This is a genomic window from Collinsella aerofaciens, assembly GCF_001405375.1.
Classification (GTDB): domain Bacteria; phylum Actinomycetota; class Coriobacteriia; order Coriobacteriales; family Coriobacteriaceae; genus Collinsella; species Collinsella aerofaciens_F.
Genome location: NZ_CYYP01000015.1, coordinates 1 through 56,378, shown reverse-complemented (window position 1 = coordinate 56,378; position 56,378 = coordinate 1). Strand labels below are relative to the sequence as shown.

The 56,378-nt window shown below is 59.2% G+C and carries 49 protein-coding genes and 1 riboswitch; of the genes, 20 read left to right on the top strand and 29 right to left on the bottom strand.

What is annotated here, in order from left to right; all coding sequences use genetic code 11:
• The first annotated feature begins 624 nt into the window (after window positions 1-624).
• The 5 genes from ppk1 to ARB25_RS08115 all read left to right on the top strand — a co-directional run bounded on the left by ppk1 (window position 625) and on the right by ARB25_RS08115 (window position 6,954).
• On the top strand, window positions 625-3,198 hold the full coding sequence (ppk1, locus tag ARB25_RS08135) for a polyphosphate kinase 1 (protein ID WP_253276074.1): 2,574 nt from the start codon (window positions 625-627) through the stop codon (window positions 3,196-3,198).
• A 98-nt stretch (window positions 3,199-3,296) separates the two neighbouring features.
• The gene (gene rlmD, locus ARB25_RS08130) at window positions 3,297-4,625 is read left to right on the top strand and encodes a 23S rRNA (uracil(1939)-C(5))-methyltransferase RlmD (RefSeq protein WP_082421936.1); all 1,329 of its coding nucleotides are present in this window, start codon (window positions 3,297-3,299) and stop codon (window positions 4,623-4,625) included.
• A gap of 105 nt (window positions 4,626-4,730) precedes the next feature.
• Window positions 4,731-5,273, top strand: a complete 543-nt coding sequence (locus ARB25_RS08125) for a DJ-1 family glyoxalase III (RefSeq protein ID WP_055287259.1) — start codon at window positions 4,731-4,733, stop codon at window positions 5,271-5,273.
• Window positions 5,270-5,851 (top strand): Maf family protein, encoded by a 582-nt coding sequence (locus tag ARB25_RS08120; RefSeq protein ID WP_055287257.1) that lies wholly within the window; start codon window positions 5,270-5,272, stop codon window positions 5,849-5,851. Before ARB25_RS08125 ends, ARB25_RS08120 begins: the two co-directional genes overlap by 4 nt.
• 101 nt (window positions 5,852-5,952) lie before the next feature.
• Window positions 5,953-6,954: a P1 family peptidase gene (locus tag ARB25_RS08115; protein ID WP_055287255.1), complete on the top strand. Its 1,002-nt coding sequence runs from the start codon at window positions 5,953-5,955 to the stop codon at window positions 6,952-6,954.
• A gap of 370 nt (window positions 6,955-7,324) precedes the next feature.
• On the opposite strand, the gene ARB25_RS08110 is transcribed toward ARB25_RS08115, so the two are convergent.
• Both ARB25_RS08110 and glf read right to left on the bottom strand, forming a co-directional pair.
• On the bottom strand, window positions 7,325-8,356 hold the full coding sequence (locus ARB25_RS08110) for a glycosyltransferase family 2 protein (RefSeq protein ID WP_055287253.1): 1,032 nt from the start codon (window positions 8,354-8,356) through the stop codon (window positions 7,325-7,327).
• Entirely contained in the window at window positions 8,349-9,551 is a 1,203-nt protein-coding gene (gene glf / locus ARB25_RS08105) for a UDP-galactopyranose mutase (protein ID WP_006234295.1), read from the bottom strand. Before glf ends, ARB25_RS08110 begins: the two co-directional genes overlap by 8 nt.
• 231 nt (window positions 9,552-9,782) lie before the next feature.
• Here glf and pta point away from each other — a divergent pair, with 231 nt between their 5' ends.
• The gene (pta, locus tag ARB25_RS08100; RefSeq protein ID WP_006234296.1) at window positions 9,783-10,763 is read left to right on the top strand and encodes a phosphate acetyltransferase; all 981 of its coding nucleotides are present in this window, start codon (window positions 9,783-9,785) and stop codon (window positions 10,761-10,763) included.
• Between the two features lie 348 nt (window positions 10,764-11,111).
• Here pta and ARB25_RS08095 read toward each other — a convergent pair whose 3' ends face one another.
• From ARB25_RS08095 to rnd, 9 genes are all read right to left on the bottom strand, one after another.
• Window positions 11,112-12,290 carry an acetate/propionate family kinase gene (locus tag ARB25_RS08095; RefSeq protein ID WP_055287251.1) on the bottom strand — a complete coding sequence of 393 codons (1,179 nt, stop codon included), beginning with the start codon at window positions 12,288-12,290 and terminating at the stop codon, window positions 11,112-11,114.
• Window positions 12,291-12,453: 163 nt separating this feature from the next.
• The gene (locus ARB25_RS08090; protein ID WP_006234305.1) at window positions 12,454-13,632 is read right to left on the bottom strand and encodes an acetate/propionate family kinase; all 1,179 of its coding nucleotides are present in this window, start codon (window positions 13,630-13,632) and stop codon (window positions 12,454-12,456) included.
• A gap of 120 nt (window positions 13,633-13,752) precedes the next feature.
• The gene (locus ARB25_RS08085; protein ID WP_006234307.1) at window positions 13,753-14,913 is read right to left on the bottom strand and encodes an MFS transporter; all 1,161 of its coding nucleotides are present in this window, start codon (window positions 14,911-14,913) and stop codon (window positions 13,753-13,755) included.
• A gap of 119 nt (window positions 14,914-15,032) precedes the next feature.
• The gene (locus tag ARB25_RS08080; protein WP_055287249.1) at window positions 15,033-15,923 is read right to left on the bottom strand and encodes a LysR family transcriptional regulator; all 891 of its coding nucleotides are present in this window, start codon (window positions 15,921-15,923) and stop codon (window positions 15,033-15,035) included.
• Between the two features lie 41 nt (window positions 15,924-15,964).
• The gene (locus ARB25_RS08075; RefSeq protein WP_035137921.1) at window positions 15,965-16,300 is read right to left on the bottom strand and encodes a histidine triad nucleotide-binding protein; all 336 of its coding nucleotides are present in this window, start codon (window positions 16,298-16,300) and stop codon (window positions 15,965-15,967) included.
• 49 nt (window positions 16,301-16,349) lie between these two features.
• Window positions 16,350-16,616 (bottom strand): exodeoxyribonuclease VII small subunit, encoded by a 267-nt coding sequence (gene xseB, locus ARB25_RS08070; RefSeq protein ID WP_006234311.1) that lies wholly within the window; start codon window positions 16,614-16,616, stop codon window positions 16,350-16,352.
• Window positions 16,617-16,658: 42 nt separating this feature from the next.
• Window positions 16,659-18,110: an exodeoxyribonuclease VII large subunit gene (gene xseA / locus ARB25_RS08065; RefSeq protein WP_055287247.1), complete on the bottom strand. Its 1,452-nt coding sequence runs from the start codon at window positions 18,108-18,110 to the stop codon at window positions 16,659-16,661.
• Between the two features lie 115 nt (window positions 18,111-18,225).
• Window positions 18,226-18,930, bottom strand: a complete 705-nt coding sequence (locus ARB25_RS08060) for a zinc metallopeptidase (RefSeq protein ID WP_022094105.1) — start codon at window positions 18,928-18,930, stop codon at window positions 18,226-18,228.
• A gap of 64 nt (window positions 18,931-18,994) precedes the next feature.
• The gene (rnd, locus tag ARB25_RS08055) at window positions 18,995-20,128 is read right to left on the bottom strand and encodes a ribonuclease D (protein WP_006234315.1); all 1,134 of its coding nucleotides are present in this window, start codon (window positions 20,126-20,128) and stop codon (window positions 18,995-18,997) included.
• 98 nt (window positions 20,129-20,226) lie between these two features.
• On the opposite strand from rnd, the gene ARB25_RS08050 reads away from it, so the two are divergent.
• From ARB25_RS08050 to ARB25_RS08030, 5 genes are all read left to right on the top strand, one after another.
• Window positions 20,227-21,144 (top strand): diacylglycerol/lipid kinase family protein, encoded by a 918-nt coding sequence (locus ARB25_RS08050; RefSeq protein WP_055287245.1) that lies wholly within the window; start codon window positions 20,227-20,229, stop codon window positions 21,142-21,144.
• A 409-nt stretch (window positions 21,145-21,553) separates the two neighbouring features.
• Window positions 21,554-23,512 carry a C69 family dipeptidase gene (locus tag ARB25_RS08045; protein WP_082421935.1) on the top strand — a complete coding sequence of 653 codons (1,959 nt, stop codon included), beginning with the start codon at window positions 21,554-21,556 and terminating at the stop codon, window positions 23,510-23,512.
• 400 nt (window positions 23,513-23,912) lie between these two features.
• Window positions 23,913-24,485 carry a hypothetical protein gene (locus tag ARB25_RS08040; RefSeq protein ID WP_055287241.1) on the top strand — a complete coding sequence of 191 codons (573 nt, stop codon included), beginning with the start codon at window positions 23,913-23,915 and terminating at the stop codon, window positions 24,483-24,485.
• Between the two features lie 212 nt (window positions 24,486-24,697).
• Complete coding sequence (locus tag ARB25_RS08035; RefSeq protein ID WP_055287239.1) at window positions 24,698-26,449, top strand: ABC transporter ATP-binding protein; 1,752 nt, start codon at window positions 24,698-24,700, stop codon at window positions 26,447-26,449.
• Window positions 26,442-27,188 carry an energy-coupling factor transporter transmembrane component T family protein gene (locus ARB25_RS08030; RefSeq protein ID WP_055287237.1) on the top strand — a complete coding sequence of 249 codons (747 nt, stop codon included), beginning with the start codon at window positions 26,442-26,444 and terminating at the stop codon, window positions 27,186-27,188. The genes ARB25_RS08035 and ARB25_RS08030 overlap by 8 nt, the downstream gene beginning before the upstream one ends.
• A gap of 126 nt (window positions 27,189-27,314) precedes the next feature.
• On the opposite strand, the gene ARB25_RS08025 is transcribed toward ARB25_RS08030, so the two are convergent.
• Together ARB25_RS08025 and ARB25_RS08020 are read right to left on the bottom strand one after the other, a co-directional pair.
• A complete protein-coding gene (locus ARB25_RS08025; protein WP_055287235.1) occupies window positions 27,315-28,061 on the bottom strand; it encodes an aspartate/glutamate racemase family protein in 747 nt (248 codons plus the stop codon).
• Window positions 28,062-28,145: 84 nt separating this feature from the next.
• The gene (locus ARB25_RS08020) at window positions 28,146-29,402 is read right to left on the bottom strand and encodes a carboxylate--amine ligase (RefSeq protein ID WP_055287233.1); all 1,257 of its coding nucleotides are present in this window, start codon (window positions 29,400-29,402) and stop codon (window positions 28,146-28,148) included.
• A 222-nt stretch (window positions 29,403-29,624) separates the two neighbouring features.
• On the opposite strand from ARB25_RS08020, the gene ARB25_RS08015 reads away from it, so the two are divergent.
• Both ARB25_RS08015 and ARB25_RS08010 read left to right on the top strand, forming a co-directional pair.
• Window positions 29,625-30,257, top strand: a complete 633-nt coding sequence (locus ARB25_RS08015) for an MOSC domain-containing protein (protein ID WP_216595139.1) — start codon at window positions 29,625-29,627, stop codon at window positions 30,255-30,257.
• Between the two features lie 234 nt (window positions 30,258-30,491).
• Entirely contained in the window at window positions 30,492-31,625 is a 1,134-nt protein-coding gene (locus ARB25_RS08010; RefSeq protein ID WP_055287231.1) for a coiled-coil domain-containing protein, read from the top strand.
• A gap of 37 nt (window positions 31,626-31,662) precedes the next feature.
• Here ARB25_RS08010 and ARB25_RS08005 read toward each other — a convergent pair whose 3' ends face one another.
• The 8 genes from ARB25_RS08005 to ARB25_RS07970 all read right to left on the bottom strand — a co-directional run bounded on the left by ARB25_RS08005 (window position 31,663) and on the right by ARB25_RS07970 (window position 37,484).
• Window positions 31,663-33,039, bottom strand: coding sequence for a serine/threonine protein kinase (locus tag ARB25_RS08005; protein ID WP_055287229.1), 1,377 nt, complete (start codon window positions 33,037-33,039; stop codon window positions 31,663-31,665).
• A 98-nt stretch (window positions 33,040-33,137) separates the two neighbouring features.
• Window positions 33,138-33,560 (bottom strand): hypothetical protein, encoded by a 423-nt coding sequence (locus ARB25_RS08000; RefSeq protein ID WP_055287227.1) that lies wholly within the window; start codon window positions 33,558-33,560, stop codon window positions 33,138-33,140.
• Between the two features lie 39 nt (window positions 33,561-33,599).
• A complete protein-coding gene (locus ARB25_RS07995; RefSeq protein WP_055287225.1) occupies window positions 33,600-34,142 on the bottom strand; it encodes a DUF4352 domain-containing protein in 543 nt (180 codons plus the stop codon).
• Window positions 34,143-34,329: 187 nt separating this feature from the next.
• Window positions 34,330-34,797 (bottom strand): hypothetical protein, encoded by a 468-nt coding sequence (locus ARB25_RS07990; RefSeq protein WP_055287223.1) that lies wholly within the window; start codon window positions 34,795-34,797, stop codon window positions 34,330-34,332.
• Window positions 34,798-35,248: 451 nt separating this feature from the next.
• Complete coding sequence (locus ARB25_RS07985) at window positions 35,249-35,572, bottom strand: hypothetical protein (protein ID WP_156327713.1); 324 nt, start codon at window positions 35,570-35,572, stop codon at window positions 35,249-35,251.
• Between the two features lie 29 nt (window positions 35,573-35,601).
• Window positions 35,602-35,943, bottom strand: a complete 342-nt coding sequence (locus tag ARB25_RS07980; protein ID WP_055287219.1) for a HigA family addiction module antitoxin — start codon at window positions 35,941-35,943, stop codon at window positions 35,602-35,604.
• The gene (locus ARB25_RS07975; protein WP_055287217.1) at window positions 35,915-36,196 is read right to left on the bottom strand and encodes a type II toxin-antitoxin system RelE/ParE family toxin; all 282 of its coding nucleotides are present in this window, start codon (window positions 36,194-36,196) and stop codon (window positions 35,915-35,917) included. The genes ARB25_RS07980 and ARB25_RS07975 overlap by 29 nt, the downstream gene beginning before the upstream one ends.
• Window positions 36,197-36,296: 100 nt before the next feature.
• On the bottom strand, window positions 36,297-37,484 hold the full coding sequence (locus ARB25_RS07970; protein WP_055287216.1) for an N-acetyldiaminopimelate deacetylase: 1,188 nt from the start codon (window positions 37,482-37,484) through the stop codon (window positions 36,297-36,299).
• A 144-nt stretch (window positions 37,485-37,628) separates the two neighbouring features.
• Window positions 37,629-37,797: riboswitch (Lysine riboswitch) on the top strand.
• Between the two features lie 65 nt (window positions 37,798-37,862).
• Here ARB25_RS07970 and dapA point away from each other — a divergent pair.
• From dapA to dapD, 3 genes are read left to right on the top strand one after another with little or no spacing between them, the layout of a single operon-like run.
• Window positions 37,863-40,172, top strand: coding sequence for a 4-hydroxy-tetrahydrodipicolinate synthase (dapA, locus tag ARB25_RS10310; RefSeq protein ID WP_082421932.1), 2,310 nt, complete (start codon window positions 37,863-37,865; stop codon window positions 40,170-40,172).
• Window positions 40,165-40,905 (top strand): 4-hydroxy-tetrahydrodipicolinate reductase, encoded by a 741-nt coding sequence (dapB, locus tag ARB25_RS07960; protein ID WP_216595137.1) that lies wholly within the window; start codon window positions 40,165-40,167, stop codon window positions 40,903-40,905. Before dapA ends, dapB begins: the two co-directional genes overlap by 8 nt.
• A 39-nt stretch (window positions 40,906-40,944) precedes the next feature.
• Entirely contained in the window at window positions 40,945-41,664 is a 720-nt protein-coding gene (dapD, locus tag ARB25_RS07955; RefSeq protein WP_055287214.1) for a 2,3,4,5-tetrahydropyridine-2,6-dicarboxylate N-acetyltransferase, read from the top strand.
• 289 nt (window positions 41,665-41,953) lie between these two features.
• On the opposite strand, the gene ARB25_RS07950 is transcribed toward dapD, so the two are convergent.
• From ARB25_RS07950 to ARB25_RS07930, 5 genes are all read right to left on the bottom strand, one after another.
• Window positions 41,954-42,958 carry a nucleoid-associated protein gene (locus ARB25_RS07950; RefSeq protein ID WP_022094136.1) on the bottom strand — a complete coding sequence of 335 codons (1,005 nt, stop codon included), beginning with the start codon at window positions 42,956-42,958 and terminating at the stop codon, window positions 41,954-41,956.
• A 110-nt stretch (window positions 42,959-43,068) separates the two neighbouring features.
• The gene (locus ARB25_RS07945) at window positions 43,069-44,229 is read right to left on the bottom strand and encodes an Mbeg1-like protein (RefSeq protein WP_055287212.1); all 1,161 of its coding nucleotides are present in this window, start codon (window positions 44,227-44,229) and stop codon (window positions 43,069-43,071) included.
• A 126-nt stretch (window positions 44,230-44,355) separates the two neighbouring features.
• The gene (locus ARB25_RS07940) at window positions 44,356-45,306 is read right to left on the bottom strand and encodes an L-lactate dehydrogenase (RefSeq protein WP_022094138.1); all 951 of its coding nucleotides are present in this window, start codon (window positions 45,304-45,306) and stop codon (window positions 44,356-44,358) included.
• 201 nt (window positions 45,307-45,507) lie between these two features.
• On the bottom strand, window positions 45,508-46,671 hold the full coding sequence (locus tag ARB25_RS07935; protein WP_055287210.1) for a pyridoxal phosphate-dependent aminotransferase: 1,164 nt from the start codon (window positions 46,669-46,671) through the stop codon (window positions 45,508-45,510).
• 118 nt (window positions 46,672-46,789) lie between these two features.
• Window positions 46,790-48,769, bottom strand: coding sequence for an NAD(+) synthase (locus ARB25_RS07930; protein ID WP_055287208.1), 1,980 nt, complete (start codon window positions 48,767-48,769; stop codon window positions 46,790-46,792).
• A 203-nt stretch (window positions 48,770-48,972) separates the two neighbouring features.
• Here ARB25_RS07930 and ARB25_RS07925 point away from each other — a divergent pair, with 203 nt between their 5' ends.
• Both ARB25_RS07925 and ARB25_RS07920 read left to right on the top strand, forming a co-directional pair.
• Complete coding sequence (locus tag ARB25_RS07925; protein ID WP_055287206.1) at window positions 48,973-49,926, top strand: hypothetical protein; 954 nt, start codon at window positions 48,973-48,975, stop codon at window positions 49,924-49,926.
• Between the two features lie 140 nt (window positions 49,927-50,066).
• Window positions 50,067-51,374: a hypothetical protein gene (locus tag ARB25_RS07920; protein ID WP_055287204.1), complete on the top strand. Its 1,308-nt coding sequence runs from the start codon at window positions 50,067-50,069 to the stop codon at window positions 51,372-51,374.
• Window positions 51,375-51,588: 214 nt separating this feature from the next.
• Here the strand turns inward: ARB25_RS07920 and ettA are convergent, their stop codons facing one another.
• The 3 genes from ettA to ARB25_RS07905 all read right to left on the bottom strand — a co-directional run bounded on the left by ettA (window position 51,589) and on the right by ARB25_RS07905 (window position 54,428).
• Complete coding sequence (gene ettA / locus ARB25_RS07915) at window positions 51,589-53,268, bottom strand: energy-dependent translational throttle protein EttA (protein WP_055287202.1); 1,680 nt, start codon at window positions 53,266-53,268, stop codon at window positions 51,589-51,591.
• Window positions 53,269-53,452: 184 nt separating this feature from the next.
• Window positions 53,453-54,157: an SdpI family protein gene (locus ARB25_RS07910; protein ID WP_055287200.1), complete on the bottom strand. Its 705-nt coding sequence runs from the start codon at window positions 54,155-54,157 to the stop codon at window positions 53,453-53,455.
• On the bottom strand, window positions 54,150-54,428 hold the full coding sequence (locus ARB25_RS07905; protein ID WP_022094448.1) for an autorepressor SdpR family transcription factor: 279 nt from the start codon (window positions 54,426-54,428) through the stop codon (window positions 54,150-54,152). Before ARB25_RS07905 ends, ARB25_RS07910 begins: the two co-directional genes overlap by 8 nt.
• A 179-nt stretch (window positions 54,429-54,607) precedes the next feature.
• Here ARB25_RS07905 and ARB25_RS07900 point away from each other — a divergent pair, with 179 nt between their 5' ends.
• Window positions 54,608-55,405, top strand: a complete 798-nt coding sequence (locus tag ARB25_RS07900) for a tRNA threonylcarbamoyladenosine dehydratase (RefSeq protein WP_055287198.1) — start codon at window positions 54,608-54,610, stop codon at window positions 55,403-55,405.
• Window positions 55,406-55,419: 14 nt separating this feature from the next.
• Window positions 55,420-56,202 (top strand): TatD family hydrolase, encoded by a 783-nt coding sequence (locus ARB25_RS07895; RefSeq protein ID WP_070100764.1) that lies wholly within the window; start codon window positions 55,420-55,422, stop codon window positions 56,200-56,202.
• Window positions 56,203-56,378: the final 176 nt, after the last annotated feature.

Here is a 56,378-nt window from a genome sequence, read left to right as displayed (position 1 = left end):
GCCGGGACGGTGCAGGCAGACCTTCCTGAGCTTGCCGATCTCGGAAGGCACGTGCAGACCTTTCGTCATGGCCTCCTACCTTTCTTTCGGGCCTTACTGGCCGAATGTATCAGCGCCCCTCCATATGGGACGCTGCTTGCTGACAGCTCTAGTTATATCCAAATTCCATTCGTAATGCTACCTCGCCCCCGAACGGTCAGCAAAGTACGATGAACGGTATATCGCATATGATTTCCCATGATGCACTTCAGTTTTGTAAAGCAGATTTTCCTAGGTAAACGTTATTTTTCTAGGAAATCAAGCTTGAACACTCAAAGTTATCCATGATTCAAAATTGCATAGTGAAAACGGTTTTCTGCATATAAATGACGCTTGTCCTCGATTCGACCTACATTCGATTATATTCAGCTTACTATCATTCTTATTCATAGATTCTCACCAGTTGAGTGAGGATATGGATCGTTTGCGAACGAGCAGGGCGTCAGTCCTATGACTTGTCAGCGTAAGAAGTAGGTAAAGATACCGTTCACGCGATACGTCCGTGCCAGTGGTCGACTAAATTGAGACAATAGTGAATTAGAGTTAGGCTACCGTCCCCTGCGGGGACTGAACGGACAGATGCATATGCCGAGCAAAATCGAAAAGAAGCAAAAGGCCGCCAAACTGCGCAAGCCGCCGCGCGACTTCTCGTACACGCAAAACCGAGAGCTTAGCTGGCTGCGCTTTGACAACCGCGTGCTTGACGAAGCCTTCGACGAGACCGTTCCGCTGTTCGAGCGTCTAAAGTTCGTGTCGATTTTCGAGTCCAACCTCGACGAATTCCTTATGGTGCGCGTGGGCGGCCTGTCCGATCTGGCGGAGCTCAAAAAACAGCCTGTCGACAACAAGAGCAATATGACCGCCTCAGAACAGGTCGATGCCGTCATGGAAGAGCTGCCCGGGCTCCTTACCCGTTGGGAGTCCATCTTTAAGAGCATCGAGGACAAGCTTGATGCTCTGGGCGTTCACCGCGCCCGCATCGATTCGCTTACGCCCGAGGAGCGCACCTTTGTAACCCGCTACTTCCAAGCCTACGTGTCGCCGGTCATCTCACCGTTGGTCATTGACCCGCGCCACCCCTTCCCCAACCTGCGCAACGGCGCGCTCTATCTGGCTTGTGGCCTGGACGGCGTCACCGACGAGGAGAGTCTGCTGGGCCTTATCGAGATTCCCGCCTCGATGAACCGCGTGGTCGAGATCCCCTCGCCCACCGGCACCTACTCCTACATCTTGCTCGAGGACGTCATCCTCGCCTGCCTGGATAGCTGCTTTGGCTCCTATAAGCCGCTGGATCGCGCGCTGATCCGCGTCACCCGTAATGCCGATATCGACCCGGACGGCGAGGGCGTCGAGGAGGAAGAGGATTACCGCCAGCACATGAAGCGCATCCTCAAGAAGCGCTTGCGCCTGCAGCCGGTGGTGCTCGCCGTATCGGGCTCCCTCGAAAAGCCAACGCTCAAGACCATCCGCAAGGCGCTCGAGCTTTCTCGCCGCTCGGTCTTTACCTGCGATATCCCCCTTGACCTGAGCTACGTCTTTGGCATTGAGGGCAAGATTCCCGAGCATCTACGCAACGAGCTGCTCTTTACGCCGTTTAAGCCGCAGCCCAACCCCGCCATCGATATGTCCCGCTCCATTCGCGAGCAAGTGCTGCAGGGCGACAAGCTGCTCTTTTATCCCTACGAGGCCATGAATCCGTTCCTGGACCTGGTGCACGAAGCAGCCTACGACCCCGAGTGCATCTCGCTGCGCATCACGCTCTACCGCGTGGCCAAACAAAGCCGCCTGTGCGAGTCGCTCATCGATGCTGCCGAAAACGGCAAAGAGGTCACGGTGCTCATGGAGCTCCGCGCACGCTTTGACGAGCAGAACAACATCGAGTGGGCCGAACGTCTGGAAGAGGCCGGCTGCACCGTTATCTACGGCTCCGAGGGCTTTAAGTGCCACTCCAAGATCTGCCAGCTCACCTATCGTGAGGGCATGGCGCTCACCCGTCTCACGCTGTTGGGCACCGGCAACTTTAACGAGAAGACGGCCAAGCTCTACAGTGACTTTATGCTCATGACCGCCCATCCCGGTATCGGCGAGGACGCCAACCTGTTCTTCCGCAACCTGTCGCTGGGCAACCTGCGCGGCGACTACCGCTTCCTGGGCGTGGCGCCCGCCGGACTGAAACCGCTCATCATGCGCGGCCTGGACCGCGAGATTCAGCGCGCCCTTGTCGGCGAGCCCGCCCGCGTGTTCTTTAAGCTCAACTCGCTGACCGACCGCGAGGTTATCGATAAGATCGCCGAGGCATCGTGTGCCGGCGTGCGCGTAGACATGATCATCCGCGGCATCTCGTGCCTCAAGCCCGGTATTCCGGGCAAGACCGAGAACGTGCATGTCCGCTCCATCGTCGGACGCTTTTTGGAGCACGCGCGCGTCTATGCTTTCGGCGTGGACTCGGACATGATTTACCTGAGCTCGGCAGACATGATGACGCGCAACACCGAGCACCGCGTGGAGATCGCCTTCCCCGTGCTCGACCCCACCTGCCGCGCCCTAGTGCACGAGTATATGGGCATGCAGCTGCGGGACAACGTGAAGGCCCGCAGCCTCACGAGCGACGGCACCTGGGTCCCCGTGGAGCGTGCAGAGGGTGAGAAACCCTTCAACTCGCAGGAAGCTCTACTGGAGCGTGCCTATCGCAACGCCGAGGCCGCCGCGCAGCAGCGTGCGCAGGAGAAGGAACGCGTGGCCGAGGAGGCCATTCAGGCCGAGGTTGAACACGGGGCAGCTGCCAAACCGGAAGCGGTTGCAGCTCCCCCGGTGAATGAGCCCGAGGCTGCCGCAGAGACCGCCGTGGAGAAAGCGCCCGAGCCCGCTACCGCGACTCCGGAGCCCGCCGCCGAGGCAAAGCCCACCCCTGCTCCTAAGCCGCAGCCGACCACACCCGAGGTTCAGAAGGTCCAGGCGACTGTCATTGAGCCCGAGCCTGCACCTGCACCTCAGCCCGAGCCGCAGGTCACCAAGCCCGTATCCGAGACGAGCACCCGTCGCGATAAGCCCGCCGGCAAGACCAAGGCCATCGAGCGCCATCGCCCCGGTCGCGTGCGCATAGGCCTGGGCCTGATCGGCCTGGGTCTTAAGACGCTCATTACCGGCAAGACGAAATAGTCGTTTGTAGAAGCAGTTTGTAGAAGCGCCCCGCATTTGAGGAAAGCCTCGGATGCGGGGCGCTTTTCCCTGCTACCATGGTGCGAACAACAACGCGAATGACAGGCAGGAATATGAAGCTCACTATAGAATCGATGACCTACGGCGCCGACGGTCTGGCGCACGCCGACAACGGCAAGGCCGTCTTTGTGCAGGGCGCCGTGGCAGGCGACACCGTCGAGGCCGAGGTCGTACAGGACGGCAAGTCGTTCATGCGTGCCCGCACCACCGAGATTCTGGAGCCAAGCCCCGATCGCATTCAGCCTCCCTGCCCCTTCGTGGGCATCTGCGGCGGCTGCTCGTGGGGCAATCTCTCACGCACGGCACAGCTCGCCGCCAAGGAGCAAAACCTGCGCTCCACGCTCGAGCGCATCGGCAAGTTCGCTCCTGAGCAGGTCGATGAGTTGCTACAGCCCATCTGCCACACCAAGGACGACTGGGGCTACCGCAATAAAATCGAGCTCGAACCGACCGTCGTCAACGGTCGCGTGCGCCTTGGCATGCACGGTGTCGACCCCAGCAAAATCGTGACCGTCGATATGTGTCCGCTGTTCGATAAGCGCTTCCCGAAGGCACTCAAATCGGTCGTCGGCGCACTCAACTATCTAAGCGGCAGCCATGACTTGGGGCTCGAACGCGTGGGCATTCGCGCATCGCGCCGCACCAAGGCACTCGAGGTCGCACTCTGGACGCCCACAGGCTCTTTTCCGCGCTCGCAGGTCTCCCGCGTGCTGGCGGACGCCGCTCATCCTACGAGCATCGTACGCGTGATGAGCAAGGGCGAAAAGAAGGCCCGCCGTGTCTCCAAGGTCGAAATGCTCGCCGGAGAGGGCTCATGGACCGAGAATATCGCCGAGGATCAGATGCGCTTGTCTGCCCCGTCTTTTTTCCAGGTCAACACCAAGGGTGCCGAGTTTTTGATCGATCTTGTCATGGAAGCGCTCGACCCGCAGGAAGACGAGCTTGCCGTGGACCTGTACTGCGGTGCCGGCACCTTTACCCTGCCGCTCGCCCGCCGCTGCGACTTTGTCGCTGCCGTCGAGGCCTACGGCCCCGCCGTGCGCGATCTACGCCGTAACCTGGAAATCAACAAGCTTGATAACGTCGACGTCATTGGCGGAGACGCGGTGCGCGAGTTCCCCGACCAGGATGCCGACATCTTGGTGGTCGACCCGCCGCGCGCAGGCCTCGCCCCCGAGGCGATCGGCCTTATCGCCAGCACGAGTGCCCGCGATGTCGCCTACGTGAGCTGCGACCCGGCCACCCTGGCGCGCGATCTCAAACGCTTTGTCGAAGAAGGCACCTTCTCCCCCGTAAAGATCACGCCAGTCGACCTGTTCCCACAAACCTTCCACTGCGAGACCGTCGTCCACCTTAGGCGCAACTAGCCGCCTAATCATTGCTCAGAAAATCATTGGGAAATCGAGCGTGGCAAGCGGAGGTCTTCGGGGTATAAGACGGCTAATTGTATGCCGCCTATGAAAGGAACCCTCATGCCCAGCGTTGCCGTTCTCGCCGCCGATGGCTTTGAAACTATTGAGTGCTTGACCATGGTCGATGTCATGCGTCGCGGCGGCGTGCGTGCCACGCTCGTCTCGATTATGCCCACGCGTGAGGTCGTAAGCTCGCTGCAGATCCCCGTGACCTGCGATGCGCTCTTTGATGAGATCAACTTTGACGAGTACGACTGCGTCGTGCTGCCCGGCGGCCTACCCGGTGCCACCAACCTGCGCGCCGATCAGCGCGTCTGCGACGTGGTCTGCGAGTTCGCCGCGACCAAGCACGTCGCCGCCATCTGCGCCGCCCCGTTTATCCTGGGCGAGCTCGACCTGCTCGAGGGGCGCCACGCCACGTGCTTCCCTGGCTTTGAGAAAAGCTTCCCCGAAGGCGCCTATACCGGCGAGAAGGTTACGCAAGACGGCAACATCATCACCGCTAGCGGCATGGCCCAGTCGCTCCCCTTTGCGCTTGAGCTGCTGCGCACGCTCGCCGGCGACAAGGCCGTCGAGAAAGTCGCCGAGGGCATTCAGCTATGATTTTGGCTTCGCAATCACCGCGCCGCATCGAGTTGATGCGCGAGGCGGACTATGACATTCGCATCATTCCTGCCGATATCGACGAAACGCCGTTTGATGGCGAGGCCCCGCTTACGCTCGTTGAACGCTTAGCACGCGCAAAAGCCGCCGCCGTTGCCGCCGAGCATGCCGAGCCCAATGAGCTAACGGTCGCGGCCGACACCATCGTCACCTTTGACGGCAAGATTCTGGGCAAGCCGGCAACCGAGGACGAGGCGCGCACCATGCTCCGTGAGCTTTCGGGCCGCACGCACCAGGTCGCAACCGGCGTCTGCATCGTTAAGGCAGGCAATACGGCCGCCCCGCATGCCGCCGAGAGCCTGTCCTTTGTCGATGTGACCGACGTGACGTTCTACGAGCTCACCGACGAGCAGATCGAGCGCTACGTCGCCTCGGGTGAGCCCATGGACAAGGCCGGCGCCTACGGCATTCAGGGCACAGGCGGACGCATGCTCGTGCACGATATTTCGGGCGACTTCTATAACGTGGTGGGCCTACCCATCGCCCGCGTCGCGCGCGCGATTCAAAAACTCTCGTAATTGCATCTGGCGCTGGGTATTCCCCAGCGCCTACAATTTTGGCGTACCGTACGGATCCCGACCGGGCACAAGGCGCGGCGGAAAACCGATAGGAGTTAAACATGGATACACTGCTCGAGGCCATTGACGTCTGCGATGTCGATGGCTTTTGCTATGGCAACTATACGGACGAGGAGGCCGGCACCGGTTGCACCGTAATCGTGGCACCCGAGGGCGCCACCGGCGGCGTTGACGTTCGCGGCGGTGCTCCAGCATCGCGCGAAACCGACCTGCTGCGACCCGAGAACACCGTCGACAAGGTCCACGCCGTCTGCCTTTCGGGTGGATCGGCCTTTGGCCTCGAGGCTGCAAGCGGCGTCGCTCGCGAGCTTGAGAGCCGCGGCATCGGCCTACCCGTCGGCCCCACGCAGGTGCCTATCGTGTGCTCCAGCTGTATCTTCGACCTCGCCTTTGGTAACCCCACCGTGCGCCCCGACATTGAGGCCGGCATCGCCGCCGTGCGCGAAGCACTCGACCACACCCCCACCAAGCTCGAACAGGGCAACGTAGGCGCCGGCACGGGCGCTACCGTGGGTAAGCTCATGGGGCCTGCCACCTGCATGAAGGCCGGCCTTGGAGCTGCCGCCGTGGCACTCGGCCCCATCAAGGTGGGCGCCGTGGTCTCGGTCAACGCCTGCGGCAACGTTGTCGACCCCTTCACCGGCGAGTGGGTCGCCGGCATGCGCGCCGCAGCCGATAGCGACCAGATCGTCGACATGGAACTCGCAGCCTTTGCCGCCGCCGGATCCATGCAGATGCCGCTCGACCGCACCAACACCACCATCAGCTGCATCGTCACCAACGTGGAACTCACTAAGGCACAAGCCACCAAGGTCTCCCAGATGGCCGCAGACGCCTACGCACACGCCATCCGCCCCACACACACCACCAACGACGGCGACACCATCTACACCCTCGCCAGCGGCAAACTGGGCGCCCAGGCAAGCGCCGCCGTTCCCCTAGACCTGCTGGGCATGCTCGCCGTAAGGACTTTGCAAACCGCCATCGTAAACGGAGCCAAAACCGCCAAAACCTCCCACGGCATCCCCGGCGCCGCAAAGTAAACTAGCTCGTCCGGTTGCCCGGTGGGGCTTGGTTATGTTTGCTGCTCTACAGTCCTGACTCGCACGAAGAGCACATTAAGTGCTCTTCGGCTCGTGCGGAACTCGCGACAAACATAACCAAGCCCCACCGGGCAACCTACTCAACAAGATCTCTTTCAGCCCAGGCCCCTGTGTACCGCGCGTCTAAGATCTTCAAATTCACCTATCTGACAATCGATTTATAGCAGAGGCCCCTTGGCCTTTAGTTTGATACAAGTTCCGCACGAACCGGAAAGCACTTAATGTGCTTTCCGTGCGAGCAGGACTGTTCGCAGTAGCAAACTAAAGGCCAAGGGGCCCAGTCAACCTATCAGCAGCGATTACTCAGCAGCTAGTTGAATTTGAAGATCTTTGAGGCAAGACGGTATAGGCCGAGTGTGGTTTTGTCTCCCGCCCGTCCGCGCAGATTGGTGAAGAACCCGACCACGCCGTAACGGGCACGACGATACATGCGCTCGTCGTAGGCCTTCAAATCATTCCACAGCGTCTTTAGGCGCTCGTCGGCGCAATCTTCCTCGGAAAGCTTGGTGAGCACCGAGCAGATCGCCATCATCATGGTGAAGTAGCCCATCATGTACGAACGCAGGCGCGACGACTCAACATCGCTGTACAGGTGGTACGACTCCATCATGATACGCGTAACACGGAACTGCTGGTCCAGACGCTTGACCATCGTTGCCTCGTTGACGCTCTGACCTTCGCGACCGATAAAGTAGCGGTAGAGGTCGATGTCGGCGTAGTACATGGTCTTGCAACGCGGCAGCGGCACGTAGGCGTAGATGTTGTCCACATAGAACGTGTGCGGCGGCATGGGAAGGTTGGACTCGCGCAGCACATCCGTGCGATAGCACAGGCTGTGCATGAGTAGGTTCTGGTCCAGGCGGAAATGACCGATCTGATCCCAAGAAAAGATCTTTTTGCGCGGCAGGGCAAATATGTAGCCAATAGCGGTATGCGTCCCCTCGTAAACCTTCTCGTACACGTAGTTCGAGATAAACAGGTCAACGCGCTGGTCGCGCTCCTCAAAGCCACGCAGAATCGACAGCATGGTCGAAAGGGCAGCGCCGTCAAGCCAGTCGTCCGAGTCGACAACCTTGTAGTAGGTGCCCTGCGCCTCGCGCAGACCCGAAAGGACGGCAATACCGTGACCGCCATTCTCCTGGTGCACCGCGCGAATGATACCGGGATAACGGGCCTCCCACTCGTCGGCCTTGGCGGCCGTCTCGTCCTTGGAGCCGTCGTCCACCACGATAATCTCGATATCGGTGGCGTAATTGCTCCCCTCCAAGATGGAGGTGATGCAATGGTCCATGTCCTTGGCGGCGTTATACGAGGGAATACCGAATGTTATGACTTTATGCATGGCAGGCGATAATCTCATCCGAAAGATCGAGGGCGGAATTGGTCACGGCGTCCATATCGTAGTAACGATACTCGGCCAGACGACCCACCGGGTGGAAGTTCGTCAGGTTCTGGACGCGCTCAAGATAGCGCTCATAGAGCTCACGGTTCTCGGGCTCAAGAATGGCGTAGTACGGCGTCTCGCCCGAGCCGGGCGTATAGGCCTTGGAATACTCCTTCATGATGGTGGTCTTGCCGGGCAGGATCTGACCGGTCATGTTCTTGAACTCGGTAATGCGCGTGTAGTCCTCGCTCGTGGTGTAGTTGACGGTGCCCACGGGCTGGAACTGGTCCATATCGAGCGTCTCGAACTTCATGTCGAGCGTGCGGTACGGTAGCGCGCCCAGATCGAGATTGAACAGCTCATCGAGCGGACCGGTGTAGACGATCTCGCCACCATAGACCTTGCCGTCGATCTTGACGGTAGTCTCGTCGATTTCAAAGAGATCACGGGCGTCCACGTCGCAGAACACGTCGATCAGGTCGTGGTCGAGCATGTGCTCAAAGAGCGCCGTGTAGCCCTCCTGCGGCATGCCCTGGAAGGGAGCTTGCGGGAAGTAGCGGTCATCATCGCCCACAAAGACGGGAACGCGGCCGGTGATCGAGGGATCGATCTGATCGGGCGTCTGGCCCCACTGCTTCATGGTGTAATGCAAAAAGACGTTCTCGTAGACGTAATCGGCGACCTCGGCAAGATCCGGGTCGTTCTTCTTACGCAGCTCCATAATGGGCACCTTGACATCCTTGCCAAAGGTCTCCACGAGCTTCTGATACAGCTCCTCGCCGCGCTCGTCACCAAAGGCGAGCTTGAGACTCGCATGGTTGAAGGGCACGGGCATAAGGGTACCGTTGATGTTGGCGAGCACCTTGTGCTGATAATCCGTCCACTTGGTAAAGCGCGACAGGAAATTGTGCACGCGCTCGTTAAAAGTGTGATAGATATGCGGACCGTACTCGTGGATCAGGATTCCGGCCTCGTCAGTGCAGTCATAGGCATTGCCCGCAATGTGGCTACGGCGCTCCAAAACGGCAACACGATAGCCGATGGTCTCGGCAAGACGGCGGGCGCAAACGGCACCGGCATATCCAGCACCGACGACAATCATGTCGTACGCGCCGGCGTTAAAGCCTTCAGGCAGGCCTGAGGTAATCTGCATCGATACTCCTTGTCAAAAGCCACGGGCTCGTTAGCTGGGCTTTTCTCGAACATTCTTCGAGACATATTTATCAGAGCGATTATAGCGCTAATGCGTCCTATAATGAGCTTGCCACACAAGGAAAGCTCAAGCACCGCGGCGTACATAATTGAAAGGTAAACCCGCTAGCAGCGGGTTTATTCGTGAACAGCCGGGTGCCTGGAGCTTAGCGAAACGCTTGTAAGGAGTAACATGAGCGATTTCCTAAACCGTATGAAGTCTGCCGCCAAGGCCGACCTTAAGACGATCGTCCTGCCCGAGGGCGAGGATCCGCGCACTATCGTCGCGGCCACCAAAATCATCGAGGAGGGCCTGGCAAAGATCGTCATCCTGGGCAACCCCGACGAGATCAACGTTCCCGGCGCTACCGTCATCGACCCGCGCAATGCCGAGAAGCACGAGGAGTACGCGCAGAAGTTTGCCGAGCTCCGCGCCAAGAAGGGCGTTACCATCGAGCAGGCTCGCGCCCAGGTGATGGACGCCACCTACTTTGGCACCATGATGGTCAAGATGGGCGATGCCGACGGCCTGGTCTCCGGCGCCTGCCACTCCACCGCCGACACCCTGCGCCCCGCGCTTCAGATCCTCAAGACCGCCCCGGGCACCAAGCTGGTCTCGGCCTTCTTCGTGATGTGCACCGACACCCCGCAGTTCGGCACTGACGGCACGCTGATCTTCGCCGACTGCGGCCTCAACATCAACCCGTCCTCCGACGAGCTCTCCGAGATCGCCATCGCCTCCGCTCACTCCTGGTCCACCTTCATGGGCAACGTTGAGCCGCACGTGGCCATGCTCTCCTACTCCACCATGGGCTCCGCTGGCGGCGAGGTCGCCAAGAAGGTCCAGGAGGCTGTGAAGTTCTGCAAGGAGAAGGCTCCCGAGCTCGCCATCGACGGCGACCTGCAGCTCGATGCCGCTATTGTCCCCACCGTCGCCCAGCTCAAGGCTCCCGGCTCCTCCGTCGCTGGTAAGGCCAACGTGCTCGTGTTCCCCGACCTCGAGGCAGGCAACATCGGCTACAAGCTGGTCCAGCGCTTCGCCGGTGCTGACGCCTACGGCCCCATCCTGCAGGGCATCGCCAAGCCGGTCAACGACCTGTCGCGCGGCTGCTCTGCCGACGACATCGTGGGTGTCGTGGCCATCACCGCCGTCCAGGCTCAGATGGCTGAGTAGCTGACATATCCCCTCGGGGCCCTACAGGGTAAAGCTCTGAAAACGTCCTCGGACATGCATGAAACCCCCGCTGCGCACTTCGTGCGGCGGGGGTTTCATGCGTCCTGCGGATAGTTTTCAGAGCTTTACCCTGTAGGGTCCCTGCCGCTACGTTGCAATCAGGGCATCTGGAGTGGACGGCGGCTTGGCTACGAGCTGGGTCTGAAAATCTGAACGGATGGGTGTCGTTGCTGAAAGTGCAGACGTTGCTGGTGGCGATCACTTTGGGACTCGGATTTCCACTTGCTAGCAAAAAGGCCTCCGGAGCTGTTGCTCTGGAGGCCTTTCGTTTACTTGCAAATGCGCGCGTTAGTTGTTCTTGGTCAGGCGCTCGACGTCGTGGGCGATCATGTATTCCTCGTCGGTGGGGATGACCATAACCGTGACGGAAGAGCCGGCGGCGCTGATGACCTGTGGGCCGTTGCCCACGGCCTCGCGGTTCTTGTTGTTGTCGATGCGCACGCCCAGCCACTCAAAGCAGTCGCAGAAGGCCCTGCGGATCGACCAGTCGTTCTCGCCGATGCCGGCGGTAAAGGTAATGGTGTCCACGCCCGCCATGGAAGCGATCATGGAACCGGCCTGCTGCATGGCCTTATAGGCGAACATATCGAAGGCGAGCAGGCAGCGCTCGTCGCCCTCGGAGGCGCGCGTGCGGATGTCGCGGGCGTCGTTGGAGATGCCCGAGATGGCAAGCAGACCAGACTGCTTGTTCATCATGTCATCGACTTCCTGGTAGCTGTAGCCGCCCTCGCGCTGCAGGTAGCACACGGTGGCCGGGTCGATGGAACCACAACGGGTGCCCATCATCAGGCCATCGAGCGGCGTGAGACCCATCGTGGTGTCGCGGCACACGCCGTCCTCGATAGCAGCGAGCGAAGCACCGTTGCCCAGATGGCACGAAAGCAGGCGGTGGCAGCGCGAACCCAGGATCTCCTTGGCCATCATCCACTCATAGCGGTGGCTCGTGCCGTGGGCGCCGTACTTGCGCACGTGGTACTTGTCGCAAACGTCCTTGGGCAGCGCGTAGGTGTAGGCAACCTCGGGCATGGTCATGTGGAACGAGGTGTCGAAGACCGCCACGTTGGGCAGCTCCGGATACTTCTCACGGCAATACTCAATTGCTGCGGCCTCGCCGTAGTTGTGCAGCGGAGCAAGCGGTGCCACCTCAAGAATCTTGGCCATAACCTCGTCGTCGACAACCGCGGAATCATCGAAGTGCCAGCCGCCCTGAACGATACGATGCCCAATGCCATCAATCGTAAAGTCGGTCTTCTCGAGCTCCTCGAGCACGCGAGCGATAGCAGAGCGATGATCGGGGAAAGGGACCTCCTCGGTCTGCTTAGCGCCACCGTTCTCGGAGTGGCCAAAGATGCCCATGTCCGATCCGATACGCTCGCAGTTGCCCTTGGCGAAAACCTTGCGGGTATCGGTATCCAAAAGCTGATATTTAAGGCTTGAGCTGCCGGCGTTGACAACAAGTACGTTCATGAGACTCCTTCGCAGTGCAATACGGTCGACGCAGGCCCCTTAAGGCGGCCGCATTTTAATAAGAAGTTATCATATCTTGATAAATAGATATCAGCATATCGCCCAACGAGCGCAAAAGAGGAGCCGAACGGCGCTCGGTCGTCCAGCCCCTCCCCTCTTGCAATTACTTGCCGTTGACGATGCGCTCAACGTCGGAAGCGATCATGAACTCCTCGTCCGTAGGGATGACGAAAATCTTGACCTTGGAATCCTTGGCGGACAGGCACCAAGCGCCGTCGCCACGCAGGGCATTACGGGCGTGATCCATCTTGACGCCCATAAAGGCCAGACGATCGGCCACGCCAGCGCGAACGGCCGGAGCGTGCTCGCCGATGCCGGCGGTAAAGACCAGGGTGTCCATACCGCACATAGAAGTAGCCATCTCGGCAGCCTTGGCGGCAATCTTGTAGACAAACATGTCGAAGGCGAGCTGAGCCTCGGGGTCACCAGCGGCGGCGAGCTCCTCGACGTTGCGGCAGTCGTTGGTCTTGCCGCCGGTCACAGCCAAAAGGCCGGACTTCTTGTTCATCATCTCGTCGACCTCGTCGAAGGTGTAGCCGCCCTCGCGCTGCAGGTAGCAGACGGTGGCCGGGTCGATGGAGCCGCAGCGGGTGCCCATCATGACGCCGTCGAGCGGGGTGAGACCCATAGTGGTATCCATGCACTTGCCGTCCTCGATGGCGCACAGGGAAGCGCCGGAGCCGATATGGCATACGACGACCTTGCGGGCCTCGCCGTTGGTCATCTCTGCGACCTTCTTGGAGATGTAACGGTAGCTGGTGCCGTGGGCGCCGTACTTACGGATGTGCAGTTTGTCGCAGACGTCCTTGGGCAGGGCGTAAGTCTTGGCGACCTCGGGCATGTTGAAGTGGAAAGCGGTGTCGTAGACCGTGACGTTGGGCAGATCGGGATACTGCTCGAGGCAGTACTCGATAACGTTGGCCTCGGGGTTGTTGTGCAGCGGGGCGAGCGGAGCGACCTCGCGGATCTTGGCGAGGACGTCCTCGTCGACGAGGGAGGAATCGCCGAAGTACCAACCGCCCTGAACGATACGGTGGCCAATGCCCTCGATCTTGACGCCGTTGGCCTCGAGGTCCTTCAGGACGACCTCGATGGCGACCTTGTGGTCGGGGAACTCGATGTTCTCGGTCACCTTCTTGGAACCGTTGGCAGCGTGGGTGAAGGTACCACCGGTAAAGCAGACGCGCTCGCAGGAGCCCTTTGCGGACACCTTATGGGACTTGGTGTCGATGACCTGATACTTAAGGGTCGAAGATCCCGCGTTGACGACCAGAACGTTCATGTGTCTCCCTACTAACAGGCGGTGTGGCGCCGCCAGGTTACATACGCTTCAATAATAAACCCAAACGCCCTCGCGCTCGGGTTTATTGCGTTGATATATAAGTTATCGGTGCCTAAATACTCATGGCCTTTGACTTGTAAGACGAAATAGCGCGGGGATATACACCAGGGAAGAAATCCCGAGCGCAACAAGCAATACGACTCGAATGCCCGCGATGCTGCTCAACGCAGCATTGAACAGATAGAAAAGGATGGCACCCACCGCCACCATCTGGCTTTGGACCGAAATCAGTGAACAGCGCATCGAAGAATCGACAGCATTTTGAAAAATTGAGTATTTAATTGGAGCAAATAACGAGTACGCGACCGTCTGCAGTACATAGAACACGGGCAGCAAATAGACCGGAGTAAAGGGAATCAAAAACAGAGCAGCCAGGGAAAGGCGCACGATGCCGCAAATACGCGCAAAACGGCCCTTGTCGACATGAGCAATCACACTGGGCACAATAAGCCCCATGGAGGCCGAGGCAAGAAGCTGGACCGCAATGATCACACCCGAAGCGACGGCATTCATTCCGCGACCCGCAAGCAACAGTGAGAAAAAGTCTTCCAGGGCGACAAAAGCAAATGCCTGAGAGCAGTCCATGATGAACGCTGAACGAAGAATGCCGTTACGCGCAATAGCGGCACCGATCATCTTCGGGCTAATTCCACGCTTAGGTGTCGCTGTAGTGTCCCCTCTTCGCATCTCAGGAATGCAGACAACGACAACCAACGTCAACACCATTGCGATGATATCTGCCAAAAGACCAATGAGATACGCGCCAGCGGACGAAATGAAACCGCCCACACAAGCGGAGAGGGCATAAGAGGCATAGAAAACAAATCGCTCAACGACATTAAGCCTTACGAGCTGGTCCAGAGAGACGCTGTCAATGTAAATCGCTTCCATGGACCCGCTCATACATGCAGCGGCAAAACCTTTGAGAGCAAACGCGCCGATTAAAAGCAGAGGAGAACGGACGAGAAGCAGGGCGGCGTAGTATCCAAGCATCCCCACGACGCCAACGAGACCACTTGTCTTTCGTCCAAACCTATCGGCAATATAGCCAGTGGGAACTTCAAGGATGAACTTGCTCACTTGATATGCAATCATCATGCTAGAAATCGCCACCATCGAGAATCCGACGAATTCAAGGTAAACCGTCAGAAAATACAAAATGGTGCTGAAGTTCGACAGAAAAACAAACGTCATATAAAGCAAAACCGTACGGTTTTTCATGCTCCGCCCTCCAAGAGTCAACAATCTAAATCGGAATCTTGGAAAAGCATGAGGGCAAAGCCGTCAGTCATGTGTTACAAGGCGTCAACATTCACTTGACGACACGAGGCCAAATGGCCTCACGAAGCAAGATGACGCAATAGGTGAAGAAATACCGTCTGGTGTCGATCGGTCCAGGCATTTTGTCGATAGCAAAAGTAGATGGGCAAGGCTACGTCATGCGAACCTTCAATAGAGTACTCGTTCACTTCCGACCCATCTGATGCGAGAGAAGAGCCAGAAAAACCCAATATCAATCCCCCGGCTTGAAGAAACTCAGCCTGCGCTCTGTTTCCGTATTCGACGTCGCGGAAGCGGAAATTAACCAGCTGAGCTTCGGGGCATTGATTGATCGCATTGAGACAGGGCGACAAATTAATGGGAACAGCTAACCTGCCGCCCAGTAACTCACGAACGGTCATAGCACCCACAGATTGATGACCCGCTGGGCACGAAAGAACCTTGAGCTCCTTTTCACCCAAGTATTTCGAAGAAAGGACACTGTCCCTTGGTTCCTCAAATGAGATGGCCGCATCCGAAATGCCAAGCACAAGTGATTCAAAGCATGTAGCCGTTGGCTGATGCCACACATCAAGGTGAATCTGAGGGTGCGAGCTTTCAAACGAGTCGTACCAGTTTTCGGAAAAAAGACGCCCCCGCCCGTGAAGACAGGGGACGTAAAGACGAAAGTGGCCGTCGGGCGAAACGCCACCGTTCCCCGATTGGGTGTACTTTTTGAGATCGTCGACTTGTGCCAGGATCACGCGTGCACGACGCGCAAATTCTCTGCCCGCCGGAGACAAAACAGCCTCCCCCGCCGATCGATTGAGCAAAACGATCTGATACTCAGACTCCAGTTTCTTAATTGCCGACGAGACAGCCTGTGGGCTCACGTGAACGGCGCGAGCCGCTTTGCGCACGCCGCCGTAGTTCGCTACCGCTTGAAGGTATTCGAGTTGAGAAAACTGCATAGGTTACTCCAAAGGCAGCCAAGGCGACGGGCCGTGCGTCCTCAGATGAGGTTCTCGCCCAGGTTCTTGCCGCCGAGGACGTGCATGTGGAAGTGCATGACGGTCTGACCGGCGTTGACGCCCTTGTTGGAGATGACGCGGAAACCGTCCTCCAGACCCTTGGCCTTGGCGACCTCCTGGATGGCGTGGGCCATGGCGCCCATGGTCTCGGCGGGCACGTTATCGGCGATGTCACTGTAGTGCTTCTTGGGGATCACGAGCGTGTGGACCGGCGCCTGGGGATTGAGGTCGTCGAACGCGATGACCTGGTCATCCTCGTAGACGACGGTCGAGGGGATCTCGTGGTTGGCAATTTTGCAGAAGATGCAATCACACATGGTTGGTTCCTTTCTCACAGACCAAGGTAATTATATTTGGTCGGGATGGTTAGAACGAAAGGTTGTCGTCGGTGTTGGCGGCTTCGCCGTCGGCGAGCACGTCGTTGCCGTCGACGTCCTTCAGGAGCACCGAGACCTTCTGCTCGGCATCGGACAAGCGGGTACGCAGGCTCTTGAGGAGCTCGACGCCGCGGGTATAGCTCTCAAGCGACTCCTCGAGCTCCATATCGCCCGATTCCAAGCTGCGTATGATGAGCTCCAACTCCTGCGAAGCCTGCTTGTACGTAAGCTGCTCGACCGGGGTCTTTTCTGCCATATCTGTTTCCTTTCCTAAAGGTTTATCGCTGTGAAACGCGGCCTACTCGACCGTATTGACCGTTGCCGCCACGTTGCCGTCTGCCATGCGTACACGAATGGCATCGCCGGGCTTAAAGGTCTTGGCGCTCGTGGCCACCCCATCATCGCTGTACGCGATGGAGTAACCGCGGGCAAGCACCTTGAGCGGCGACAGGGCATCGAGCGAGGCTGCCGCACGGCCCAGGTCGGATGCTGGCTTGTTGAGCATCGTGCGCCCCTGATGCTCCAGGCGAGAACTCGCGAGCGTGAGCGCATGGCGTTTGCCATCGAGCCCCGAGGTGCTTGCAACCAGGCGCTCGGGCAGGCGCTCAAAGTTGGAGCGGAATGTCCCGACCGAGCGTACTATGGCGCCCGACAGGCGATCGGCAGTCAGCGCAAGCTCTGACTCGCGACGCTCAACCATAAACGTTGGGTCGTTGAGGCACGGGCGGCACGCAGCCGCATCGAGCGCATCGCCCAAGCGAGCCGTATAGGTATTCCAGGCACGGCGACCGCGCTGATCGAGCATCTCCAGGTCGACCTGGGCCGACCCAATCATCGATGCCATCGCGGCACCCAGACGCTGATAGCGCGCCTCGAGCACATCGGCCAACTCCGTCATAGCCGGCGCCACCGATTCGGCCGCCGCCGTAGGCGTAGAGGCGCGACGGTCGCTCACCATGTCGCAAATCGAGGTATCGGGCTCATGGCCAATGCCGGTCACCACGGGCACGGGACAAGCCGCCACCGCGCGGGCAAGCTCCTCGTCATTAAAGGTCATGAGGTCCTCAAAGGAGCCGCCGCCGCGCACCAGCAAGATGCAGTCGGGCGCCGGCGTGACGGCGGCGGCACGGCGCAGGCCCTCGATAAGCTCGGCCGGCGCACCCTCGCCTTGAACCCTGGCGCCCACGCAAACGAGCTCGACGAGCGGGTTGCGACGACGCAATGTGCGCTTGACGTCGTCGATTACGGCACCCGAAAGCGAGGTGACAACCGCCACGCGTGAGCAGAACACCGGGATGCGGCGTTTGCGCGCTTCGTCCATCAGGCCCTCGCGGCGTAGCTTTTCGGCCAGTTGCGCCACTTGTTGACGCAGCAGACCTTCCCCCGCCAGCGAAAACGAGCGAGCGACAAAGCTCATACGACCCGTGGGCTTATAGAGGTTGAAGCTGCCCTTAAAGCTCACCTGCATGCCGTCACGCAGATCGAAGGTACGCTTGAGATAGGCGCCCTTCCAGATGATGCAGTCGACGGCGGCCGAGTCGTCTTTAATCTGGAAGTAGCAGTGGCCGCTTCGGGCGTTGGGACCACGGAAACCCGTGACCTCGCCCAGGACACTCAGCTGCGGAATGGCATCGAGCGCACCAGCGGCGATCTCCACCGCCTGGCTCACGCTGAGCTCCTTGCGCTCCTGCTCATCCGAACCGTCAAACTCGGCGGAAACGGCATTGCCGGTTAGATTCCAGCCTGCCACGCAGCCTCCTTTCGTCATCGTGCACAAGGGCTTCGGCCCTGCGCAAATTCAAGTCCAACACATAGTACAGCGCCGCGGGGACACAAATCTCCGCGGCGCCTGTCAAGCCAATTTGTTATCGGTTGGAGTTTCTGTTGTAGCGAGCCATCAGGTAGAGCAGCTGAATGATCGAAGTGAGCGCTGCAGCAACATAGGTAAGTGCGGCTGCCGTCAGCACCTTCTTGGCGCCGTTGACCTGCTTGGAACTCATACCCGACTGCTCGATGTACGCCACAGCACGTCGGCTGGCGTCAATCTCAACAGGCAACGTAACGAGTTGGAACAGCACGCTAAACGAGAAGAAAATCAACGCGAGGGTCGTAAGCCCCGCGATGTTCATAAACAGGCCCATGAGTAGCACGATGGTCCAGGTGTTCTGGGTAAAGTTAACGACCGGGACCAGGGCGGTGCGCACCTTCATCATGGCGTAGCCGCTTTGACGCTGGGCGGCATGGCCCGCCTCATGGCAGGCCACGGCAACGCTTGCGACCGATCCGCCCGAACGGTTGGCATCAGAGAGGTACAGGTTGTTGTCCTGCGGGTTGTAATGGTCGGTGAGCTCGCCAGCGACACCCTTGATACCCACGGCGTTACAACCGTTGGCATCGAGCATGCGGCGAGCGACCGTGGCACCCGTATCGCCGTCCGAGCGAACCTTGGACCAGGTTTTGTACGTCGAGTTGATATAGTTCTGTGCGGCAAGGCCAAGCACCGTGCAGACAAGAACAACCAGCAGGTACAGCGGGTCGATGCCAAAGCCGTATCCATAGTAATAAGGCATGCGAATTCCTCCGAATCGAGTTACACGTTGGAGGCATTCTACCCACTCAAGCGGCTAGGCTTCCTTACAGCAATTCGATTTTTCCGTCCTTCACCGTCAACCCCATATTGCCGGAAAGCAGATCGTCCAGGCGCGAGCCCACAAGCTCAAAGCGCCAGCCTTCGCGCAAGGGGCTCTGCTCGGGATGCTCAATATAGTCGGCCAGGTCATCGCGCGAGGCAATGACCGAAGTCGCCACGCCCGAGCGCTCGGCAACCAGGCGGATGAGCGCGTACATCAGGTCCGTCACGCTCTCCAACTCCGGCGAAATCTGACGGTGCCCGCGCACCATGAGCGGCAGGCGATCGTGCGGGCAGCTCGCGCCGCGCTTGATGGCCATGAGCGCACCGTCCACGTCGCGCTCCCCCAACTGATCGGTGCCGCGAATGCTACGGAACTCCTCAACGCGCACGGGATTGCGCTTAACGAGCGCAAGCAGCGTGTCGTCGGACATGACCCACTTGCGCGGGATGTTACGGCGTTCGGCGCGGTCCTCACGCCAGGCGGCGAGCTCACGCGCGATGCCCAACTGGTGACGGCTGCACGAATTGATGCGTTTGACCTTGCGGAACGCCTCGTGGCGATCGGCACGGTAGTGCGACTCGTCAGCCAGCGGGCGCAGCTCGTCGAGCACCCAGTCCACACGGCCCAGCTCGCGCAGGCGGCTCATCATCTCGGTATAGGCGACGATCAGGTACTTGACGTCATCGATCGCATACTCAATCTGCTTATCGGTCAGCGGGCGGCGCGACCAGTCGGTCAGCGACTCGGTCTTGGGCAGCGATACGCCGCAGAACGTCTGAACAAGCGCGCCATACGAAATCTGCTGGCGCTCGCCCAAAAAGGCGGCGGCGACCTGCGTATCGAAAATCGGTCGTGGCAGCACGCCCACGGTATGGAGCATGACCTCCATATCCTGCGAGCACGCGTGGAAGACCTTGGTCACGCTCTCGTCGGCCATAAGCTCGGCCAGCGGCGAGAGGTCGTCGATCACCAGAGGGTCGACCGCTACGCTCTCGGCAGGGGTGGCAATCTGAACCAAGCACAGGCGCGGGTGGAATGTGCGCTCGCGCAAAAACTCGGTATCGACGGCAATCGCGTCGAACTCACGGGCGCGCTGGCAAAAGTCGAGTAGAGCCTGATGTGTGGAAATGTACATATCAACCCATCGAATAAGGTTAGGCCCGAAAAACACGGGTAGGATATCGGCATTGCCTTACAACTATACTCGGTTAGTCACAGAACGGGAACGTAAGTATGCGCTGCCTTATCATCCATAACCCTGCATCGGGCCCCAGCTCAGATGAAATCTACGCATTCACGCACGCCCTCGCGCAGGGCGGCGACGAGGTCGTGATGCGCTTTATCGGCGATGGCATGGAGCCCGAGGATGCCGTGGCAGACGTGCGCGAGTTTGACCGCGTGGTCGTTTCGGGCGGCGACGGCACTGTCTCCAACGTGCTCGACCAGATGCGCGGATGCGGTCTCCCCACGCTCGTCTTCCCCTCCGGTACGGCCTGCCTGTTCTTCAACAACATCGGCAATGCCCCCGAGGCAGCGGCGCTCGCCAAGGCCTGCCGTGCCGGTCGCACGGTCAAAGTCGACATGGGCGAGCTCTTTTGGCTCGACGAGAACGGCAACGAGAAGCGCCACGGCTTCATCATCATCGCCGGCTCGGGCTTCGACGCCGAGATCATGATGAAGGCCGCCCCCACCAAAAACGACATCGGCGAGATCGCCTACTTCCTCTCTGCACTCGCCACGCCCAACCCTACGGTAGCGCACTTTACCATTGAGCATGACGGCATTGTCGAGGAGCTCGACGGCATCTGCTGCATGGCCGGCAATACCTCGGTCATCCAAAACGACATCAACCTGTTCCCCGACTGCCGCATGAACGATGGCATGGTCGACATTGCAGTCATCGAACCCGTGCGCACCGTGCAGCTGCTGCCTACCGTGATCACCGCTGCGCTTGACCCCGCCGGCAAGGTACTCGGGCGCCCGCAGTTCAAGATCATCCAGACCAAGGAAGCCAAGATCACCTGCACCCCGTCACTGGGCATGCAGTTCGATGGCGAGATTATCTCCAGTAATTCGGGCGTCTTTGGAGCCCGCGCGCTTCCACAATGCCTCGACCTCATCGTCGACGAATTCTCCCCACTCGGAAAATAGGAGGACCCTATGAACGACAATCCCCTGCTCGGCTTTATCATCATCGTTTTGGCCATGCTCGTCGGCTATGCGATCAACGTGATCCACCGCCGGAAGAAGTAATTCCACATTGGTATGATATTCATCCAATTATCGTCTCCCCTGCTGTTTATGCATTTGCCAAACAGCGGGGGATTTTTCTTTGCGCCCCGTGCAAGGCGCTTTATTCAGATACAGTAATTGCAGGGTGTCTTTATTTAAGTAAAGCTACAAAATGAGTACGATTTACCGCTCATCGCATATTTCATCACGCTTATCGAGTAAGTTTCTTTCATAGATGAATATTGTTTCTAGTTCGTTACGCTAATGAGGTGTCTTTATTGGCTGAAGCCCTCTGGCGACAGAGGGCTTTCGCACGCTGGGAGGGAAAATGAGGAAAACTCACCCCGTCAACGCGCTCAAGAAGTTAGGCATAGGCCTCGCCTTTGGAGCTGCAACCATCATGTCCATGCCGACCTCTGCGCTCGCCTGCACGCAGGTCTATATGGGCAACAAGCTGACGGCCGACGGTAATACGTACTACGGCCGCACCGAGGACATTGGCACTCGTTACCTCAAACACTATGGCATCGAGCCCTCTTATGGCCCTGGTCATACCTACAGCTCGGACGAGTCCGGATTCTCCTACACCTCGACCAAGACTACGTATCGTTACAGCTACGTGCGCGACCATCCTGCTGAGTGGGACGGACGCTGGGATGCCTACTCCGAGGCCGGCATCAATGAGAGGGGCGTCTCCTGCTCCGCAACACTGAGCACCTCCTACAACGACGATGCCAAGGCAGCGGATCCCACGACCAAGCATGCCCACAAAGCAAATCCCGAGGTCAAAAATACCGGCATCGGCGAGTACAGCTACGCGGGCGTCATCTTGGGCGAGAGCGCAACGGCCCGCGAGGGCGTCGAGCTTATCGGCAGTCTGATTGACGAGCAGGGCGTCTGCTCCAACGACCAGATTGTCATCGCCGACAACACCGAGACTTGGCTGTTCGCCGCGCTTTCCGGCCACCAGTGGATCGCTATGAAGCTGACCGACGACGTCGCTTCGGTCAACCCCAACATTAGTAACCTCAATTTTCAGGTCAATCTTGACGATCCTGAGAACTGCCTCCACTCTGAGGGGATCAAGACTATGCCCGAAGAGAAGGGCTTCGCCAAGTACTTTGAAGACGGACAGTTCGATGTTGCCCAGACCTACGGTGCATCTATCAACAATACGGGCATGGGCTCTTGGGCGCGTTATATCCAGGGCCGCGACTACTTTATGGCTCCGCTGACCGAGGGCACCGACTACGAGATCGTCAAGGACAAGGACAAGAATGACGTCACGCTCGGTGCCATGGTTCATGAGATGCAGCCGCTGTTCTTCCAGCCCAGCAAGTCCGACTGGAACACGTTTGAGCTGATTCGCGCCTTCGGCAACCGCGGTGAAAAAGTCCCCGGCCTTAATGCCAATACTGACGGTGTCAGCAGCATCGGTTCCAACCGCAACGCCGAGGCCAACCTCTTCCAGATTCGAAAGGGCTATGACCCCGAGGTTGCAACCATCCAGTGGGAGATGCTCTCCTGCGCCGAGTTCTCCGTCGCTATCCCGCTATACTCCGCTCTGATGACCGAAGTCAGCCCCTACTTCAGCGACCAGACCGTTGATTATGGTCACTGCAGCGAGACGGACATCGTGAACAACGAGGAGCCCGAGAACTCCATTAACTACGTCCTGATGGACATCAACTCGCTTTGCTTCGCGAACCGCGCACAATTCGCCACCAGCGTCCGCACCTACCTCGATGCGCTCCAGAACGAGCTCATCGAGCAGAACAAGGAAGTCGACACCGCCATGCTGGCCGAGACGACCACCGAGGGCCGCACTGCCCTGGCCAACAAGGCCGGCAAGGCTGCTACCGAGAACACCTACAAGAAGTGCAAGGCACTGCTCCAGGAGATGCGCGCCTATCAGAAGGCCGAAAACTTCGACCAGCCCTTCACCCCAAGCGACCTGAACACCGAGACCAACGGCCTCAAGGTGTCCATCACCTACGCCAAGGATGCTCTTGCCACCGATCCGGTCACCCCGGATCAGCCCGGCACCCCCGAGCAGCCTGGTACTCCTGAGCAGCCCGGTACCCCCGAGCAGCCAGCCGCCAAGCCTGAGAAGCCTAGCAAGTCCGACACCACGACCACGGTAACCACTAACAAGACGAACACCAAGGGCGGCCTGCCCACCACTGGCGATCGTTTTGATGGCCGCATGGTGGCCGCATTCGCCATCGCTGGCGTTGCCGTCATCTCCGCGGGCGGTTACTTCCTCTACCGTCGCAATAAGGAGTAACGTCTTAGCTGAGCGGACAAGGCAGCAATGGCAGCCTCGCCCGCTCAGCCCGCTCTTTTGACCGGCGGGAAAACCGCCTGAAATCTTTTCAAAAAAGATTTCCCCGCACACACTTCGCTGTGCTATAGTGCAGCGCAACAGCAACTAGGTGCGACCGCGCCACGGCATCACGAAAGGAGCCACCAACATGAAGAACACGATGACGTCTCTCAACAACTGGTGGTGGCGTGATGCGAATACGATCGGTCGACAGTGAGTCCCTCACGCCTGTTTTTGCGCTCTAGGTGATTGGAAGGCCTCCGGTTTCGACCGGGGGCCTTTTTCTATCTCGAGCCCGATCGCATTCGCATCACGCGCCTCCGCTTTTCTCTTGCACTCCCATTCCGAAAGGATTTTCACCATGTCTCAGAACACCACCGCCGCCCAGCCCCGCACCGTCCAGACCGCTGACCGCGGCAAACTCGATGTCCGCGCCCTCGTCCTGCTCGCCATCCTGCTCGCCGCCGGCTTCATCCTCAACTTCACCGTCGGCAAGGCCATCTCGGGCATCTCGGGCGGCATGATCAGCCCCGAGTTCATCATCTCGGCCTTCTGCCTCACCATCCTGGTCGTTCGCCCCAACATCGGCCAGGCGCTCGTCATTGGCCTTATCTCGGCTGCCGTGATCCAGATCACCACTACTTCGCCGTTCGTTGATTTTGCCGCCGAGGGCATCGCCGCCATGCTCATGGCCGGCATCGTCAACGCCGCCGGCAAGAACGGTCAGGTCAAGCCCGCCATCGCCATTGTCGCAACCTTCCTGACCACCTTTGTCTCCGGCGCCATCTTCATGGTCATCAAGATGGCCATGCTCGGCGTGGTAGGCGAGCTCGCCGCCGCCATGCTGCCCGTCGTCGCCATGACCGCCGTCTTTAACGCCATTCTGGTCGGCGCCCTCTACTTGCCCATCCAGAAGGCCCTGAAGCTCAACTAGCCCGTTCGACTTTACGAGCCACCCCATCTTGGCGTTCATTCGTCGCTCGCGTACCCAAGTACGCTTCGCTCCTCTTTCTCGCGCCAACCTGGGGCCCCTCGTAAAGCCGTCTCCGTGCTTCACCACCAAAGACTGTCCCAAACGACTAGCTTTTGGGGACGTTCTTAAACGACTGGTCATGTAAGAACGTCCATTGACTATGAAAGGTATCCATGAAAACGATCATCAACGTCGACGATGTCTCGTTCTCCTATGGCACGCAAACCGAGCAGGCGCTCAGCCACATCTCGCTCAGCGTGAACAAGGGAGATTTCATCGGCATCATCGGGCCCTCGGGCGCCGGCAAGTCCACGCTTGCCGCCTGCCTGTCGGGTGCCGTGCCCCACCACTACACCGGCACGTTCTTTGGGTCCGTCATGGTTGACGGCCACGACACCTGCGAGGTCTCGCTGACCGACGTGTCGCAAATCGTCGGCAGCGTGCTGCAGGATATCGACACGCAGATGGTCGCTTCGGTCGTCGAGGACGAGATGCTCTTTGGCCTCGAGAACTTTGGCGTTCCCCACGACCAGATCGAGCAGCGCGTGAGCGAAACGCTCGAGACCGTCGGCATCAGCGACCTGCGCGACCGCGAGATCGCCACCCTCTCGGGCGGACAGAAGCAAAAGGTAGCCATCGCCGCCATCCTCGCCATGCGTCCGCGCGTCTTGGTTCTCGACGAGCCCACCGCGGCACTCGACCCCGCCAGCTCCACGTTGGTCTTCGAGACGCTGCGTGAGGCAAACCGCACACTTGGAATCACCATCGTCGTCGTTGAGCAAAAGGTCGCCCTGCTCTCGGAGTACTGCAACCGCGTGCTCGTGCTCAACCATGGCGAAATTGCGCTGCAGGGCGAGCCACACGAGGTCTTCGCGCATACCGACGAGCTCCGTGCCATCGGCGTCGACTGCCCTCGCGTCACGCGCATCTTCAATAGCCTCGAGGCTGATGGCCTGGTAAGCGGTACCCCCTGCTTGGATGTCGATGAGGCCGAGCGCCTGATTTCGGGCATAGTCGACCCCGCACACGTGGCCATCGAAGCCCAGACGCCCGCCGGTTCCCCGCATGCACCGTCGTTGCGCCCTCATGCCAAGGACGCCGAACCCGTACTCACCTTCGACCATGTTGAGTTTGCCTATCCCAATGGCGGAGCCGCCGTACACGACCTTAGCCTGACGCTCTATCCTGGCGAGCTCGTGGGCATCGTCGGCCAAAACGGCGCCGGCAAGACCACGCTCACCAAACTGCTCACAGGCTTGCTTAAGCCCGCCTCGGGCAGCGTGCGCGTCACGGGACTGGATACCGCAGCCGTTCCCACGAGCCGCATCGCTCGCGAGGTCGCGACCCTTTTCCAAAACCCCGACCGCCAGATCTGCAAGGACACCGTGCTCGACGAGGTCGCCTTTGGCCTGGAGCTTACCGGCATCGACCGTGCCGAGGCGCTGCGTCGCGCCCAGCTCGTCATCGACCGCTTTGGCTTGCCGGCCGACGAGGCGCCCTTCTCGCTCTCGCGCGGTCAGCGACAAATGGTGGCGCTTGCCTCCGTCGTAGTGGTTGAGCCCAAGATCGTCGTGCTCGACGAGCCCACGAGCGGCCTTGATTACCGCGAGTGCATGACCGTCATGGAAACAGTGCGCACCATGGCCGAGCGCGGTTGCGCCGTTATCATGGTCTGCCACGATATGGAAGTCGTCTCGGATTTTGCCGAGCGCATTGTGGTAATGGCCGACGGTCGCATCCTCGACCGCGGCCGCACGCACGAGCTATTCTCGAACATCGATCTCATGCGGCGTGCCTACGTGGAGCCTCCCCAGGTTATTGAACTCTCGCGCCGTCTGGCATCTTCCGTCTCGCCCGCTTTTGCGCAGGTGAGCGAGGTCACCGATGTCGTTCGAATTACCAAGGAGATGGTCCACCGTGGTTAACGTCATCGACTACATGCCGGGCGATACGCTGCTGCATCGCCTGAACCCCGTCGTCAAACTGGGCCTCGCCGCCGCCATCATCGTCGGCATCTTTTTGTCCGACACCTACGTGGCGCTGCTGGGCTTTTTGGCACTCACCCTTGCACTGGGTGCCTATGCCGGCGTCGTCGACCGTCTGTTCTCGCTGCTCAAGTTGCTGATTCCGCTCGCGCTTATCATGCTGGTGCTCCAGCTGGCCTTTATGCGCGATGGCAACGTGGTGTGGAGCTTTATCACCGACACGGGCCTCATCACGGGATCGAAGGCCTGTCTGCGCCTGCTGGGTGTGGCGTTACCACTCATCCTCATGCTCATGGTGACCAAGCTCAACGACCTTGCCAACGCCTGCGTCGAGGTGCTGCACGTGCCGTATCGCTATGCCTTCACCTTTACCACGGCGCTGCGCTTTGTGCCGGTGTTTGGTCAGGAGATGAACGCCATCATGGAGGCGCAGACCGCACGCGGCGTCGAGTACGACACCAAGAACCCCATCAAGAAGCTTAAGCTCATGCTGCCACTGTGCGTGCCGCTGCTCATCTCGAGTGTGGGCAAGACCGATGCCACAGCCTTGGCGGCAGAACAGCGCGGCTTCTATCTGCGTACGCGCGCCAGCTCGTACAAGCGCTACCCCATCAAGGGCCTGGACATCGCCGTGCTCATCGTCAGCATCGCCCTCATCGTCATCGGCTTCCTGTTCTAGTTCACCACCGACAGCAACCGCCCCAACGCAAAAGGCTTCGGCTCGCACCAAACGAGCCGAGGCCTTTACTGTTTCACCAGATAAAACCTACCAAAATAAACCTGTCCCTTTTTGGCAGGTCGGAAGCTAGAGGCGGTAGGGGGCGCCGCTGCGGATGATGGATTCGCGCACCAGGACATCCATGGCGTCGAGGGTGATCTCGGGCATCTCTCGGTACTTTTGCAACACCGAGAGCTCGGTGCAGGCCAGAATGACGCGGTCGCAGCCGCTACGGGCGAACTCCCACATCACGCGGTCGAACTTATCCATATCGGGCTCACGTCCGGCCTTCACATCATCGTAGATAAGCGACATCACATCGTTCTGACGTTTCTCGCTGGGATAGACAACCTCGACACCCGCGGCCTCGCATTCGCGGCCGTAGACGCCCGCGCCCACGGTGCCATCGGTTCCCATGATGCCGATCTTATGCACCGGCTCGGCCGGCATACTCAGGTTGGGGTCGAACTCGCACTCCCCCATCACCGCACCGGCCAGAGCATAGCGCACCGACTCACGCGGCATGTGGATAATCGGCACCTTCGTAAACGACTGGATCTGGTCATAGAAGTAGTGTGACGTGTTGCAGGGAATGGCAATGTGTGCACAGCCCAGCGACTCGAGTGCCTGGGCGCACTCTTTCATGGTCGCCAGCAGTTTGGCATGCTCGCCGGTCTTAATGGCCAGCGTGCGGTCGGGCATGGTCGACTTGGAGAGTACCACCATGTCGATATGTTCCTGATCGCAGGCAGCAGCCGTATGACGCACCACCTGGTCGTAGTAATACGACGTGGCCTCGGCGCCCATGCCGCCGATAACTCCCAGCTTTTCCATCGCCGCCTCCTTGGTGACGCTTGCGCAATTGCGCGTATCATACCCGCGCCCGCCCGATGCAAACCGGACGGGCGCCGCGCTCATCTACTTGTAATACGTCTTGAACAGCTTAAAGTGGCGCAGCTTGGTGTGCCACATGCGCAGCCAGCGGTTAAAGACAAAGTCGCCCTTCATAAACGAAGGGTCGGCGCCCTTGCCCTCCTTGTCCAGGCGATGCACCTTAGCGCGCAGCTCGGGATCCTTGACGTACTTGTCGACGACGCCCATGGGGACGACCATCCACAGGGCCTCGTCCTGCGCCGTCACAAACTCCGGCTCAAACGGGCGGTTGAGCACATACTCGTCCACCACATACTTGGCAACGTTAAAGCCGCTGTTGGTAACGTAGTAGTTGCTGCGACCCTGGCGCGTGTTGAAATCGAAGAACTTAAACGAGCCATCGCGCTCGTCGTACTTAACGTCAAAGTTGGAATAGCCCACAAAGTGAAGGTCCTCGAGCAACTTGCGCACGCCGCCCATGAGCTCGTCGTTGGGCTCGGTAATGATACAGGCATGGTTGCCGACACCGTGGGGCTGATGCTCCTCGAGCAGCACATGGCCCAGGCACATCATGCGGACCTTACCGTTGCGGTCGGAATAGCTGGTGAGCACGCGCATGTACTCGTCGTTGCCGGGCACGCGATCCTGCAAGATCAGATCGTCAGTGTAGCCGCTGGCATACGAATCGCGAATGACCTGTTCCAGCTCGGCGCGGTCGGCAATCTCATAGGCCTTCTTCTGGCCCTCGAACTCATGCTGCCACCACATGATGCCGTCAGAAGGCTTCAGAATCATCGGGTAAGGAAAATCGATCTGGTCGAGCACTTCGGCAGGCGCCTCACCCTGAGCATTGAGCATCGCCTTGGTAAAGGTAAACGTGTGTGGATAGGGCACGCCATGCTTCTCGCACAGCTCGTAGAAGATCTCCTTCTTCTGACACTGCTCAAGCATGCTATAGGGAGCGTAAGGCGCGACGATGTTATCCGCCAACTCATGGGCATCCTTGGCCTGAGCCACGAGGGCAACATAGTTATCGCCACAGCCCACAAGGACAATCGTCTTATCGGCATGCGCTTGGGCAATGCCGTTGACGGTTTTGAGCATCACGGGCATGGTATCGATATCCACGTTGGGCGTGTAGTCGATAATCTGGCTGCGGTACGCGGGACCCGTCTGGTACTTGCCAAAAACCAGACTCTTGACCTGGTACTCCTCGTAGAAGGCGCGCGCCACCGAATAGGCGTTGATGTCGCCACCAAGCAGCACGGGAATGAACTCGCGCTCTGTAAACTGCAATGCCATGGAAACTTCCTATCATGAACTGCCCACACAACGGGCGGTCTTTGCGCAACTGATTCATTCTAGCGTGCCAAGCCGCCGGCGCCCAAAGCTCCACCGTATCTATGGCAATCGACGTAATCGTCCAGCACGAAGACGGCGCTCACCGTTGTATGACAATGGGCAATGAACCTACCATTGTTGTAGGATTCATCGTATTGACATCTTCGAGCGAAAGGCGCACACGTGCCCCAAGACCATCCGACCGATAATCCCATCCTCAATGCCGCGAGGCGCGAGCTGGCAGAACGTGCGAAAGCGACCGCTCCCCTGTGCACGGCAAACGACGCCTACAACGGACCCGCCCGCATTGTCTCGATCAACACGTCGGCACACAAGGGCACGCGCAAGTCGCCCGTCGCCGACGGGCACGACACCGTTATAGAGCAATTTGGCCTCGCCTCTGATGCGCACGCCGGGCATTGGCACCGCCAGGTTTCCTTTTTAGCTGCAGAGTCTATCCAGACGGCGCAGGCGCGCGGGCTCGATGTGCACGAGGGCGACTTTGGCGAGAACTTCACAACCCGGGGCATCAACCTGCTCTCGCTCCCCTTGGGCACACAGCTCAAGCTTGGCAGCGAGGTGCTTGTCGAAATCAGCCAAATCGGCAAGGTCTGCCACACACGCTGTGCCATCTACTATCTCGCCGGCGACTGCATCTTTCCCCACGAGGGCGTTTTTGGCGTGGTACTAAAGGGCGGAGAGGTCAACGCCGGTGACGAAATCCAGGTAGTCAAGCTCGGCGACGGCACCTGTTCGTTCACCCCCGCCGAGGCCCTCGAAGAGATTGAGCAGGCTCGCCAGAAGGGCACGCTGTAGTTATAAAACCCCACGTTGAGATGGCTTTTACTGCCCAAAACTCCTCTCAAACAGAGCTCTGTAACGTTAAAGTTGAACTCTATGGTTTCTCAACAATTCATCATAACTGCAGGTCAAAGCCAAAGCCTCAAGTTCAACTTGACCCTTTGGAACCTTTAAGGTTCAAGTTGAGGTCGAAAGCAGTAGTAGAATACCGTTCGAACCATAACCTACGATTGATTGCAGAGGGACTGGATGCAGCATTCGAATCATCGCACCGCAGCGTTCATTGCGTCGAAGCCGGCTCGTATCATCACGAGCGCCGTGCTCGCCGTTGCGCTGACGGCCACGCCGATGCTCTCCCCCGTTGCGGCGTATGCCGCCTCGCAGGCAACGCAGGACCAGCTTTCCGCAGCCCAGCAGAAGATCGAAGCCGCCACGAGCGCCTACAACGACGCCCGCACCAAACTCGATGACCTGCAAAAGCAGATTGACTCCAATGAGGCAAGCATCGAGGAAATCGAGGCCAAGCTTCCCGAGCAGCAGGCCAAGGCAAGCTCCGCCATGCGCGATCTGTACAAGTATCAGAAGGGCACCAATCCCATCGTGAGCTTCCTGGTCAACGCACAGAGCCTGGGTGAGTTCATCACGACCTGCAAATACACCAACCAGATCACGAGCTCGAGCGTCGACGAGATCGAACAGCTCAATAACATGCAAACCGAACTCGAGCAGAACAAGGCTGAGCTCCAGCAGGCCAAGTCTCAGCTTGAGGCAGAGCAGAAAAACGCCGAGGATGCGCTGGCACAGGCCCAGCAGCTCCGCAGCGAGGCACAGGCAAAAGCCGAGCAGGAAAATGCCGCCGAGCTTGCCAAGCTTGAGGCCGATAAGGCCGCTGCCGCCGAGAAGCTCTCGGGCGAGGGCGTAAGCGGCAGCAATTCCAGCAGCCAGGCCACCAACACCAACACCACCATCGACACCACGGTGAACAGCTCCAATACTGGTAGCTCCGATTACGATTCGTTCATTAATGAGTGGACAGGCCGCATCGACAATTATCTCGCCGGCTCCCCCATGGCAGGCCAGGGCTATAACTTTGCCGTCGCCGCTTGGAATACCGGTGTCGACCCCCGTTGGTCCCCCGCCATCGCCTGCATCGAGAGCACCAAGGGTGCTTATTGCGCCAATTCTTACAACGCCTGGGGCTGGAGCGCACGTGGCGGCGGTTGGCGCAGCTTTGGCAGCTGGAGCGAGGGCATCTCCGCTCACGTTGCCTATCTGGGCGCCAACTACGGCTCCACCCTTACCCCGGCAGCGGCCAAAAAGTACTGCCCGCCCACGTGGCAGGACTGGTACAACAAAGTCGCCGCTCAGATGAACCGCATCTAAGTGCAACTGCAAAGGGCCCCAATGGGGTCCTTTTCTTTTAGGTAGCGGAGGTATCGACGACGCCGGTCGCATTGGCAACCGCGACTATGACAATCATGCATAGGAGCAGCACACCCAATGCCTTGAGCCAGAGTTTCGCGAGTTTCTTGCCGCGATAGCTGTCGAGCAGTGCGAATCGCCGACGAAGACGGCGCTTATCGAGCAGTGCGAAATGCATAAGCACCATAAGGCCATCGACAAAGAAAAAATACTCGATTATGAGAAGCCACGTCGGGTAGCTTTGGTTTGCTCCGGTGGGGTGAAAGACGGCAAAGTGACTTCCGGCAAAGAACACAAGCAGCGAGAAGCAGACGAGCGTATTCCAAATGCGGCCCAGAGACTCCGGAACGCGAGAGAGCAGGCCGCATGCAGCGGAGGCGGCAGGGCCAGGAGGCCCTGCGGGGTTCTGGAGCCCTTGGGGCGTCAACACCGTCTCCGAGGCCGGAGTTCGGACAGGCGGCGCAGGAGGCCGCACGGGGCGACTCAGATCGTATGCCGCGCGCGTCGCCCGTCCCAACGCTTCCGCACTCGCAAAACGCTTGGCCGGGTCGAGCGCCATCGACATGCAGACGGCATCGGCAAGTGGAGTGGGAATGCCGCGCGCCTCGCATTGCTCGCGCATGTCGAGCCCTGGCTTAGGGTCGACTCCCGTCAAGCAGAAGAACAACAGGGCGCCAAGTGCGTAGACGTCGCTTCGCACGCTCGTCTGCCCAAACCCATACTGCTCGGGCGGCGCATAGGGTCGCGTGCCAAACTTGACGGTGTCGGCATCGGCGCCATCGTGCCATACGCGCGCGATCCCCAGGTCGATAATCACCAGCGATGAAAACGTCAGGCCGTCATCAGGCGTATAGTTGGCACCTGTCACGATGATATTCGACGGCTTGAGGTCACGATGGATCACCGGCGCCGACGTCTCCCCCGCCATTGCAAAACCGGCATGGAGCTCGCCCACGGCGTCGCAAAGGACAGGATACAATTCACGCGCATAATCGGGGGTGGCTCCCAGACGGTCCACCAGCGCCCCGAGCGTCTCCCCTTCGATGTATTCCATAACCACGTTGAGCTCGTCGCCCACACGACGACAATCGACGATTCTGGGCAGGTGCTCAAAACGCCTGCCTGCCCGCTGAACGGCAAACAGACGCTCGTATGCCCCGCCGATTTGAGCCGAAGCATCGATGCGTTTACGGACAAAGGGGCCGAGCGAGCCACCGCCGGTTCCTTCAAAGTACACGAGCTCGCTTGTTTCAACGGTCGAGCGCTTAAGTACACGCTCCACGCGATAGCTGTCGTCGCAATCGAGCGACGCCAGGTGCTCGGCAAGTGCTGCGGTCAGCTCGTCATCGGAATATGTTGGGGTCTGAGTATCCATAGCCTCCATCATAGCGCAGGGCGCAGACACCCCATGGCATCCGCGCCCCGTTCGTTTGCATCGTTGTTCGGCAGCTCCGCCGGCTCAGATATCAGCCGCTAACTCACCGTCTCCTCGCCAAAGCGATACAGCTCCTCGTTGACCTTTTGGAGGCTGCACCCGCGATCGATGCAAAAGATGATAATCGCATCGCGGCGGTCCTTGCAGTTAAGGACGCTTACCCCGGCAGCCGTCAGCGCACGGTTAGTCTCTTTGAGCGTCAGCGCCATCGCAAAGGCAATCTGCAGCACCTTATTGCGGCTCGGATGCCGCGCACCGGTAAAAATCTGATAGCCAAAGGTCTCATTGAGATCGGCCATACGAACCACGCGCGAGCGCTCCAAGCCCTTTTCCTGCAGTAGCTGCTTCAGGTAGTTCGAAAGCGACGGGGCGGCAAAGTCGTGTTCTTTGATATAGTCATCGATGTTTGGCGCGTCGAGAAGCTCATTGAGTAACTCGTCAGTCAGCTTTTTATCGGGCATACGGCATCACCTCCCATACGGCGCAACGGTAGCGACATGCTAGGCCAACACCCAGCTTGCAGTGGCAGACTTATCAAACATGTTGGCAAAATACAGTGCCTTCTTGATATCGCCATCAAAGTAGATATTGCCCGCCACTGAGCCACCAGCGGCAAGGGTACCAGACTGCAGCTCATCGGAGCCCTCGCTGTAGTAACCCTGATTCTGCTGAGCGCCGTTGGCGTCCTCGCCCTTCCAGTCGTAGATGTTGTAATCTGCGCCCTCATCACCATTGTTGACGTACGTGACGTGAATGCCCGTCATGGTCGAACCGTCATAATTTGTGAGGCCAGGCTGGACGGAATCGACAACGACGGAAAGACCGGCAGCCGTGGTCACCGTCGCACCAACCGCCAGGTCAGTCGTAGACTGTTCTTCCTTCTTCGTCTCTTCCTTCTTGTCGCCATCGCCAGCGTCCTCCGTGACGGTCGCTTTATCGCTACCACAACCGGCAAGAAGACCGGCAGTCCCCAGGGCGACGGTGGCAAATGCGCCAAGTGCAGCGCGACGGCTCAGCAGCACTTCGTTTTCGAACTTTTTCATTATGCATCCTTCCTACGATCCGGCTACCGCGCCGGCACACAGCACATCGTAGGAAGGATTAAACTTGAATTCATTAGATGAGAGCTAAGGCTGCCATATAAAAGAGCATGAAGCGCGTGTCCATCGCCGATGACACCTCAAGGCTTGCCAACATCGTTCTTAATTTTATAAACTGGAATTGTTACACTTAAAAAAGCGGAATTTCACCGTCATAGTTTTCTGCTTTTTCCAATAGCGGTCCTTTAGCTCCCATCGTAAACGCGATGTCGCTACTGCGGATAGAGAGCAGCTCCATTCCGGGTCCCACCTTCAAAAAGTCCATCATTTTCTTCGTAAGAAGAATTTGCCCCTCCTGTGAAATCTCTATCCAGCAGTAGGAACGCCCCTTGTATTTAATAAATTCGCCAGAACCTGCTGAGTAGTCAAGCAACGATGGAGTATCGTCCAAAATGTGACCAAGCTTTGACGGATGCAAAAGGCCTTTCCGGGTGACGCAGAAGCCACCGGTAATCTTACTTCCGGTAAAAAGATATACTTTTCCTTCATCTGCAATGCGATATTCTTCCATTGCCTGCGGCGGAATCCGCAATGTACCATCCGTCCGAATGAGTGATTTCCCGAAAATAAATTTTCCTCCCTTATTCATTTGTGGCATAAAAACACCTCCTGAAATTCCGATTTTCCAACAATACAAGCAGGAAATAATTTATCATCTGTATTTTTTCTTTTTCTTGTGAGTCGAACCCAAGCAAAGAAATGAAGAACCAAGACATAACCATGCTATAGCCATAGAACTTTCATTTCCACTCGTAAAGCCAATAGCTGACGCTATGAAAAACAGAGCTGATGCAATGTAAAAGATCGAGCAAGCCTACAAACTCGAGCGGGAAATGGCCCTGGTCAGGCGCGACGTTGACGCGCTTTTGCGATGAGCTGGCATGGGGGCTGGCGATCGCGACCTGTATCCCTGTGTTGCTGGCGGCGGCGCTCTCACGCCAAACGCTTGCACATTCGGATTGCTACACAACGAATGAAACATATTGATGTGGGGCACTGTTCATTCAGAGTCCACCCCCTCGCCTCATCCTCAAAAGGCTCGTCGAAGCCTACCCCACCGTGACGGATTCCCCGGTAAAGGTGCTCACAAGCAACAGGATAAAGAAGGCCAAATAGCTGATGCTCAGCAGGTAGGCGATGACCAAAAAGGCAATCCATCCAACATTGGTCTTACCGTCGGCACGGCGTTGCTCGCGATTGCGGTAGAGCCAAATCGTCACGCCAATGGCCACAATCAGCAACACGAGTGCCGCTGCCGCCAACCCGGCAAGCGCAAACATCACGCCAATGCTCACAGCAATAACCGGGAGCAGCAGCAAGCCGCACCCGCACCCACCAGGACTATACACGGCGGTCTGTCGGCGTCGCCCCATCGTCACTCCAACCTCAACATCTTTGAACACTACAATGCGATAGCCTGCTGGACAGGAACGATCTTATCCAGTTCCGGTTCGATGTGCCTCTTCTCCGCCTCGAGATCAAACGCTATCTGGGCGCGCAGCCAATAACCATCCGTCAGGCCAAAGTAGCGGCAAAGGCGAAGGTCGGTGTCGGCCGTCACACGACGCCTTCCCAAGATAATCTGCCCAATGCGTTGAGCCGGAATCCCGGTCTCCTTAGCAAGGCGATATTGAGAAATGCCCATAGGGACAAGAAATTCCTCTTTGAGAAGCTCACCAGGAGTCACCGGCGGCAGCAAATCGGACGCAGTCTCATCACTTGTGATAATCGACGATTTCGACATTCCAAGCCATCCCCTGTCTCCACTCAAAACAGACCCGATAGCGCTCATTGACACGGATACTATATTGACCGGCGCGATCGCCCTTCAACGCTTCAAGACGATTGCCTGGCGGAACGCGAAGATCATCAAGCGAAGCGCAGATCTGCAGTTGTCGAATCTTCCTCAAGGCGACCCGCTCAAAAGGAATGAACTTCCTAATCCGCATACCCATTGCAAAGCGTTCAGTGTCTTCATCTTTATATGATGCAATCATAGTATCGCCTTACGTTAATAACGTCAAACGTTTCTATAGACTTACATCTCTATTATACCGTACATCTGTTCGTGTTTTCTAGAACAACCGTCTACGTCAACTAACCAAGCAAAAGCAATCGTTTGTAGACATCGAGGCCCTTGAGTAGGATTTCCTCGTCAAAGAGCATGGTATCAGTATGCAGGGCACTTGTGGCATAGGCAGGGCAGCCCTCGGCGTCGCGCGGATTATCCTGACTGGCAGGAACGCCCGTGCCCAGCAGGAAAAACACGCCCGGCAGATGACGCTGGTAAAAGGCGAAATCCTCGGCAATCAACAGCGGCTCGTCCACGAGCTGTAACTCGGGCAGAGCAGACGCGATTCGGGCAAATAACTCAGGGTCGTTGTCAACCGGCGGATAGCCCTCGGCAAAGTCGAGATCGTACGTGCAGCCCGTTGCGGCACAGGCATCGTCCAGCACGCGGCGCACGCCTTCGCGCGCCCGGTCGAACATGTCGTCCGTAAACACACGCAGGCTTCCGGCCACATGGGCCTCCCCCGCCACCGCGTTGCAAACCGTACCGGCCTGCAGCAGACCAAACTTACCGATACAGGGCTCGTCGGTGCCCAGCTCGTCCATCAGCTCGCGCTCGGCAACCAAAAACTTCGCTGCCGCCAACGCGGCATCGTGCGACTCCCCAACCGGCACACCATAGGTCTTAGCGATGTGGATGCTCGTACCGTGAATATGGATATGCGTCTCACTCGAACGCGCCAGCAGCGGACCGGGGCAGCTCGCCAACGTGCCGGCGGGCAGATCGGGCCACACATGAAAGCCAAAAATGCGGTCGGCCCCGTAGCGCTCAAACACGTCGCTCTCGCATACCGTCTTGGCACCACCGGTCGTTTCCTCGGCCGGCTGGAATACAAAGAGAACGTTGCGCCTCATGGCGCCCGGCTGCTCGCGAATCGTACGGTCGACATACGTCGCGGCGGCAAGCGCCATGGCCATGTGTCCGTCATGTCCGCAAGCGTGCATCTTGCCGGGATGGGTCGAGGCGAACGCTGCCCCTGTTGCCTCGGCAATGGGCAGCGCATCCATATCGGCGCGAATCGCCGTGGCATACGCGGCATCAACGCCGGCGTCGAAGAAAGCGCAGACGCAGCTGGGGCACGGATGGGTCACTTCGCAGGCGAGCGGTGCCAGCACGCCCTCGATATAGGCGATGGTTTGCGGAAGATCGAAATCGAGCTCCGGAATGCGATGGAGATCGCGGCGATAGCGACGGAGTTCTTGGAGCTCGGTCATAGAGGATCCCTTCGTGAGGCACATCTGTTGCAACTTATTGTGATACAGGATTGTGGCGCACATGTTTCCAGCATATCCCTGCATTTTTTAAACGTTATATACGAATACTCTTGTTTGGTAAAGTGCAACGTGATAGGGTCTTTACCACTTGATAGAGGCGCGGGCACGAAGAACCGCGGGCGAGCCAGCAGGCTTTGACCCCGTGGGGAGGCGAAACCCGCCGAACTGGGTTTTTCGGGCACGAACAACCTGGTGGGCCTGTGGGAAACACCCACAGGACTGTCTGCAGCAATGCGGGAGCGCTATCCGGACATTGGGTCCACGCTATGCGGATTCGATGCGCAGATGGCGCCGTCTGGATAGCGAGGTTTACGGGACATGGCATTGACCCCCAACGAGGCATATGCGGCCAAGCAGCCGTTTGTGGACAAGGAGACACTCGAGCATATCGTCGAGCAGTTCCCCACGCCGTTTCATCTATACGACGAGGCGGGCATCCGCCGCAACATGCAAGAAGTGCGCGACGCCTTTGCATGGAACCCGGGCTTTAAGGAATACTTTGCCGTCAAGGCCAACCCCAACCCGGCGCTCATCTCCATTCTCAACGAATACGGCTGCGGCTGCGATTGCTCGAGCTATACCGAGCTCATGATCGCCCGCTCGCTGGGTATCACGGGACACGACATCATGTTCTCGTCCAACGATACGCCGGCTGCCGACTTTGAGCTCGCCGACAAGCTGGGTGCCATCGTCAACTTTGACGACATCAGCCACATCGAGTTCTTTGAGCGTGTTGCGGGGCCCATCCCCAAAACGGTCAGCTGCCGCTTTAATCCAGGCGGTCTGTTCCAGCTCTCCAACGGCATCATGGACAACCCAGGCGACTCCAAATATGGCATGACCACCGAGCAGCTCTTCGAGTCCTTCCGCATGCTCAAAGCCAAGGGCGCCGAGGACTTTGGCATCCACGCATTCCTTGCCAGCAACACCGTCACCAACGACTACTACCCCAAGCTCGCGCGTATCCTCTTTGAGCTTGCCGTACGCCTGGAGCGCGAGACCGGCGCACACGTCGCCTTCATCAATCTGTCCGGCGGCGTCGGCATCCCCTACCTGCCCGAGCAGCAGGCCAACGACATTCGCGCCATCGGCGAGGGAGTACACGCGGCATACGACGAGACCCTGGTTCCCGCCGGCATGGGCGATGTGGCCATCTGCACTGAGATGGGCCGCTTTATGATGGGCCCCTACGGCTGCCTGGTCACCAAGGCTATCCACGAGAAGCAGATCTACAAGGACTATATCGGTGTCGATGCAAGCGCCGTCGATTTGATTCGCCCTGCCATGTATGGCGCCTACCACCACATTACGGTGATGGGTCAGCCGGGCGGCGCCGACAAGGCCACAGCGCCCGTCACGAACACCTATGACATCACGGGCAACCTATGCGAGAACAACGACAAGTTCGCTATCGATCGCGAGCTGCCGCATATCGACATGGGTGACCTGCTTGTAATCCACGATACCGGTGCGCATGGCTACTCCATGGGCTACAACTACAACGGACGGCTGCGCTCGGCCGAGGTCCTGCTGCGCCCCGATGGCGCGGCCGACCTCATCCGCCGCGCCGAGCGCCCGGGCGATTACTTTGCCACGCTCGACGTGCTGCCGTGCGGCCGCGAGCTGCTGGCCAAGTCGCGCGCCGAAAGTGCCCGCCGTCGCGCCCAAGACGAGCGTCTGGCAGTCGCAGCTCAATGGAACAAACGCATCCAGATCGCGGAGGCGAAGGAGAAGAACATGGATATCCGCAACCTCGAGGGCTCAATCGTCGCCCTTGTCACGCCGTTTAAAAAGGACGGCAGCGTCGACTTTGACGCGCTCGAGCGCCTTATCGATTTCCACTTGCAAAATGGCACCGACGCCATCCTCACCCTGGGCACCACCGGTGAGAGTGCCACGATGACCGACGACGAGGACAACTCCGTCGTCGCCGCCGTGGTCAAGCATGTTGCAGGACGCGTCCCCGTCATCGCCGGCTCGGGCTCCAACTCCACGCAGACCATGCTCACCAAGTCGCTTACTTACCAGGGCTTGGGAGCCGACGGCCTGCTGCTCATTACCCCCTACTACAACAAGTCCAACGAAGAGGGTATCTATCAGCACTTTAAGACCGTCGCCGATGCCGTTGACATCCCCTGCATCCTGTACAACATCCCCGGCCGCTGCGGCTGCGGTATCAGCGAGCGCAACGTAGAGCGCCTAGCCGCGCACCCCAACATCATGGGCATCAAGGAGGCCTCGGGCAACGTCGCCTACGCGGCCAAGATCGCCCACCTGCTGTCCGATGACTTCCGCATGTACTCGGGCGAGGATGCACTCACAGTGCCGCTCATGAGCCTGGGCGCTTCGGGCACCATCAGCGTGTGGGCCGACGTGCAGCCGCAGCTCGTACATGACATGTGCCGCGCCTATTTGGACGGTGACGTGGCACGTGCCCGCGATATCCAGATTGCCGGCCAGCCGCTCATCAATGCCCTCTTTAGCGAGGTCAACCCCATCCCCGTCAAAGAGGCGCTCGCTCAGATGGGTATGATCGAGGCAAACTACCGCATGCCGCTGTGCCCCATGGCAGACGACACGCGCTCTGCACTTACCGATGCCCTGAAGGGAGCTGGTCTGCTTGATTAAGACCGTCATTATGGGAACGGGCCGCATGGGCTCGCTCATCCGCACCACCGCCGAGGGCATTGTCAACACCGCTGGAGAGCCCGTTTTTGACATCGTCGCCCAGATCGGCTTCGACTTGTCCGAGCTCGAGAGCGCACCGGCCGCCGATGTAATCATCGACTTCTCGAACGTCGTGACCTTCGATGCCGTTGTCGCCTATGTCGAGCGCACGGGTGCCGCACTCGTTTCCGGCACCACGGGCTATACGCCCGAGCAGGTGGATCGCCTGCGCGAGCTGGGTCAGAACGCCCGTGTTATGCACTCGGGCAACTACTCTATCGGTATCGCCGCCCTGCGCCATCTGGTTGCCCAGGCCACGCGCGAGCTGCCCGGCTTTGACTGCGAAATCGTCGAGACGCACCATAATCAAAAGGTCGACGCCCCCAGCGGCACTGCCAAGTTGTTGCTCGACGCCGTCGTCGAAGCCGAGCCCGAGGCAGGCTACCACCCCGTCTATGGCCGCGAGGGCATGTGCGGCGCGCGCGACCCCAAGGAGATCGGCATGCACTCGCTGCGCGGCGGCACCGTCGCCGGCGTGCACGAGGTAAGCTTTTTCGGCCAGGACGAGGAGGTCACGCTCACGCACCGCGCCACGAGCCGTCAGATCTTCGTCAACGGCGCCCTGGCAGCCGCGCAGAAGCTCGTCACCCGCGAGCCTGGCTTCTATACGTTCGACCAGGTCATGTTTGCCTAACCAGGTATCAACCGGATCCACTCAAAGGAGAGACAGCAAATGAGTAATGCAGCCGAGATGGACGCACAGGAGATTATCAACTACATCGCAACCGCGCCCAAGAAAACGCCCGTCAAACTGTACGTGCGCGAAAAGCCGGGCATGAAGGTCCAGTGGGGCAAAGCGCACGTCTACGGCGGTCGTCGTGGCAAGACCGTCTTTGGTGACTGGGATGAGCTCAAGGCAATCCTCGACGCCAACGCCGACTCCATCGACTACTACGACGTAGAGAACGACTGCCGCAACTCCGCCGTGCCCATGCTCGACCTCAAGGGTATCAACGCCCGCATCGAGCCGGGCGCGATCATCCGCGACCGTGTCGAGATTGGCGATCGCGCCGTCATCATGATGGGCGCCATCATCAACATCGGCTCCGTCATTGGCGAAGGCTCCATGATCGACATGGGCGCTGTGCTGGGCGGCCGCGCCACCGTGGGCAAGAACTGCCACATCGGCGCCGGCACCGTGCTGGCAGGCGTCGTGGAGCCCGCCAGTGCCACGCCCGTCATCATCGAGGACGACGTTATGATCGGCGCCAATGCCGTGGTCCTGGAGGGCGTGCACGTAGGCAAGGGCGCTGTCGTTGCCGCCGGCGCCGTGTGCGTCGAGGACGTCCCCGCCGGTGCCGTCGTGGCCGGTGTCCCCGCCCGCGTCATCAAGATGCGCGACGAGAAGACCGACAGCAAGACCGGCCTGGAAGAGGGCTTACGTCAACTCTAGGGCTGCGCAGTTTTACCAAACCGCGTAACTAGTCGACGCTGCACCTTTGGTTCCGTCGTTCTAACGAACGACGGATCTCTCGACGCTGCAAACGCCCCTAAGCGGCAATCTGACGTTCAATCGTCGGTCGCGTACCGAAGTACGCTTCCCTCCTCTTTCACGTCACCTTGCTCGCCTAGGGGCGTTTTCGCTGACTTATGCTCAGTCTGCAACTCAATTCAGCTCCAAGCAAAAAGGCCGAAGTCCCGAAGGGTTTCGGCCTTTGCTTTGTCTGAAGTTCAAGCGCAGTTTATCGATTCTCAATTGACCCGATATTTTTGAGCTCGATGGAAATGAGGCCGTTGGGCTCGTTGACGAACTCAATGTACTCGGAGTTCGAACCCATCTCGGCCGGGAAGCTGATCTCGATACCCGTGTCGGTACGGATCTTGTGATTGCGCACGGCCGCGCGTTCGACCTGCTTGCGCTCCACGGGCACACGCTCAGGCACCTTCTCCTCGGTCAGTGCCGCGCGCACGCTCTCCTTGATGACCGGCTCGTCCTCAAAGACCTCGTCGACGATATCCCAAGGCGGCAGTTCCTCGTCATCCTCGACCTTCTCGGCAACAGCAGCCTTAACCTTGGCGAGCGCTACGGCCGTATTGGCACCGTGCTCCTCGGCGACTTCCTCGACCACACGCGTCACGGTGTCGATGACCTCCTTGCCCGATACGCCCGTGTCGCACTGCAGCAGGCCATCGGGGATAAGCATACGGTCCTCGCCGGCGATCTTGCGTTTCTTGTCCACATAGCCGATCTCCATGGTGCTTGCACGCACGATTGCATAGCTCGGCACCTTTTGCGAAGGGTTCGGCAGAATGGCGTAGTGGCGCGCAATGTCGTTGCGTACCTCGCCCTCTTCGCGACCTACCTCGTGCATAAAAGCCTGCTTGGAGCCCAACAGCATCACGGCAAACCAGCGGGCATCCTCATCGTCATCAAAGTCCGCCACAAGCACGTCAGTGGACTCGGCTTTCTCGGCCTTGGTAAGTTCGGAAGAGATGAACTCCGCAATCTGCTGAGACAGGTCCACGAACTCACGCTCACCAAAGAAATAGCCCTTGAGCTCGCCGCCGAATGCGGAGTTCTCGGCAAACGTGGCGCGTTTATTGTCGGCCGAGGTGCGTGCGCGGCGCAGATGCGTGGTCACGAAGTTGCGCACGGTACGGCTCTCGATATCGAGCTCTCGCTGGCTCATGACGTTGACGGCAGAGTCAAAGTCCAGGATATGCAGAATCGCGTGATTGATTTTCATATACGGCATTCCGTTCTAGATCGATTTCGGCACGAATCAGTATAGCGGTCGAGCCCGCCCCAGGCGCTTCGAAGATTGGTGCATCGGGGACAGGTTGCTTGCACCAATGGTTAGCGCAGGAGCTCGGACTGCCAAGCCTCGAGCTGTTCTGCCAAACTCTTGCCGGCAGCGGGCACGTCGATCTGGGGTCGTTTGGGCAGCAGCGCACACTTAAGAATCGCAACGATGGTCTGCGAGACAAAGCGTCGTGTATCCTCGTCAAAGCCTTGCGCAGCCTGGAGCATCACGGGCAGGCTCTCGCGCAGATTCCCAGCGATATCCGCAAACCGCTCAGCACCCGTAGCCTCAAACACGGAGAACAACGCATCTACAAAACGCTCGCGTTCGCTAGGCGACACTGCAAGCAGCATCTCACGAATGGAACCATCAACGTATCGAGCACCGGCAGACAGGCGCTCACAGTACACGAAGTCGCAACCATCAACCACCCAGCTAAAGGGATTGTGCTGCAGCAGGATGAACTCGGTGCTCTCAACGATGGCATAGTCCTCCTGTGTCTCGAACATCATGCCGAAGATCGACGACCGAGGTAGCGTCTTGTCGATTCGACCGGAAAGATCGGCAAAGGCGTTGCCGTTCAGAAACTCTTCGACGAAGCCCGGGCCATCATGGGAATACGCCCGTTCGATTCGTTCACGGGCAACATCGGAGCACATCGCTGCACCGTACACCGCAAGGTTTCCACCCTTGGAATGACCCCCGCACAAAAGCGGCCCGCCAATCGCATCCGCCGCCTCGTCCACATAACGAGCCGCGGATTCCTGGGCCGGCACAGGACACCGGAACGCCATGTTAAAGTCTTCTTTCCAGCCCACAATCGTACTATCGGTCCCCCGGAAGGAAAGATAACTAAACCCCGCCGGAAACCGGAACGCCATGGCTGCAAACTGCTCCGTCGCCACCATATCGCTCACAGCACGATAGCCGCAAACGTGCACGCCACGGTAGCGAGGACTTGCTGCCACGGCCTCCAACAAGGCCCTGCTCCCCTCTGGATCCCACAAGTCGTCAATCATGTCCCGATAGCACTCGGCACGCAGCAGCTCGCGTACGTCTAGGCCCTGCCAGTTCGTCAGCTCCGCCATATCACCCGGCAAACGCAAATAGGACAACCACGCAAAGACCAGGCTGTCCACCGCGCAGAACGGCCGCTCCTCAAACGGATCAAACGCCGTCTGAGCATAGGTCAAAAAATTAGGCGAATCCGACATGGCCCTCCCATCAACTATGGTGTATTGGGATGGTGCATTGGGGTCAGGTTACTTTGCACCAAAAGGCGCCCGGGCCGTGTGGACCCGGACGCCTTCATTGTAGCTTTTCGCTCTAGCGAGCTTGATTTAGCAGGAGAAATCGACGCTGTCGATGATGTCCTTGAGGGCCTTGGCGGAGACGGTGAGCTCATGCTGCTCGTCATCGTTCAGCGGCACGGGGACGCGGCAGACAACGCCGTCGCGGCCAACGACGGTCGGCATGGAGATGGCAAGATCGGACAGGCCATACTCGCCCACCATGAGCGAGGAGACAGGCAGAACGGTCTGCTCATCGCGCATAACGGCGGTGCAGATGCGCTTGACGGCCATGGCGACGCCATAGTAGGTGGCGTGCTTCTTCTCGATGATGGTGTAGGCGGAGTTCTTGACGTCCTCAGCGATGCGCTTCTCGGCAGCCTCATGCTCCAGGTGGCCGTGAAGCTCACAGAAGGTGTTCAGCGGAACGCCGGCAACCTGAGCGCTGGACCAAGCGACAAACTCGGAGTCACCGTGCTCGCCCATGACATAGGCCTGGACATCGCGCGGGTCAACCTCGACGTGGGCACCAAGCATCTGCTGCAGGCGGCCGGTGTCGAGCACGGTGCCGGAACCGATGACGTGGCCCTCGGGCAGGCCGGACATCTTGATGGCGGCGTAGGTCAGAACATCGACCGGGTTGGAGACGATTAGCAGAATGCCGTCGAAGCCGGACTTCTTAATCTCGGGAATAATGGACTTGAAGATGCTGACGTTCTTGTTGACCAGGTCCAGGCGGGTCTCACCGGGCTTCTGGGCAGCGCCAGCGGTGACGACGATCATGGCGGCGTCGGCGACATCGGAATAATCGCCGGCGTAGATCTTCATCGGCTCGGCAAACGTCATGCCGTGCGCGATATCCAGGGCCTCACCCTCGGCACGGTTCTTGTCCACGTCGATGAGGACCATCTCGGAGAACAGACCACTCTGCATCAGTGCGAACGCCGAAGACGAACCGACGAAACCGCAGCCGACAATAGCGACCTTCTTCTCGTTAACCATTAGAAACTCCCATCTCTCTCCACAAACAAGCCGCCCGGGAACGACCCGAGCGGCTTGTCGTAATCCCAATACATCCAATCGGGACTTTGATTATGCTCCTATTCGCAGCCAAAAATCGACCGTTTACCGAAATTGTTTGCAGTATTCGTAAAATAACTGCACGAAATCGGTTTCGAGCTATTGACGAGTCGAAATAGCTTTCTAATACAGGCCCGCCTCGCGAATGGCCTCGACAGCCAAAGCGATCTGATCGGGCGGCAGGACCAGTGCCATACGCACGTGTCCCTCGCCCGAAGGGCCAAAGCTCGCGCCCGGCGTCACCACAACGCCGGCCTTCTCCATAAGCTCCTCGCAAAACGCCATAGAATCGGTGCGACCACCGGGAAGCTTGGCCCACACAAACATAGAGCCATGCGCGTTGGGACGCTCCCAGCCCAGGCCCTCAAGACCGTCGCACAGGGCATCGCGGCGCTCCTGGTACTTCAGACGCTGCGCCTCGACCTCATCGCGCGGACCGTTCAGGCAGACGATGGCAGCCTTCTGAATCGGGAAGAACATACCGAAGTCGATCTGGCCGCGCAGCTTGGCGAAGGCCGAGACCACATCCTCGCGACCGACCAAAAAGCCGATACGCGCACCGGTGACGTTAAACGACTTGGAGAGCGAGAAGAACTCAACGCCCACCTCGAGCGCGCCGGGATACTGCAAGAAGCTGCCGCCCGGCTCGCCGTCGAACACGATGTCGGAGTATGCGTTGTCGTGAACGATGAGCAGGTCGTGCTCGCGGGCGAAAGTGATGATCTCCTCGTAGATCTCGGGCGTGCCCACCGAGCCGACCGGGTTCGCGGGCAGCGACACGATCATATACTTGGCACGATCGGCCACCTCGGGATCGATACCCGCCACATAGGGCAGGTAATTATGCTCGGCAACCAGCGGATAGTATTCGAGCTTGGCATCGGCGATCTTGGCACCCGCCTCAAAGACCGGGTAGCACGGATCGGGAACCAGAATGGTGTCACCCGGATCGAGCAGGGCCAGGCCCAAATGGCCCACGCCCTCCTGCGTGCCGTTGCACGACTGCACCATAGACGGCGTAATGCCCGAAACGCCAAAGCGACGCTCATAGTAATCGCACACGGCTTGCTTGAGTTCGGGCAGGTCGCGCAGGGCATACTTCCACATCTCGGGATCTTGGGCTGCCTGCGTGAGCGCCTCGACCACGTGGTCGTACGGCTTAAAGTCGGGCGTGCCCACGCTCATGTTGTAAATGGTCTTGCCCTGAGCCTTCAGCGCGAGAAGCTTGTTGTTGAGCGAGGCGAAGACCTCCGCGCCAAAGCGGTCGAGACGCTGCGATGCCTGCATGGTGCCACCTTTCGATATGAAAAACGCGGCGCTCCGACAAGAGCGCCGCGCGATACGGGCCATCAGATTGCAAAAGTGTAACGCTTGCAACCCCCGTATTGGTTCAATTTAGCCAACCTTAGTCAACTGGATTGAGCGCGTCGATCTGCGCAAGCCACAGACGCGAGCTAGCGTCACTCGGCATACGCCAATCGCCGCGCGGGCTGAGCGTCACCGAGCCCACCTTGGGACCATCGGGCAGGCAGCTGCGCTTAAACTGCTGGGCAAAGAAGCGACGGTAGAACGTACGTAGCCATGTGCGGACGGTCTTGGCGTCGTAGACGCCCTCGAAGCTCTTGAGCGCCATGCGGTAGATCTTGCCCGGCTCAAAGCCAAAACGCAGCAGGTAGTAGAGGAAGTAGTCATGCAGCTCGTACGGGCCCACCAAATCCTCGGTCTTCTGCGCAATCTCGCCGTCGCCCGTGGGCGGCAGAAGCTCGGGGGACACCGGCGTATCGAGGATATCGAGCAAGACCTCGGCAATGCGCCCGCCAAAGACATCGGCGGCATAGCGCACCAGATGGCGCACAAGTGTCTTGGGCACGCTCGCGTTGACGGCGTACATGCTCATGTGGTCGCCGTTATAGGTAGCCCAGCCGAGCGCCAGCTCCGACAGGTCGCCCGTGCCAATGACAAAACCGCCGGCTTGGTTGGCCAAATCCATGAGAATCTGCGTGCGCTCGCGCGCCTGGCTGTTCTCGTAGGTCACGTCCTGGACGGTCGGGTCGTGCTCGATGTCCTTGAAGTGCTGCTCCACAGCCGCGTGGATCGAAACCTCGCGGAAGCTCACACCCAGGTCGCGAGCGAGCGACTCGGCATTCGACTTGGTGCGATGCGTCGTGCCGAAGCCGGGCATGGACACGGCTGTGATACCAGTGCGCGGCAGCCCCAGCGCATCGAAGGCACGCACGGTCACAAGCAGCGCCAGCGTGGAATCGAGACCGCCCGAAAGGCCGATAACGGCCGCCTTGGTGCCCGTATGGGCAAGGCGGGTCTTGAGGCCCGCGGTCTGCAGGTCGAGGATGGTCTCGCAGCGCTCAGCCAGGTCACCATGGTCGGCAGGCACGAAGGGCGCGCGGGGGAAGACACGGTCTATGCCGAGCGCATCGCGCTGGACAGGCTCTTCGGCGAGCGAGCCCTCAAACGAGAACTCGACGGTCACGGCCTCCGGCGCATCGTCCGCGCGCGTCCATGTCGTCGAGCGACGGCGCTCAGCAACCAGGCGGTCAAGGTCAACGTCGGCGATGGCCATATCGCAGGTAAGCAGTTTGGTCGCGGCGAGCTTGGAGCCGTTTTCGTAGACGAGGTTCTCGCCCGCAAAGACCATGTCGGTCGTGGACTCGCCCTCGCTCGCGTCCGCGTAGGCATAGGCGCAATACAGGCGCGCGCTCTGGTTGGAAATGAGGCTGCGGCGGTAATCCGCCTTACCGATAATCTCGTCCGAAGCCGACGGATTGAGGATCACCGTCGCACCGGCAAGCGCCATCTCGGTCGAAGGCGGCGCCGGTACCCACAGGTCCTCGCAAACCTCAACGCCCAGCACCATATCCTCGGCACCCTCATCACAGCAGCGGTAGACAAGCTCCGAACCCAGCGGAACCGGACCCTGACCGGCAAATTCAACCCACACGGGATCCGCAGGCGACGGAGCAAACCAGCGACGCTCATAGAACTCGCCATAGTTGGGCAGATACTTCTTAGCCGTAAGACCCAAAAGCTCACCCGCACAGCACACGGCGGCGCAGTTGTAGATGTTTTCAGCCACCGCAACGGGCAAGCCAACGGTAAAGACGATCGGCAGCTCACGGGTTTCATCGAGGATGTGCACCAGCGCTGCTTCGCAGGCATGCAGCAGCGTGCGGTTATGGAACAGATCGGCCGCGGTATAGCCGGTCAGGTTAAGCTCGGGCAGTACCAGCGCGCGAACGCCACGCTCGGTAGCCTCGCGAACAGCCGCCAGCGCCACCTCGGCATTGCCCTCGACATCGGCCACACGCATCTTGGGCGAGGCCGCCGCCACACGCAAAAAGCCATCAGACTGAGAAAGGTGAAGATTCATAAGAATGCTCCCGTGCGTAAACGCTATTCAACACAATTAGCAAGCCCTATTGTAGTTCAACCGCCGGGTGGAACCGCATCCCACCAACTTGGTGAGCAATTGATGAGTTGATGGTATCTGTTAAATGTCACGTACGATTCACATCTGGTGGGTACCCTGATGGCTACACGAAACGAAGCAGATTTACACCGGGAGGACCCCGTATGACAACCAAGTACACCGACGCGCCACGCACGCGCGTCATGACGCCGGCATCGCTCAACAACGGCGTGCACGAGAACCATTCCATCGGACAGACCATGGCCATCGCGCCCAAAAAGGGCCTGTTTGACGACATTTCCATTCCCCAGATCATCGCCGGCGCCGCAGCTGCCGCCACGAGTGTGGCGCTTGCTTCAAAGATCGGCATTGCCGGCTCGGTGATTGGTGCCGCTGTGAGCTCAGTCATCACTGTTGTGTCCTCGCAGGTCTATCGCCACTTTATCTCCGCCAGCGCCGAAGCAATCAAGGGCACGCATGCCGCTGTCGACTACCCTGCCGGCGCCTACGAGCCCGTTGAGCCCGATGTCGAGGAGCACCTAGGTGGCGCCGCGACCACGCAGGAGATGCGCCAAGTTGCGGGACGCGCGACCACGGCGCGCGTCGCCCCCAACAGCCTGCGCGCCAAGGCGGCGGCAGAGCGCAGCCAGACGCAAAAGAAGGTCATCGTCTTCTCGATCGCTATCGCCATCGTCGCGGTCATCGCCTGCGCCGGCGCCATCCTTATCACCACTGCCGGTGAGGGTCTGGGCGAGCGTCCCAAGCCAATCCTGTCGTCGCGCACGACCGAGAGCGATGCAAATGGCAACACCCAGTCGCAGGATCAGCAGGCACAGACGGACGATACGCAAGACAGTTCTACCTCTGCCAATTCGTCCTCGAACGCCCAAAACCAATCGCAGGGCACCGATTCCTCTACGGCCAACAGTGGCACGCCGTCCGGCACGACCGACTCAAGCCAAACGACTGACGGTTCACAGCCGAACACGGGAGGCCAGACGAGCGACACCACGTCGGGAACGGGCACGGCAGACAGTAACAACACCAACAGCTCGAGCGGAACCGCTTCCGGCACGGCATCTGACAACTCGAGCCAAGGCACGGCATCGGGCAACTAAGCACGTTTGCCTCTCATAGATAACCGACCTGTACAACGGGCGCGAATCGAAAGCGGTTCGCGCCCGTTTGCCTTGGGCGCCGCCATGGCGAACGCCATGCGATGGTAAGATGCTTTACATGTGTAAAGAGGAGATTTGCCATGAGCAAGACAATAATTAGGCCCACGCTTTCGCTGGGCAACCACATCTATCTGTATCGCCTGCTGCGCGATGCGATTGGATGTGGCAAGCAAACGTTTATGACGCAGGTCGAGGAGGCGCTCGCCGCTGGCGACATGACCGCTTATGACCTGGGCTTTGAGTCCACACGCGAGTTGCTCGAGGAACTCGACGACTGCATTAAGCTGACCGTCTTTAAAGGCGGCCGCCTGTATGCCACGGTCATCGCCAACGAGGCCTGGGATGCTGCGCTTGCCAAGGGCGAGGACAAGCCCAAGACCGCCAAGGGCGCCAAGCAGTCCTACAAAAAGAAAAAGCGCGGTGAGAAGGACCTCAAGGCCGTGCGCCCCAAGCACGTTAAGCGTCCCGAGCCCGAAGCCATGGTTGAAGCCGCGCCGGAACCCGAGCCCGAGACAGAGATCGAAGTCGCTATTGAGGTAACGGCAGAAGCCGAAACCGAAATCGCCGCCACGACCGATCCCAAAGTCATATCCGAGCAGGAAGCCACTGTGGAGCTCAACGAAGCGCCCAAGTCGACAACCGAAGAAGCCGCTGACCAACCCGAGCCGCCTGCGTTCCAAAACAGCGATGTCTTTGGCGACGAGGCCGAGGACGATCAGTCCGACGACCCCACAGATCAAGACGCTACCGAGTCGGCGCCGGAACCCGAGACGCCGCAGCCCGCCATCTCGCTCACGGTCGTCTATGACCCCGAGAATGCCAATGCCGGCATCACCACCATGGCATCCACGCCCATCGAGGCAAAGTCGAGCGTCGAGAATGAGAGCGCGACGCAGGTTGAGGTTGAAACTGAAGCTGCAGACGCGCCCGTCACCGTGAAGCCCGCAGATTCCACAATCAAGCCGAAGACGACGCTGGAGTTCGCACCCGTCATCGAATCCGTGCCCGCCTCTGCTTGCGACCAAATTCCCGCACCGGCACCGGCTTCGGTACTCGCAGAGGCCCCAACCCCCGCACCCGTAGCGCCCGCCATCCCCGAGGACTTCCCCGTCGATTTCGCAACCGAGGTCTTCTGCCCCGGCCCGCTTCTGCACCAGCTGTCGACCTATCTCCCCTACGGCGCCGATACCCTCGGCATTGTCGGCGAGTACTACTGGATCGCCCGCGAGCGCGGTACCATCGAGGCCGCGCGAAACCGCGCAAGCTTCCCCCTGCGCTACACGCAGGCCGGCGAGCGCCGCGAGGTTGCCGTGCGCATCCGCCGCAATACCACCGGTGGCCTCGGATCCACCTGGGCCATCGATAAAGTCGAAGAACCCGAGCAGTAACGACAAACGACTCAAATCCAAATCAGGATTTGAGCCGTTTTTATTTGTTGATGTTGCGTAACCAACAGCGAGCGGGCCGCAAGTGCCCCAGGTTGCCGTGAAAGAGGAGCGACGCGTACTTCGGTACGCGAGCGACGGCTTAAACGGCAAGATGGGCTGCTTGCGACCCGCGCAGCGTCGAGCAGTTACGCGGTTTGGAAAACCGCGTAACGATCTAGTCGCGCGTCAGCTTACGGTGGATACGATGCGGCTGGGCTGCGTCCTCGCCAAGGCGCTCGATGCGGTTGGCCTGATAGGCCTCGAAGTTGCCCTCAAACCAATACCAGTTGCCCGGATTCTCGTCGGTGCCCTCCCACGCTAGAATGTGCGTGGCGACGCGGTCCAGGAACATACGGTCGTGGCTAATGACCACCGAGCAGCCCGGGAACTCGAGCAGCGCCGCTTCGAGCGAGGACAGCGTCTCGACGTCGAGGTCATTCGTGGGCTCGTCGAGAAGCAGCAGGTTGCCGCCCTGCTTGAGCGTAAGCGCCAAGTTCAGACGGTTGCGCTCGCCACCGGAGAGTACGCCGGCGCGCTTCTGCTGGTCCTGGCCTTTAAAGCCAAAGCTCGCCACATAAGCACGGCTCGGAACCTCGGTCTCACCGACCATCATGTGGTCCAGGCCATCCGAGACGACCTCCCACAGGTTCTTATCGGGGTCGATGCCGGAACGGTTCTGATCGACATAGGAGATCTTGACGGTCTCGCCCACCTCGAGCTCGCCCGAAGTCAGCGGCTCCAGGCCCACGATGGTCTTGAACAGCGTGGTTTTGCCCACACCGTTGGGGCCGATGACACCCACGATACCGTTGCGCGGCAGGGTGAACGATAGGTCGTCGATGAGCACACGGCCATCGAACTCCTTGTGCAGGTGATGAGCCTCGAGCACCTTGTTGCCCAGACGCGGGCCCACGGGGATGCGGATGTCGGTCCAGTCGAGCTTCTGGCTTGCGCGGGCCTCGGCCTCCATCTCCTCGTAACGAGCCAGACGGGCCTTGTTCTTGGCCTGGCGAGCCTTGGGCGAGCTGCGTACCCACTCGAGCTCGGCCTCCATGCGCTTGGCGAGCTTGGCGTCGCGGTTGCCCTGCGCCTCGATACGGGCGGCCTTGGTCTCCAGATACGTGGAGTAGTTGCCCTTGTAGGGATAAAGGTGACCGCGGTCTACCTCGCAGATCCACTCGGCAACGTTATCCAGGAAGTAGCGATCGTGCGTGACGGCAAGCACCGCGCCCTGGTAGTTGTGCAGGAAGTGCTCGAGCCACAGGATCGATTCGGCGTCCAGGTGGTTCGTGGGCTCGTCGAGCAGCAGCAGGTCGGGAGCCTCGAGCAGCAGCTTGCACAGGGCCACGCGACGGCGCTCGCCGCCGGAAAGCACGTTGACCGGCGTGTCGGAATCGGGCAGCTGCAGGGCGTCCATGGCCTGGCCGAGCTTGGAATCGATATCCCAGCCGTCGGCGGCGTCGATCTCGTCCTGGAGCTTGCCCATCTCGGCCATGAGGGCGTCCATGTCGCAATCCGGGTCGCACATCTCCTCGCCGATCTTGTTGAAGCGATCGACCTTGGCAATCATGTCGCCAAACGCCATGCGCACGTTCTCGATGACGGTCTTGTCATCGTCGAGCGGCGGCTCCTGCTGCAGGATGCCCACGGTGTAGCCGGGAGTGAGCCTGGCATCGCCGTTGGAGACCTCCTCGATGCCGGCCATAATCTTGAGCAGGGTCGACTTGCCCATACCGTTGGGGCCCACGACGCCGATCTTGGCACCGGGGTAGAAGCTCAGGGTCACGTCGTCAAGGATCACCTTGTCGCCATGGGCCTTGCGAGCCTGATACATCTGGTAGATAAACTCTGCCATTTGCCTGTTCTATCCTTTCTACCTGCTGTTTCCCTATTCTTGATTCGCTTTAGTGGAAACGAAATGAGGGAACCAGCTCTGAAACGTAACGAAAAAGGGGCATGGTTGCCCACACCCCCTAATACTACCTGGGAAAAGTCCCCCGGAACATACCATGAACTGCGTACGCTAGTTTTCCGCAACCTTAACGAGCGGCTCGCTGCGATTTGCGCCACAACAGATACGAGTAGACGTAAACGGCTCCAACCGAACCAAACGCCAGAGCCGCAATCACCGCGGCGACGACTTCACTCGAAAGCACGCTGCCTGCCACGCCCATCACAATCAGGCCAATACCCAGCACCATAAAGCAGGCGCCGCCAAAACGCTGCGTACGGCGCCAGTTCTCGGGATCGGCAAGCGCCCAAGGTGTCTTGATACCGAGCGTATAGTTCTGCTTCACACGCGGCAAGTAGTTGCCTACGCCGATGAACAGCAAACCGACAACACCGGAAATCAGCACGTTAACCGAACCGACCGCCGGCACCACGCCCCAGACCGTAAGCTCTCCCAGCCAGCTTACGGCACACATGAACAAGGTAAAGGCGATTACGAAGCCCTGATAGAACTTGCCCGAGGTTCGATATGCCTCACCTTTGGGATCGATGCGCGGCACCACGCGGAACATCGCGAGAAGCGCCAGCGGCAACGCGCCGAGCGCCGATGCCATCCAGCTAGGACCCCAACCGTCGACAGCGCCGTTCGCGCCCCAGTGCGTGGGAATCTGCGCAGGCAAGCTCGGCATCACCCAGAGATGCGCGGCAACATTAATAGCGCAGACCACAACAAGCATGGCCCACGCGCGCGACGATACCCCCGTGGCGTGAATGCCCTTGTTTTCGTTATTCATCCTTATCACCTTCCGTGTTTGTAAAGCCCATAAACCAACCGATCAAGTCCTGCATGACGGTGGTGTTTAAGCTGTAAACGATGTTTTGGCCATGACGTTCGTCGGTCACCAACCCGGCGTTTTTGAGCGTCGCCAAGTGATGGCTCAGCGACGGCTTACTGATATCGAAATGCTCGGCAAGCTCCCCCGCCGTGCAATTGCCCTCGCGCAGCAACTCCAAAATGCGCCGTCGCGTTGGATCGGCAAGCGCCTTAAAACCCTCTCCCGGCATAAGACCCCCTCTCATCATCTCTCATGACGCGCACACTATACTCGATATTTAGATGTTTGTCTAACTATCTAATCGCAATGCTTCAAACCACATCAAAGCAAACGCCATCGCAACCTATGGGCGATTACCTATAATGGCGATAGCTAAAACACGACCTGCTTCCCCATCGGAGGATATTTATGACCGAAACCACAGCCGCAACTCCCATCGAGACACGCGACACCAAGCTCGAGATTATCATGGGCCGCGAGGCACTCGATAAGCTCGCCGATGCTACGGTGCTAGTGCTCGGCTGCGGAGGCGTGGGCTCCAACTGCTGCGAGGCACTCGCCCGCGGCGGCATCGGTCATTTCGTCATTCTGGATAAGGACATCATCGCGCCCAGCAATATCAATCGCCAGGCCATCGCCTTTCACAGCACCGTCGGCAAGCGCAAAGTCGACGTCATGGAGGCTATGATTCACGACATCAACCCTACCGCTACCGTCATCAAGCGCACCGAATACCTGCTGAGCGACAACATCGATGATTTCTTCGCGAGCGTTTTGGAGCAGACGGACGGCAAGCTCGACTACGTCGTCGACGCCATCGACACCATCTCGGCCAAGCTCACCATTGCCAAATATGCTCAGGACCACGACATTCGTTTGGTTAGCTCCATGGGCGGGGCCAACAAGCTCCATCCCGAGTGCCTCCGCTTTGCCGACATTTTCGATACGGTACGTGACCCCATGAGCCGCATCATGCGCAAAGAATGTAAGAAGCGCGGAATCAAGAGTCTGCACGTGCTGTTTAGCTGCGAGGAATCGGTTAAGACCCAACCCCGCGACCCGTCCAACATCCACGAGCGTACCGAGTTGGGTACCGCCAGCTTTATGCCGCCCATCATGGGTCAGATGATTGCCGGCGAGGTTATCCGCCAGATCAGCGGGCGCGGCACCGAGCGCGTACGCGCCGATGGCCAGCGCCTGGACTAGCGGAGCGCGCCGAGATGGAGCCCCGGTTATTTGATGCACACTGCCATCTTGATTTGATGACTTACCCGAATGCTGTTGCCGACGAAACTGCGGCTAAAGGGCTGGGGATCTTTGATTGCGGGGTCGACCCACGCGACTTCACGGCAGCAAAAAAGCGGGGCAGCCGCTACCCAAACATCATCGCGGGCGTCGGCCTCCACCCCTGGTGGCTCGCCGACGGCCGCTGCGGTCCTGCCGAAGTCGATCTGCTTTGCGAAGTTGCTGCCCAAGAACGCTACATCGGCGAAGTCGGACTCGACTTTTCCGCGCGCTTTGCCGAAAGCGAACCGCTACAAATACAGGCATTTGACCGGCTCTGCGACACACTCGTGCAGCGTTCTCTTGCCGGGCGCGTGATATCAATTCACGCCGTTCGTTCGGCAGGAACCGTACTGGACATCCTCGAATCGCATGGACTACTCATCCCAAACCCCGACTCCCCCGTTATCATCTTCCACTGGTTTAGCGGTACTTCGGACGAACTCGCCCGCGCGCGAAACGCAGGCTGCTATTTTTCCGTGAACGAGCGTATGCTCGCCACCAAGCGCGGTCGCGAATACGCCCGACAGATCCCACTCGATCATTTGCTGCTCGAGACCGATGCGCCGACCGAGCCAAACACAGAAACGAGCACGCAGTCGCTCATCAGATCGCTCGCATGGACCTCGGAACGCATCGCCTCACTCAAAAACTGTGACGCAAAGCACATCGAGTCGGAGGTTTTGGCAAATTCACGCTCTGTTTTTGGCCTTCGCTAACCCCTGTGTGCAAATAATGCCAAATATGAGTACTGTTAGCGAAATGATTACATTACTTTGAGCTTTACAACCGCCAGAATAGGTAATGTCGAGAAAGTTGGTGTAGCGCCCGATCCGAAGTGAGTCGGCCCGGCGTCCTGGAATCTGGAATACGGTTGATATCCTATGCCGCCTCG

What these genes read in the sequence shown, in the direction of transcription:
- ppk1 (WP_253276074.1), top strand. Translation starts at nt 625, where the DNA reads ATGCCGAGCAAAATCGAAAAGAAGCAAAAGGCCGCCAAACTGCGCAAG.
- rlmD (WP_082421936.1), top strand. Translation starts at nt 3,297, where the DNA reads ATGACAGGCAGGAATATGAAGCTCACTATAGAATCGATGACCTACGGC.
- ARB25_RS08125 (WP_055287259.1), top strand. Translation starts at nt 4,731, where the DNA reads ATGCCCAGCGTTGCCGTTCTCGCCGCCGATGGCTTTGAAACTATTGAG.
- ARB25_RS08120 (WP_055287257.1), top strand. Translation starts at nt 5,270, where the DNA reads ATGATTTTGGCTTCGCAATCACCGCGCCGCATCGAGTTGATGCGCGAG.
- ARB25_RS08115 (WP_055287255.1), top strand. Translation starts at nt 5,953, where the DNA reads ATGGATACACTGCTCGAGGCCATTGACGTCTGCGATGTCGATGGCTTT.
- ARB25_RS08110 (WP_055287253.1), bottom strand. Translation starts at nt 8,356, where the DNA reads ATGCATAAAGTCATAACATTCGGTATTCCCTCGTATAACGCCGCCAAG.
- glf (WP_006234295.1), bottom strand. Translation starts at nt 9,551, where the DNA reads ATGCAGATTACCTCAGGCCTGCCTGAAGGCTTTAACGCCGGCGCGTAC.
- pta (WP_006234296.1), top strand. Translation starts at nt 9,783, where the DNA reads ATGAGCGATTTCCTAAACCGTATGAAGTCTGCCGCCAAGGCCGACCTT.
- ARB25_RS08095 (WP_055287251.1), bottom strand. Translation starts at nt 12,290, where the DNA reads ATGAACGTACTTGTTGTCAACGCCGGCAGCTCAAGCCTTAAATATCAG.
- ARB25_RS08090 (WP_006234305.1), bottom strand. Translation starts at nt 13,632, where the DNA reads ATGAACGTTCTGGTCGTCAACGCGGGATCTTCGACCCTTAAGTATCAG.
- ARB25_RS08085 (WP_006234307.1), bottom strand. Translation starts at nt 14,913, where the DNA reads ATGAAAAACCGTACGGTTTTGCTTTATATGACGTTTGTTTTTCTGTCG.
- ARB25_RS08080 (WP_055287249.1), bottom strand. Translation starts at nt 15,923, where the DNA reads ATGCAGTTTTCTCAACTCGAATACCTTCAAGCGGTAGCGAACTACGGC.
- ARB25_RS08075 (WP_035137921.1), bottom strand. Translation starts at nt 16,300, where the DNA reads ATGTGTGATTGCATCTTCTGCAAAATTGCCAACCACGAGATCCCCTCG.
- xseB (WP_006234311.1), bottom strand. Translation starts at nt 16,616, where the DNA reads ATGGCAGAAAAGACCCCGGTCGAGCAGCTTACGTACAAGCAGGCTTCG.
- ARB25_RS08060 (WP_022094105.1), bottom strand. Translation starts at nt 18,930, where the DNA reads ATGCCTTATTACTATGGATACGGCTTTGGCATCGACCCGCTGTACCTG.
- rnd (WP_006234315.1), bottom strand. Translation starts at nt 20,128, where the DNA reads ATGTACATTTCCACACATCAGGCTCTACTCGACTTTTGCCAGCGCGCC.
- ARB25_RS08050 (WP_055287245.1), top strand. Translation starts at nt 20,227, where the DNA reads ATGCGCTGCCTTATCATCCATAACCCTGCATCGGGCCCCAGCTCAGAT.
- ARB25_RS08045 (WP_082421935.1), top strand. Translation starts at nt 21,554, where the DNA reads ATGAGGAAAACTCACCCCGTCAACGCGCTCAAGAAGTTAGGCATAGGC.
- ARB25_RS08040 (WP_055287241.1), top strand. Translation starts at nt 23,913, where the DNA reads ATGTCTCAGAACACCACCGCCGCCCAGCCCCGCACCGTCCAGACCGCT.
- ARB25_RS08035 (WP_055287239.1), top strand. Translation starts at nt 24,698, where the DNA reads ATGAAAACGATCATCAACGTCGACGATGTCTCGTTCTCCTATGGCACG.
- ARB25_RS08025 (WP_055287235.1), bottom strand. Translation starts at nt 28,061, where the DNA reads ATGGAAAAGCTGGGAGTTATCGGCGGCATGGGCGCCGAGGCCACGTCG.
- ARB25_RS08020 (WP_055287233.1), bottom strand. Translation starts at nt 29,402, where the DNA reads ATGGCATTGCAGTTTACAGAGCGCGAGTTCATTCCCGTGCTGCTTGGT.
- ARB25_RS08010 (WP_055287231.1), top strand. Translation starts at nt 30,492, where the DNA reads ATGCAGCATTCGAATCATCGCACCGCAGCGTTCATTGCGTCGAAGCCG.
- ARB25_RS08005 (WP_055287229.1), bottom strand. Translation starts at nt 33,039, where the DNA reads ATGGATACTCAGACCCCAACATATTCCGATGACGAGCTGACCGCAGCA.
- ARB25_RS08000 (WP_055287227.1), bottom strand. Translation starts at nt 33,560, where the DNA reads ATGCCCGATAAAAAGCTGACTGACGAGTTACTCAATGAGCTTCTCGAC.
- ARB25_RS07995 (WP_055287225.1), bottom strand. Translation starts at nt 34,142, where the DNA reads ATGAAAAAGTTCGAAAACGAAGTGCTGCTGAGCCGTCGCGCTGCACTT.
- ARB25_RS07990 (WP_055287223.1), bottom strand. Translation starts at nt 34,797, where the DNA reads ATGCCACAAATGAATAAGGGAGGAAAATTTATTTTCGGGAAATCACTC.
- ARB25_RS07985 (WP_156327713.1), bottom strand. Translation starts at nt 35,572, where the DNA reads ATGGGGCGACGCCGACAGACCGCCGTGTATAGTCCTGGTGGGTGCGGG.
- ARB25_RS07980 (WP_055287219.1), bottom strand. Translation starts at nt 35,943, where the DNA reads ATGTCGAAATCGTCGATTATCACAAGTGATGAGACTGCGTCCGATTTG.
- ARB25_RS07975 (WP_055287217.1), bottom strand. Translation starts at nt 36,196, where the DNA reads ATGATTGCATCATATAAAGATGAAGACACTGAACGCTTTGCAATGGGT.
- ARB25_RS07970 (WP_055287216.1), bottom strand. Translation starts at nt 37,484, where the DNA reads ATGACCGAGCTCCAAGAACTCCGTCGCTATCGCCGCGATCTCCATCGC.
- dapA (WP_082421932.1), top strand. Translation starts at nt 37,863, where the DNA reads ATGGCATTGACCCCCAACGAGGCATATGCGGCCAAGCAGCCGTTTGTG.
- dapD (WP_055287214.1), top strand. Translation starts at nt 40,945, where the DNA reads ATGAGTAATGCAGCCGAGATGGACGCACAGGAGATTATCAACTACATC.
- ARB25_RS07950 (WP_022094136.1), bottom strand. Translation starts at nt 42,958, where the DNA reads ATGAAAATCAATCACGCGATTCTGCATATCCTGGACTTTGACTCTGCC.
- ARB25_RS07945 (WP_055287212.1), bottom strand. Translation starts at nt 44,229, where the DNA reads ATGTCGGATTCGCCTAATTTTTTGACCTATGCTCAGACGGCGTTTGAT.
- ARB25_RS07940 (WP_022094138.1), bottom strand. Translation starts at nt 45,306, where the DNA reads ATGGTTAACGAGAAGAAGGTCGCTATTGTCGGCTGCGGTTTCGTCGGT.
- ARB25_RS07935 (WP_055287210.1), bottom strand. Translation starts at nt 46,671, where the DNA reads ATGCAGGCATCGCAGCGTCTCGACCGCTTTGGCGCGGAGGTCTTCGCC.
- ARB25_RS07930 (WP_055287208.1), bottom strand. Translation starts at nt 48,769, where the DNA reads ATGAATCTTCACCTTTCTCAGTCTGATGGCTTTTTGCGTGTGGCGGCG.
- ARB25_RS07925 (WP_055287206.1), top strand. Translation starts at nt 48,973, where the DNA reads ATGACAACCAAGTACACCGACGCGCCACGCACGCGCGTCATGACGCCG.
- ARB25_RS07920 (WP_055287204.1), top strand. Translation starts at nt 50,067, where the DNA reads ATGAGCAAGACAATAATTAGGCCCACGCTTTCGCTGGGCAACCACATC.
- ettA (WP_055287202.1), bottom strand. Translation starts at nt 53,268, where the DNA reads ATGGCAGAGTTTATCTACCAGATGTATCAGGCTCGCAAGGCCCATGGC.
- ARB25_RS07910 (WP_055287200.1), bottom strand. Translation starts at nt 54,157, where the DNA reads ATGAATAACGAAAACAAGGGCATTCACGCCACGGGGGTATCGTCGCGC.
- ARB25_RS07905 (WP_022094448.1), bottom strand. Translation starts at nt 54,428, where the DNA reads ATGCCGGGAGAGGGTTTTAAGGCGCTTGCCGATCCAACGCGACGGCGC.
- ARB25_RS07900 (WP_055287198.1), top strand. Translation starts at nt 54,608, where the DNA reads ATGACCGAAACCACAGCCGCAACTCCCATCGAGACACGCGACACCAAG.
- ARB25_RS07895 (WP_070100764.1), top strand. Translation starts at nt 55,420, where the DNA reads ATGGAGCCCCGGTTATTTGATGCACACTGCCATCTTGATTTGATGACT.